This is a genomic window from Methylophilus sp. UBA6697, from assembly GCF_002454655.1.
In the GTDB taxonomy this organism is placed as follows: Bacteria; Pseudomonadota; Gammaproteobacteria; order Burkholderiales; family Methylophilaceae; genus Methylophilus.
Genome location: NZ_DKJH01000049.1, coordinates 1 through 57,671, shown reverse-complemented (window position 1 = coordinate 57,671; position 57,671 = coordinate 1). Strand labels below are relative to the sequence as shown.

General features: G+C 47.2%; 50 protein-coding genes (1 of these 50 running past the window's edge). 8 read left to right on the top strand and 42 right to left on the bottom strand.

The genetic code is table 11. From position 1 onward, the window contains the following. A protein-coding gene (locus B3355_RS13050) for a tetratricopeptide repeat protein (RefSeq protein WP_292784722.1) crosses the window boundary here: on the top strand, nucleotides 1-1,341 show its 3' portion. The gene continues 447 nt to the left of window position 1, outside the view; the window shows 1,341 of its 1,788 coding nt (coding positions 448-1,788); its start codon lies beyond the left edge, outside the window; it ends in the stop codon at nucleotides 1,339-1,341. Here B3355_RS13050 and B3355_RS13045 read toward each other — a convergent pair. Next, a complete protein-coding gene (locus B3355_RS13045; protein ID WP_292784719.1) occupies nucleotides 1,338-2,249 on the bottom strand; it encodes a DMT family transporter in 912 nt (303 codons plus the stop codon). The two genes, B3355_RS13050 and B3355_RS13045, sit on opposite strands and share 4 nt — an antisense overlap. 15 nt (nucleotides 2,250-2,264) lie before the next feature. Here B3355_RS13045 and dapC point away from each other — a divergent pair, with 15 nt between their 5' ends. Beyond that, entirely contained in the window at nucleotides 2,265-3,455 is a 1,191-nt protein-coding gene (dapC, locus tag B3355_RS13040; protein WP_292784716.1) for a succinyldiaminopimelate transaminase, read from the top strand. A 66-nt stretch (nucleotides 3,456-3,521) separates the two neighbouring features. Here the strand turns inward: dapC and B3355_RS13035 are convergent, their stop codons facing one another. From B3355_RS13035 to B3355_RS13005, 7 genes are all read right to left on the bottom strand, one after another. Further along, complete coding sequence (locus B3355_RS13035) at nucleotides 3,522-4,037, bottom strand: PEP-CTERM sorting domain-containing protein (RefSeq protein ID WP_047517956.1); 516 nt, start codon at nucleotides 4,035-4,037, stop codon at nucleotides 3,522-3,524. 38 nt (nucleotides 4,038-4,075) lie between these two features. Further along, the gene (locus B3355_RS13030) at nucleotides 4,076-4,564 is read right to left on the bottom strand and encodes an FxDxF family PEP-CTERM protein (RefSeq protein WP_047517955.1); all 489 of its coding nucleotides are present in this window, start codon (nucleotides 4,562-4,564) and stop codon (nucleotides 4,076-4,078) included. Nucleotides 4,565-4,927: 363 nt separating this feature from the next. Next, on the bottom strand, nucleotides 4,928-6,373 hold the full coding sequence (locus B3355_RS13025) for a phosphomannomutase (protein WP_235273265.1): 1,446 nt from the start codon (nucleotides 6,371-6,373) through the stop codon (nucleotides 4,928-4,930). Further along, nucleotides 6,360-7,772, bottom strand: a complete 1,413-nt coding sequence (locus tag B3355_RS13020; protein ID WP_047517952.1) for a mannose-1-phosphate guanylyltransferase/mannose-6-phosphate isomerase — start codon at nucleotides 7,770-7,772, stop codon at nucleotides 6,360-6,362. The genes B3355_RS13025 and B3355_RS13020 overlap by 14 nt, the downstream gene beginning before the upstream one ends. Before the next feature lie 32 nt (nucleotides 7,773-7,804). Continuing rightward, nucleotides 7,805-8,779 (bottom strand): UDP-glucose 4-epimerase GalE, encoded by a 975-nt coding sequence (gene galE / locus B3355_RS13015; RefSeq protein WP_081979354.1) that lies wholly within the window; start codon nucleotides 8,777-8,779, stop codon nucleotides 7,805-7,807. 18 nt (nucleotides 8,780-8,797) lie between these two features. Further along, nucleotides 8,798-9,964 carry a nucleotide sugar dehydrogenase gene (locus B3355_RS13010; protein WP_047517951.1) on the bottom strand — a complete coding sequence of 389 codons (1,167 nt, stop codon included), beginning with the start codon at nucleotides 9,962-9,964 and terminating at the stop codon, nucleotides 8,798-8,800. A 43-nt stretch (nucleotides 9,965-10,007) separates the two neighbouring features. After that, nucleotides 10,008-10,769, bottom strand: a complete 762-nt coding sequence (locus B3355_RS13005; protein ID WP_047517950.1) for a WecB/TagA/CpsF family glycosyltransferase — start codon at nucleotides 10,767-10,769, stop codon at nucleotides 10,008-10,010. Nucleotides 10,770-11,018: 249 nt separating this feature from the next. Between B3355_RS13005 and B3355_RS13000 the strand changes: the two genes are divergently transcribed. The 3 genes from B3355_RS13000 to B3355_RS12990 are packed head-to-tail and all read left to right on the top strand — an operon-like array spanning nucleotide 11,019 to nucleotide 14,650. Continuing rightward, complete coding sequence (locus tag B3355_RS13000; RefSeq protein ID WP_292784703.1) at nucleotides 11,019-12,686, top strand: FAD-dependent oxidoreductase; 1,668 nt, start codon at nucleotides 11,019-11,021, stop codon at nucleotides 12,684-12,686. 13 nt (nucleotides 12,687-12,699) lie between these two features. Then, complete coding sequence (locus B3355_RS12995; RefSeq protein WP_292784700.1) at nucleotides 12,700-13,671, top strand: NAD-dependent epimerase/dehydratase family protein; 972 nt, start codon at nucleotides 12,700-12,702, stop codon at nucleotides 13,669-13,671. Continuing rightward, entirely contained in the window at nucleotides 13,658-14,650 is a 993-nt protein-coding gene (locus B3355_RS12990) for an acyltransferase family protein (protein ID WP_292784697.1), read from the top strand. Before B3355_RS12995 ends, B3355_RS12990 begins: the two co-directional genes overlap by 14 nt. 394 nt (nucleotides 14,651-15,044) lie before the next feature. Here the strand turns inward: B3355_RS12990 and B3355_RS12985 are convergent, their stop codons facing one another. From B3355_RS12985 to epsL, 17 genes are all read right to left on the bottom strand, one after another. Continuing rightward, on the bottom strand, nucleotides 15,045-16,523 hold the full coding sequence (locus tag B3355_RS12985; RefSeq protein ID WP_235273263.1) for an Atrophin-1 multi-domain protein: 1,479 nt from the start codon (nucleotides 16,521-16,523) through the stop codon (nucleotides 15,045-15,047). 588 nt (nucleotides 16,524-17,111) lie between these two features. Then, complete coding sequence (locus tag B3355_RS12980) at nucleotides 17,112-18,524, bottom strand: hypothetical protein (protein WP_292784694.1); 1,413 nt, start codon at nucleotides 18,522-18,524, stop codon at nucleotides 17,112-17,114. A 270-nt stretch (nucleotides 18,525-18,794) separates the two neighbouring features. Further along, nucleotides 18,795-19,892, bottom strand: coding sequence for an acyltransferase family protein (locus B3355_RS12975; RefSeq protein ID WP_292784691.1), 1,098 nt, complete (start codon nucleotides 19,890-19,892; stop codon nucleotides 18,795-18,797). Between the two features lie 26 nt (nucleotides 19,893-19,918). Next, nucleotides 19,919-21,106: a glycosyltransferase family 2 protein gene (locus B3355_RS12970; protein ID WP_047517938.1), complete on the bottom strand. Its 1,188-nt coding sequence runs from the start codon at nucleotides 21,104-21,106 to the stop codon at nucleotides 19,919-19,921. 23 nt (nucleotides 21,107-21,129) lie between these two features. Then, nucleotides 21,130-22,545 (bottom strand): Atrophin-1 multi-domain protein, encoded by a 1,416-nt coding sequence (locus B3355_RS12965; RefSeq protein WP_292784688.1) that lies wholly within the window; start codon nucleotides 22,543-22,545, stop codon nucleotides 21,130-21,132. A 19-nt stretch (nucleotides 22,546-22,564) separates the two neighbouring features. Continuing rightward, nucleotides 22,565-23,773, bottom strand: a complete 1,209-nt coding sequence (locus B3355_RS12960) for a glycosyltransferase family 4 protein (RefSeq protein ID WP_292784685.1) — start codon at nucleotides 23,771-23,773, stop codon at nucleotides 22,565-22,567. 35 nt (nucleotides 23,774-23,808) lie between these two features. Continuing rightward, nucleotides 23,809-24,951 (bottom strand): Gfo/Idh/MocA family protein, encoded by a 1,143-nt coding sequence (locus tag B3355_RS12955; protein ID WP_292784682.1) that lies wholly within the window; start codon nucleotides 24,949-24,951, stop codon nucleotides 23,809-23,811. A gap of 60 nt (nucleotides 24,952-25,011) precedes the next feature. Next, nucleotides 25,012-26,436: an O-antigen ligase family protein gene (locus B3355_RS12950; protein WP_047517927.1), complete on the bottom strand. Its 1,425-nt coding sequence runs from the start codon at nucleotides 26,434-26,436 to the stop codon at nucleotides 25,012-25,014. An 8-nt stretch (nucleotides 26,437-26,444) separates the two neighbouring features. Next, entirely contained in the window at nucleotides 26,445-27,614 is a 1,170-nt protein-coding gene (locus B3355_RS12945) for a glycosyltransferase family 4 protein (protein WP_292784679.1), read from the bottom strand. Nucleotides 27,615-27,651: 37 nt separating this feature from the next. Then, on the bottom strand, nucleotides 27,652-29,088 hold the full coding sequence (locus tag B3355_RS12940) for a lipopolysaccharide biosynthesis protein (RefSeq protein WP_292784676.1): 1,437 nt from the start codon (nucleotides 29,086-29,088) through the stop codon (nucleotides 27,652-27,654). A 16-nt stretch (nucleotides 29,089-29,104) separates the two neighbouring features. Beyond that, the gene (locus B3355_RS12935; RefSeq protein ID WP_292784673.1) at nucleotides 29,105-29,821 is read right to left on the bottom strand and encodes an exosortase C-terminal domain/associated protein EpsI; all 717 of its coding nucleotides are present in this window, start codon (nucleotides 29,819-29,821) and stop codon (nucleotides 29,105-29,107) included. An 8-nt stretch (nucleotides 29,822-29,829) separates the two neighbouring features. Next, nucleotides 29,830-30,726: an exosortase B gene (gene xrtB / locus B3355_RS12930; RefSeq protein WP_200884057.1), complete on the bottom strand. Its 897-nt coding sequence runs from the start codon at nucleotides 30,724-30,726 to the stop codon at nucleotides 29,830-29,832. Nucleotide 30,727: 1 nt separating this feature from the next. Further along, entirely contained in the window at nucleotides 30,728-31,594 is an 867-nt protein-coding gene (gene epsG, locus B3355_RS12925; RefSeq protein ID WP_292784669.1) for a chain length determinant protein tyrosine kinase EpsG, read from the bottom strand. 51 nt (nucleotides 31,595-31,645) lie between these two features. After that, a complete protein-coding gene (gene epsF / locus B3355_RS12920; RefSeq protein ID WP_047517912.1) occupies nucleotides 31,646-32,995 on the bottom strand; it encodes a chain length determinant protein EpsF in 1,350 nt (449 codons plus the stop codon). A 15-nt stretch (nucleotides 32,996-33,010) separates the two neighbouring features. Further along, on the bottom strand, nucleotides 33,011-34,039 hold the full coding sequence (locus B3355_RS12915) for an SLBB domain-containing protein (protein WP_047517909.1): 1,029 nt from the start codon (nucleotides 34,037-34,039) through the stop codon (nucleotides 33,011-33,013). A gap of 85 nt (nucleotides 34,040-34,124) precedes the next feature. Next, nucleotides 34,125-34,958, bottom strand: coding sequence for an EpsD family peptidyl-prolyl cis-trans isomerase (locus B3355_RS12910; protein WP_292784662.1), 834 nt, complete (start codon nucleotides 34,956-34,958; stop codon nucleotides 34,125-34,127). A gap of 44 nt (nucleotides 34,959-35,002) precedes the next feature. After that, on the bottom strand, nucleotides 35,003-36,127 hold the full coding sequence (gene epsL, locus B3355_RS12905) for an XrtB/PEP-CTERM-associated polysaccharide biosynthesis outer membrane protein EpsL (protein WP_235273253.1): 1,125 nt from the start codon (nucleotides 36,125-36,127) through the stop codon (nucleotides 35,003-35,005). A gap of 425 nt (nucleotides 36,128-36,552) precedes the next feature. Here epsL and B3355_RS12900 point away from each other — a divergent pair, with 425 nt between their 5' ends. Further along, nucleotides 36,553-37,848, top strand: coding sequence for an undecaprenyl-phosphate glucose phosphotransferase (locus tag B3355_RS12900; protein WP_019882402.1), 1,296 nt, complete (start codon nucleotides 36,553-36,555; stop codon nucleotides 37,846-37,848). A gap of 53 nt (nucleotides 37,849-37,901) precedes the next feature. Here B3355_RS12900 and miaA read toward each other — a convergent pair whose 3' ends face one another. The 8 genes from miaA to B3355_RS12860 all read right to left on the bottom strand — a co-directional run bounded on the left by miaA (nucleotide 37,902) and on the right by B3355_RS12860 (nucleotide 45,248). After that, nucleotides 37,902-38,858, bottom strand: a complete 957-nt coding sequence (miaA, locus tag B3355_RS12895; protein WP_292784656.1) for a tRNA (adenosine(37)-N6)-dimethylallyltransferase MiaA — start codon at nucleotides 38,856-38,858, stop codon at nucleotides 37,902-37,904. A 47-nt stretch (nucleotides 38,859-38,905) separates the two neighbouring features. Next, nucleotides 38,906-39,277, bottom strand: a complete 372-nt coding sequence (locus tag B3355_RS12890) for a 4a-hydroxytetrahydrobiopterin dehydratase (RefSeq protein WP_024931204.1) — start codon at nucleotides 39,275-39,277, stop codon at nucleotides 38,906-38,908. A 60-nt stretch (nucleotides 39,278-39,337) separates the two neighbouring features. Then, a complete protein-coding gene (locus tag B3355_RS12885; protein WP_292784654.1) occupies nucleotides 39,338-40,189 on the bottom strand; it encodes a triphosphoribosyl-dephospho-CoA synthase in 852 nt (283 codons plus the stop codon). Continuing rightward, entirely contained in the window at nucleotides 40,186-41,097 is a 912-nt protein-coding gene (locus tag B3355_RS12880; RefSeq protein WP_292784652.1) for an ATP-grasp domain-containing protein, read from the bottom strand. The genes B3355_RS12885 and B3355_RS12880 overlap by 4 nt, the downstream gene beginning before the upstream one ends. 117 nt (nucleotides 41,098-41,214) lie before the next feature. Beyond that, the gene (gene mch / locus B3355_RS12875; RefSeq protein WP_292784649.1) at nucleotides 41,215-42,189 is read right to left on the bottom strand and encodes a methenyltetrahydromethanopterin cyclohydrolase; all 975 of its coding nucleotides are present in this window, start codon (nucleotides 42,187-42,189) and stop codon (nucleotides 41,215-41,217) included. Then, nucleotides 42,155-43,252, bottom strand: a complete 1,098-nt coding sequence (locus B3355_RS12870) for an ATP-grasp domain-containing protein (protein WP_292784646.1) — start codon at nucleotides 43,250-43,252, stop codon at nucleotides 42,155-42,157. The genes mch and B3355_RS12870 overlap by 35 nt, the downstream gene beginning before the upstream one ends. An 8-nt stretch (nucleotides 43,253-43,260) precedes the next feature. Further along, nucleotides 43,261-44,154 carry an NAD(P)-dependent methylenetetrahydromethanopterin dehydrogenase gene (locus B3355_RS12865; protein WP_019882412.1) on the bottom strand — a complete coding sequence of 298 codons (894 nt, stop codon included), beginning with the start codon at nucleotides 44,152-44,154 and terminating at the stop codon, nucleotides 43,261-43,263. A 119-nt stretch (nucleotides 44,155-44,273) separates the two neighbouring features. Beyond that, complete coding sequence (locus tag B3355_RS12860) at nucleotides 44,274-45,248, bottom strand: hypothetical protein (protein ID WP_292784642.1); 975 nt, start codon at nucleotides 45,246-45,248, stop codon at nucleotides 44,274-44,276. A 203-nt stretch (nucleotides 45,249-45,451) separates the two neighbouring features. Here B3355_RS12860 and ppsA point away from each other — a divergent pair, with 203 nt between their 5' ends. Then, on the top strand, nucleotides 45,452-47,824 hold the full coding sequence (ppsA, locus tag B3355_RS12855) for a phosphoenolpyruvate synthase (protein WP_029512372.1): 2,373 nt from the start codon (nucleotides 45,452-45,454) through the stop codon (nucleotides 47,822-47,824). Nucleotides 47,825-47,865: 41 nt separating this feature from the next. Then, a complete protein-coding gene (locus B3355_RS12850; protein WP_019882415.1) occupies nucleotides 47,866-48,669 on the top strand; it encodes a pyruvate, water dikinase regulatory protein in 804 nt (267 codons plus the stop codon). A gap of 59 nt (nucleotides 48,670-48,728) precedes the next feature. Here B3355_RS12850 and B3355_RS12845 read toward each other — a convergent pair whose 3' ends face one another. From B3355_RS12845 to pheA, 9 genes are all read right to left on the bottom strand, one after another. Continuing rightward, a complete protein-coding gene (locus B3355_RS12845) occupies nucleotides 48,729-49,415 on the bottom strand; it encodes a hypothetical protein (protein ID WP_024931197.1) in 687 nt (228 codons plus the stop codon). 132 nt (nucleotides 49,416-49,547) lie between these two features. After that, a complete protein-coding gene (locus B3355_RS12840; protein WP_292784637.1) occupies nucleotides 49,548-50,762 on the bottom strand; it encodes a multidrug effflux MFS transporter in 1,215 nt (404 codons plus the stop codon). A gap of 77 nt (nucleotides 50,763-50,839) precedes the next feature. Beyond that, on the bottom strand, nucleotides 50,840-52,021 hold the full coding sequence (gene pqqE, locus B3355_RS12835) for a pyrroloquinoline quinone biosynthesis protein PqqE (protein ID WP_292784634.1): 1,182 nt from the start codon (nucleotides 52,019-52,021) through the stop codon (nucleotides 50,840-50,842). Between the two features lie 17 nt (nucleotides 52,022-52,038). Then, entirely contained in the window at nucleotides 52,039-52,323 is a 285-nt protein-coding gene (pqqD, locus tag B3355_RS12830; RefSeq protein ID WP_292784631.1) for a pyrroloquinoline quinone biosynthesis peptide chaperone PqqD, read from the bottom strand. A 17-nt stretch (nucleotides 52,324-52,340) separates the two neighbouring features. After that, entirely contained in the window at nucleotides 52,341-53,102 is a 762-nt protein-coding gene (gene pqqC / locus B3355_RS12825; RefSeq protein WP_047517888.1) for a pyrroloquinoline-quinone synthase PqqC, read from the bottom strand. Between the two features lie 9 nt (nucleotides 53,103-53,111). Beyond that, a complete protein-coding gene (gene pqqB, locus B3355_RS12820; protein WP_292784626.1) occupies nucleotides 53,112-54,053 on the bottom strand; it encodes a pyrroloquinoline quinone biosynthesis protein PqqB in 942 nt (313 codons plus the stop codon). Between the two features lie 289 nt (nucleotides 54,054-54,342). Continuing rightward, a complete protein-coding gene (locus B3355_RS12815) occupies nucleotides 54,343-55,425 on the bottom strand; it encodes a 3-deoxy-7-phosphoheptulonate synthase (RefSeq protein WP_292784623.1) in 1,083 nt (360 codons plus the stop codon). Beyond that, nucleotides 55,422-56,522: a histidinol-phosphate transaminase gene (hisC, locus tag B3355_RS12810; RefSeq protein ID WP_292784621.1), complete on the bottom strand. Its 1,101-nt coding sequence runs from the start codon at nucleotides 56,520-56,522 to the stop codon at nucleotides 55,422-55,424. The genes B3355_RS12815 and hisC overlap by 4 nt, the downstream gene beginning before the upstream one ends. Before the next feature lie 8 nt (nucleotides 56,523-56,530). Beyond that, complete coding sequence (gene pheA, locus B3355_RS12805; RefSeq protein WP_019882425.1) at nucleotides 56,531-57,613, bottom strand: prephenate dehydratase; 1,083 nt, start codon at nucleotides 57,611-57,613, stop codon at nucleotides 56,531-56,533. Between the last annotated feature and the right edge of the window lie 58 nt (nucleotides 57,614-57,671).

Below are 57,671 nucleotides of genomic sequence, written 5' to 3'. Positions count from 1 at the left end.
CTTGATCCGCAGCTACTGCATGCCAAAGTACACTGGATTCATCAAAAACAGCATATGGCCGACTGGCAAGGTCTGGATGCCGCCATTGCCGAAGTGCGCGCTGCGTTAGCACAATCCCCACAGGCGCAGATCCCGCCATTTGCATTTTTGGCGATGCCGGGCACCACAGCGGCTGAGCAACTGGCGTGTGCAAGCAACTGGGCACAACTGCATTATGGCCATATCCAGCCCTTAGCCGCCACACAACAGTCTAGCCAGCCAGAAAATCAGCAGCGCATTAAAATTGCCTACCTTTCTTCTGATTTCCGTCGTCACCCCCTGGCGTATTTAGTCACAGACGTGTTTGCGGCGCACGACCACCAGCAATTCGAAGTGTTTTTATATAGCAACAGCAAAGACGATCACTCAAGCGAACGCCTAGCCTTGCTTGCCGCCGCCAATCACTGGATAGACATCACCAGCATGCCTGATGTGGCAGTCGCCGCACATATGCAACGCATGGGGATTGATGTGCTGGTAGATTTAACCGGCTATACGCAAAATAGCCGTAGCGGCATTGCCGCCTACCGCCCTGCCCGCACTCGCATTAACTGGCTGGGTTATCCAGGTAGTATGGGAATGGTCAATGGTCAGCCGCTGTTTGACGCCATGATTGTGGATGGCACATTAAATGACGTGGTTTTGGCCGAACAGCCTGTAGTGTTGCCATGCTACCAGGCAAACAATGCACAACGCCCCATGGCTGAGGCTGACACGCGCAAAGCGCATGGCCTGCCTGAGCAGGGGTTTGTATTTTGTTGCCTGAACCAGAGTTTTAAAATCACGCCTGATGTGTTTGCCAGTTGGATGCGCATTTTGCAGCAAGTGCCAGGCAGCGTATTGTGGTTATTGCAATGTAACCAGTGGGCAACACGGCACCTGCAAGCGCAAGCAAAAGTGGCTGGCATTGCCGCCGATCGATTGATTTTTGCGCCACGCACCAGCATTGCGCAACATATTGCCAGGCAACAGCATGCCGATCTGATGCTGGATACGGCACCCTATAACGCGCACACCACCGCCAGTGATGCTTTATGGCAAGGGATTCCCCTGCTCACGGTGGCTGGTGATACCTTCCCGGCACGGGTCAGTGCCAGTTTACTCAAGCATATCGGGCTGAATGAATGCATCTGCGCCGATTGGACGGCGCTTGAACAGCGCGCTATCACTTTAGCGCATGATGCAAGCGCACTGGCATTGCTCAAGTCCAAAGTGAAAAGCCAGGCCGGTGTGCTGTTTGAGCCGCACACATTCTGCCTGCAATTGGAGCAGGCTTATCGGCAATTGCTGTCTCGTGCTTAGTCAGACTCGCCAACGCTGACTGACAAGATGCCTGCGGCAATAATGCAACAGCCGCCTATCATTTCCATCACAGACATGGTTTCCTGCGCCAGAAAATAAGCGGCAATCGCGGCCACAATCAATTCGGACATAAACAACACTGACGCCTGGATAGCGGGTATTTTGGTCACGCCATATTGCACCAGCAAAGTCGCTGAAACCAGCAATAAGGCAATCACCAAGAAAGTGATGGTCACATAGGAGGTGAAGGTTGATGCCGTGATAAACGCCATGCCAGCGATGCCGGATTGCCAAAGTAATACCGCGAATGACAAGCCAAAGACACCCAGCCATACCAGCATGCCTTTGGCGGCAATCGTCAAATGCGTAGAAAAGCGGGTCATGACATTGGTTAAAGAAAAGCCTATACCGGCAGAGAGCGCCAGCCAGTCCGAGGTGGATTGCGGCCATGGCCACATCCATTCACCATTGGTCAGCATTAACACTGCGCCTAATAACGATAATGAAATGGCCAGTAGTTGCGGTTTATGCCAGGGCTCATGCAGCCAGACTCTCGCCAGCAATAAGGTCCATAGCGGCGACAGGTAGAACAGCAGCATCACTCGCATGACTTCACCATCAATAATCGCCAATACATAGGCCAGGTTGGTCCAGCCCGCGATCAGGCTCAGCCAATAGGCCGAGGCCGGGACTTGCAGTATGCAGTTGAATCGCCGCCAAAACAGCATGCCACCTATCAGCAACGCCAGGCTATAACTCAATAAACTGGATTGCACGCCAGACAAGCCGATATCGTTGAGCAAGCGGTAGGGATACCAGATAACGCCCCAGCATAATGCACCATAGATCAATGCCGCTGAGGCCGTATATTTTTGCCCGGAAGCTTTTTGTTTATGTGGCAGGCTCACTTATAATACACACCTATGAATCCAAATTTAAACCTACTTCAGCCCTATCCGTTTCAACGCTTGCGCGATCTGTTTCAAGGCCTGGCGCCTAACCCGGCGTTTAGTCCTGTAAACCTGTCGATCGGTGAGCCTAAACACGCCACGCCGAGTATCATTAGTGACGCACTCGCCAGCAACCTGGGAGGATTGGCCAGCTATCCTACCACAATCGGTGTACCGGCCTTGCGAGAAGCGATTAATCAGTGGCTGCAACGTCGCTACAACATTCCCGCCCTCAATGTCGATAAAGCGATTTTGCCGGTGAATGGCAGCCGCGAGGCCTTGTTTGCCTTTGCGCAGGCGGTCATTGATACCAGCGTTGCACAACAGCCAGTAGTTATTTCACCCAACCCGTTTTACCAGATTTATGAAGGTGCGGCCTTTTTAGCAGGTGCGCAGCCCTACTTTATCAACACCACGCCAGACAATGACTTTGTCATGGACCTGACACAAGTACCGGTCGATATCCTCAAGCGTACCCAATTGGTGTTTGTATGTAGCCCAGGTAACCCATCCGGTAAGGTCATGGATATTCAGGCCTGGAAAACCCTGTTTGAGCTGTCCGACCAATACGGTTTTGTGATTGCGTCAGATGAGTGTTATTCAGAGATCTATTTTGATGAGAATAATCCACCGGTTGGCGCATTGCAGGCAGCACATCAGCTAGGTCGCGACTTTAGCCGTGTCGTCATGTTCAGCTCACTCTCCAAACGCTCGAATGTGCCTGGCATGCGTTCTGGCTTTGTCGCAGGCGATGCAGATATTGTTGAGAAATTTGCCTTGTATCGTACCTACCACGGCTGCGCCATGAGCCCGGCAGTGCAAGCTGCCAGTGTAGTGGCCTGGAATGACGAAGCACATGTGATCCATAACCGTGCGTTATACAGCGAGAAGTTCAGTGCAGTGACACCACTGCTGCAACAAGTCTGGCCACACACGCAGTTGCCAGATGCGGCATTTTATTTATGGATTAATACACAAAAAGATGACACCGTTGTTGCCAGGCAGTTGTATCAGGAGTTGAATATTACGGTGTTGCCAGGCTCTTTTCTGGCGCGTGAAGCGCATGGCCTAAACCCCGGCAAAGGCTTTATTCGTATGGCGCTGGTGGCGTCGACTGAAGAAACGATTGCCGCCGCCCAAAGAATAAAGGACTACCTCAAGTAATAAACATGTATTAAAACAAAAAAGCCGGTTGCAAATGCAAACCGGCTTTTTTATGGCAAGCAAAAATTAAGCAAATTTTCTGCGAGCAATCAAACCAATGATACCCAAACCAACCAGCATCAGTGCATTAGACTCTGGTTCTGGCACTGGCACTGTTTCGTGTGCAGTGAAAGTGAGCTTATTTGCCAAGGTGACATTCAATGCACCTGGATTAAACTTGAATACATAATCATTACCAGCGGCAATATCGATAAACGTAAACGTTGTTGTCGCACCGAAGGTTAACAGTGGAATATTGTAGGATGTGATTAAAGTATTTGAAGAGTTATACAGGCTGAAAGTAGAGCCAACACCAATACCCAGCAACGCTTTAAAGTCTACAGTGACCGTAGAGTCTGAGCTCAAGTCAAAGCTGTATAGGTCTGGCAACCAAAAAGCACCAACCTGTAACAAAGACTGATCAACCACTGGACCATCATTCAGGTTACCCAGATCAGTCACGTTTGTGGTCGCAAACGCCTGATGTGAAAAACTGATGGCAGAGATTAATGCCATAGATCCCAACACATTAGATACTTTCATACCTACTCCTCAATTAAAAAAACAAGAAAACTTTATAATTAGGCAGAATGTGATTTACGCAAAGAGACCAGACCCATCATGGTCAGGCCAACCAGCATCAACAAGCCCAGATCTGGTTCAGGTACTGGAGTGGTCACATTAAAGCTTAAAAAATATTGTCCGCCGCTAAAACCATCAGCCGTGCCTGAGACACGTAATTGGTAAGCGCCAGGCGTCAGGATCGATGGCGTTGTTAACAAGTTGTTGTCAACATCGTACAGGCCATAAGTAAAAGTGCTATCCACGATATTGTAGGCAGCGTCAGGCATTTCAGTAATAAAGTAAGAAAGTGAGGCTGGTACTTGAAGGTCAAGATCAAACACATCATTAAATGTGAAGCCGCCAATCACACCTGCATCGCGGTTAACAACACCTAGCAGATCTGTGGTGCCATAACTCAAAGTCACATTGGTCGCTTGCGCATAGCCAGTGAAGGCAATCATTGCCGCGGTGACAATTGATAATTTTTTCAGCCAATGCATGAACATGGTATTTCTCCTCAGTACAGTTAATTATTAGCCATCTTATTATTTAATTCGGCTATTTTATATAGCCCATATTGGCCAATTACTTCATTTTTATTTATTTGTTGTTTATCTTTAAAGCAAAAAACAGACCAGCGCAAGTGAGATCGTTTAACAGGCTGATTTTATTAGTATTTTTACGCTTGTAACAATAAACCAACTAGGATGGATGCATGAATTGCACCACTTTTCAGAACGAAATGTTTGTAATGCACCATTTCAATGCATCTATTTTACTCGCGTCTTGGGGAAAGTAGCAAAGCAATTTGTCAGAAATATGACAATCGTGTCGATATTTCTGACCTTGGAAGCGGCTGATGGCCGATTTTATAACTGGCTAAGCTGTTTAAGGACGGTGTTTACCAATGCGTGCGAAGTGGGCGCAGCATCGGTTTCGACATAACACCTGAGCTCCGGCGCGTTACCTGAGGGGCGTAAATGAATAATGTTGCCGGATTGGCACATCACTCTCAGGCCATCTGTTGTATCAACACTAGAAGCAGCCTCATCCAGATGCAGGGCCTTTAGCATTTTATCTACTGCACCAGACCAGTTTTCAAGCAATGCCTTACTTTTTTCGGTGGCAAAATTTTGCAGGCGATCACTGGCCGTATAGCGTTGCGGTAATGCGGCCACCAAAGCGGAGAGTGGCTCATTTTGCCGTTTTGCTTGTGCCAGTAAGCACACCACAGGCAATACCGCATCACGGGTTGCTAGTGGTGCTAATGTTGGATAGGCGGGAACGGTTGTTCCCAATAAAAAACCGCCGTTGGCCTCAAAGCCGGCCACGCTGCTGGCGCCATTTTTTTGCAATGTTTCCATCCCGGCGATCACATAAGGCGAACCAATACGCGTGCGTGTAACTTGCTGAAATGCACCACTGGCCTCAATGGCGGTATTGCAACTGACAGGAACAGCCAAATGCGTGATATTGAGTGCTTTGGCCGTCAGTAGCCCAACGATATCGCCGCGCAACCACTGTCCTTGTTCATCACTCATCAACGGCCGGTCACCATCGCCATCGGTTGAAATAATCGCGTCTACGGTATATTCCCTGGCCCAGTCCAATCCCTTTTGCATATCTTCGACAGAAACTGCCTCGGTATCAATGGGGACAAAGGTATCCGAGCGCGCCAGGCAAATGACTTCTGCGCCTAACTCGCGCAGCAATTGCGGCACCAAGTCGCGGCCAACGCTTGAGTGTTGGTACACTGCCAGCTTTTGGCCAGCTAAGGCGCCCTCACCCAGCAAATCTTTATAGCGTTGGAGATAGGCATTTTTGGCCGTCGAGTTTTCTGCAGCTAATGCAGATGACGTTCCAGTAAAAGGCTGCAACTCGGATGCCAGCATCGCGCTTTCATCGGCTTTGCTGATTTCACCGTCTGGACGATAGAACTTGAGGCCATTACGGTCGAAAGGAATATGACTGCCTGTGACCATGATGCCAGGTATATGTTGCGTTTGTGCAAACAAGGCTAGCGCCGGTGTGGGGATCGCCCCACAAAAAATAACCTCCAGGCCTAGCTGTTCAAGCATGCAGGCACAAGCGGCTGCAATCTGCGGGCTGCTAGGGCGCAGGTCAATGGCAATGGCCACTTGTTTAAAGGCAAAGGTCTGCCTGACTGTCTGGATAAAGGCTTGTGTATAAGCCGCGCATACTTCGTCTGTCATGGCGCTCACGAGTCCACGGGCGCCACTGGTGCCAAAAGCCACACCACTTTGCTGCATCACTGCTTGCAAAACATTGCTACCTGACATATTAGTTGCGGCCATACGTATCTTCGTAACGCACAATATCATCCTCGCCCAGATAACTGCCGGATTGCACTTCAATCAAATGCAAAGGCAATTTACCTGGATTTTCCAGGCGATGCGTTGATCCAATCGGGATATACGTAGACTCGTTTTCGGTAAACAACTTGGTTTGACCATCGACGGTAATCATCGCCGAGCCACTCACCACCACCCAATGTTCGGCGCGGTGATGATGCATTTGCAGCGACAGTTTTTCGCCAGGTTTGACCATAATGCGCTTCACCTGGAAGCGCTCGCCAACGTCAATGCCCTCATACCAGCCCCATGGGCGATAAACACGTGGATGTACTTGGTGCTCGGTACGGCCACTGGCTTTGAGGTGGTCGACAATGTTTTTGACATCCTGTGCACAGTCTCGATGCGCTACCAGCACCGCATCGCCGGTTTCTACAATGAGCAAATCCTCTACGCCGACTGCGGCGACAAATCTATGCTCGGCACGTATCAATGTATTTTTGACATTCTTAAGAAAGACATCGCCACGGGCGGCATTGCCTACTTCGTCATTCGGCAGAACGTCTTTTAGCGCGGTCCAGGAGCCGACATCATTCCAGCCCATGCTGGCAGGCACCACTGCTGCTAGTTTGGTTTTTTCCATCACCGCATAGTCAATTGAGTCTGAGGGTGATTCAGCAAATGAGGCTTCGTGCAGGCGCACAAAATCCAGGTCTTTGTAGCTCTGCTCAACGGCTTTGGTCACCGCATTCAACATTGCCGGCGCATATTGCTGTAACTCACCCAGGAAAACTGCAGGTTTAAACAAAAACATACCGCTATTCCAGTTAAAGCTACCGGCATCCAGATATTGCTGCGCTGTTGCCGCATCTGGCTTTTCAACAAATCGGGCCACTTCATAGCAATCATCAGCAGTATTTAATGCATTGCCAGACTGAATGTAGCCATAGCCTGTTTCAGGGTGTGTGGGCGCAATGCCAAAAGTCACCAGCTTGCCCTGCTCTGCTGCGACGCTGGCTCGGCGTACTGCGGCTTCAAAAGCGGCGACATCGGTGATGACATGGTCTGCAGGCAGCACCAGCATCAAGACATTTTTTTCTTTTAACAATAAACTGGCGGCAGCGATGGCTGGCGCCGTATTTCGTGCAATCGGTTCCAGCACAATCGCTTCTGGCGTTAAGCCTACCTGACGCAATTGTTCCGCCACCAGAAAGCGATGATCATTACCGCAAACGACAATGGGTGATTCAATCTCGGCCCAGCTGGATAAACGTAACAATGTTTCTTGCAGCATGGTGTTTTCACTGACCAATGGCAATAACTGCTTAGGCAACACTGCGCGCGATAATGGCCACAATCGCGTACCAGAACCACCAGAAAGAATCACTGGAACAATTTTCATCTTTATCAACCTTATACCTAATTTTGAATGCGTTAATTTAACTGCTTGAGTTCCCACTGCCATGCATGTGAGACGATGGTGTCCAGCGCAGTATAGGTCGGTTGCCACGCCAATATGCTTCTGGCACGCTTGGCATCAGCCACCAGTCTGGCCGGATCCCCTTCACGTCTTGGGCCGTTAATCACTGTGACCTGTTTGCCTGATACCTTTTGTACGGCGTCAATCACTTCCTGTACTGAAAATCCTGAGCCATTCCCCAGGTTGAAGCGATCACTGCTGCCGTCTTTATTTAAGTATTCCAATGCGGCCAAGTGGGCAGCGCATAAATCCACAATATGGATATAGTCGCGAATGCAGGTACCATCGGGGGTGTCGTAATCACGGCCAAATACCTGGATATTGTCGCGTCGACCAGAGGCTGCCTGCAGAATTAAAGGGATCAAGTGGGTTTCCGGATCATGACGCTCCCCCAATTGCCCCTCAGGGTCGGCCCCGGCCGCATTAAAGTAACGCAAACAGACCGAGCGCAGATCAAATGCTTTGTCATAGTCGGCCAGCACTTGTTCTATCATCCACTTTGACCGCCCATAAGGATTCAATGGGCGATTAGGATGCGCTTCATCAATAGGCACGTAGTCTGGCTCGCCAAATACTGCTGCGGTCGATGAGAAAATGAATTTCTTCACTTCAAATTGCAACATGGCATCTAGCAGGTTCAGCGTATTGGTCACATTGTTGCGGTAGTAGATGTCTGGCTTGCGCACAGACTCACCCACCTGGATATAAGAGGCAAAATGCATGACCGCCTCTGGCTGATGCTGCTTAAATACTTGGGCCAGGCATGCTGGGTCTGCCAAATCACCTTCAACAAAGGTGCCACCTAGCACTGCATCGCGGTGACCACTGGACAAATTATCCAGTGTGATCACCTCGTGGCCGGCGCCCAGCAACATTTTGACCATATGTGAGCCAATATAACCTGCCCCACCTACTACTAACACTCGCATAGCGTATTCCAGAAATGATTAATCACTGCCAAACAAGTCGCGGGTATACACTTTGTCTACCACATCAGCCAACTCTTGGGCTTGCCTGTTGGCAATAATAACATCCGATATTTGTTTGAACTGGTTGAGGTCTTTAATCACTTTAGAGTGAAAGAACTCGCTTTCTTCCAGCACGGGCTCATATACGACCACCTCGATACCCTTACCTTTGATCCGCTTCATAATCCCCTGGATCGAAGAGGCCCTGAAGTTATCTGAACCAGCTTTCATGATCAAACGGTAAATCCCCACTACTTTGGGTTTCTTCTTGATAATGCTATCGGCGACGAAATCTTTACGCGTGGTATTCGCATCCACAATAGCGTTAATCAGGTTTTGTGGCACTTGTGAGTAGTTCGCCAGCAACTGCTTGGTATCTTTAGGCAAGCAGTAGCCACCATAGCCAAAGGATGGGTTGTTGTAGTGATTACCAATGCGTGGATCCATACACACACCTTCAATAATCTGGCGGGTATTCAGGCCATGCGTCTCGGCGTAGGTATCCAGCTCGTTAAAGTAAGCCACGCGCATGGCAAGAAAGGTATTGGCAAACAGCTTGATGGCTTCAGCCTCAGAGCTGTTGGTCAGCAAAATGGCCGCATCCGGTTTCAGGCAGTTGTCTTTGAGCAGGTTGGCAAATTTTTGTGCGCGCTCGGAAACTTCGCCCACCACAATGCGTGAGGGATACAGGTTATCGTAAAGGGCTTTACCTTCACGCAAAAATTCCGGTGAGAAAATCAGGTTATTACAATTGAGCTCGGCGCGAATTTTTTCTGTATAGCCAACAGGAATCGTCGATTTGATTACCATCACTGCATCAGGGTTGATGGCCATCACATCTTTAATCACCGCCTCAACAGATTTTGTATTGAAGTAATTAGTTTCAGCATCGTAATCCGTCGGCGTGGCGATGACCACAAACTCGGCATTGTTATAGGCTTCGTTTTTATCGGTGGTCGCTTTAAAATTCAATAATTTATTAGCTAAGAAATCTTCAATTTCACGGTCAACAATCGGTGATTTTTTTTGATTCAGCAGTGCCACTTTTTCCGGCACGATATCCAGTGCAACCACCTCATTTTTTTGAGCCAATAATACGGCCAATGACAATCCTACATAACCAGTACCAGCAATTGCAATCTTCACAGCGGCTCCTTCATTTCTAAACTAAATCTTTGCGCGACAACAATTATTTTTTCAACCACTCACGTATAAACAGCTTGGGGAAAATAATGGCATCGACTAAATATCTTTTTACCAGGCGCTTGGGCTCAGAGCACATTCTATGTAGCCACTCCAGGCCAAATTTGCGCATCCACATCGGGGCTCTGGGTTTGTTGCCGGCCAGAAAGTCAATGGTAGCACCGACACATAGCGCCACTTTGACAGGCAGCTTATGTGCATATTTATCAACCCATATCTCTTGCTTGGGCGCGCCCAAACCGATGACCAGCAAATCTGCTTTGGCATCCGCCACAGATTGGCAAATGCGATCACAGTACGCGCTGTCTTTTTCAAAACCAAAATCAGGGCTCAGGATGCCGACCACTTCGACCACTGGCCATTGTGACTTGATATTGGCTGCAGCAATCTCACCTACTCCAGGCATGGCACCCAGCAGGTATATTTTCAGCGGCAGATTTTTTTGCTGAAACCGCTCAAAAATATTCGGCACCAGGTCACTGCCAGGGACTGTTTCAGGCAATGGTTTACCCAGAATTTTTGAAGCCAGTACGACCGGCTTACCGTCTGCCACCACCATGGCGGCATGGTCATAAGCTTGTTTAAAAGCGGGATTTTTTTCAAGTTGTACAACGTGGTCAACGTTCGGGGTGACCACATATTTACAGTCATTGCCACCAAATTGCAGCCACTCCTGTAACACATCAATTGCGCCATTCATTGAGAACTTGTGAATGGTGATTCCAAACATTTCTATGGTATTTGACATAAACAGCCTGAGACCCAACAAGGTTAATTATGTTTGTGAACAATTACGTAGGTTTACGTAAAAAATTATGATTATTTTTTCAGTCGTACGTGAATAAAAAAAGAACCTGTGTGATATGGTATAACCCATCAGGATTATGCGATATAAGACGTTTAACCTATTCCGGAAGCAACACCACTGCTTACACCTCATCTACAGCTTCAATAATAACGCTTATTTGTGAATTTTTTTAAGTGATTTAACAAAAATATGATTNNCCTGTCCTCCGGCTCAACAATTGAAGCAGATGTCTGTATCGTCGGTGCCGGTGCTGCGGGCGTATCACTGGCGCTGTCACTGTCTGGCCGAGGATTGAAAATATTATTGTTAGAGTCCGGGTTTGAGTTTGCGGACGATAAAACCCAGCATTTATATGCCGGTGAGGTGGCAGATGAAAAGCTGCATAGCCCACCAGACAAATACCGCCAGCGCCGATTTGGCGGATCAACCACCATCTGGGGTGGCCGTTGCATGCCCTTCGACCCGATTGACTTTGAGCCGCGTGATTATGTACCGCAGAGTGGCTGGCCAATCAGCTACCAGGACCTAGTCCCATATTATCAACAAGCCAATAAGCTGCTTGAAGCCGGGGTGTACGAATATGATGCAGACAAGGTCTTTGATACTGAGCAGCAAGCAGCGATTAAAGGCTTTAAAAGTGACATCCTCAAAACCAACAATTTAGAGCGATTTTCATGTCCGACCAATGTCGGCGATCGTTATAAACAACGATTAGTGCTGGCAGCAGATGTTGAGGTGTTGCTGGGCGCCAATTGCACCGGTATTCGACTCAATCCAACCGGCGCTCACGTGAATCAGTTGGACATCGCGAGTCTCGAAGGCGTAAAGGCCTCTATTGTCGCCAAAAAAGTCGTTCTGGCCACCGGCGGGATTGAAACAACCAGGCTGCTGCTGGCCTCTAATGATGTCTGCCCCAACGGGATTGGTAACGAGCATGATTTAGTCGGGCGCTATTATCAGTGTCATATTGCTGGCAACCTGGGTAAATTGACCGTGTTGGGCGCAACTAGCAATGCACGCCATGGCTATGAGGTATCCCCTGAGGGTATTTACTGCCGCCGCCGTTTTGCGCTGACCGCTGAGACACAGAAGAAAATTCGTGCTGGTAACATGGTGGCAAGGCTGCACTTCCCAAAAATCGTTGACCCCTCACATAAAGTCGGTGTGCTGTCTGGCTTATTCCTGGCTAAAAACTTCATCAGCTATGAGTATGGAAAACGCCTGAAAGATGGTCAATCCAGCCTCGGCATATATTTAAAGCATTTCGCCAATATCATTCTTGATCCTATTGATACAATTAAGTTTTTGCATCATTGGATTACCAAGAGAACCTTGGCAAAACGCAAATTCCCGTCTGTCATTTTAAGCAACAAAAGCAACCAGTTCACCTTTGAAATCCATAGCGAACAATACCCGAACCCTGATAGTCGAATCACGTTAATAGATGACACTGACACACTAGGCATGCGCAAGGTCAAGGTCGATTGGCGATACTTGCCAGAAGACATTGAGTCAGTACGGCGTTCACTCAAGCTGTTTGTACAAGAGATTAATCAAAGTGGCCTTGCAACTTTTGAATTTAATGACGATCAACTCGAAGAAGACCTCACCAGGTTTGGTGCCTATGGTGGACACCATATAGGTACCACCAGAATGGGCACGACCCCAGAAAACTCTGTTGTGGATGCCAATGGCAAACTCCACAATGTTGATAACTTATATATATCCAGCGCATCTGTCTTTCCAACCAGCAGTCAGGCCAACCCTACCCTGACCATTGTCGCCATGAGCTTGCGCCTGGCAGACCATATTACAGACACTTTACACGCTGGAAAATCATCGCATTCAATCATCTAGTTAGGAAGCACGCATGAAAGTCTTAATCCTTGGCGCTACCGGGCACGTGGGCAGTCGCCTGCACGCGCACTTGCAGAATTCAAACATTTCATCGATTGCCGCCTCCAGAGGCAGAATGCGCAGCAATATTGCCAATCATGTCATTGTCGACAGCATGAATCTGGCAGACCTGACCAAACAATTGCACAATGTGGACGCTGTGGTGAATTGCGTTGCAGGCAGTAAAGACTCGATTGGCGCGGGGGCACACATTCTCGCGCAAGCCGCCTTGGCAGCAGACAAACCGACGATTGTGCATTTAAGCACCATGTCAGTGTATGGTGCCAGTGAAGGTGTGATTACAGAAACATCTCCTTTTGACCCAGATTACAACTGGTATGCCGCTGCCAAATGCGAGGCTGAAAGCCACATGCAAGCCTATGCGCAGGCGGGTGGCAAAGTCGTTGTTTTTCGCCCGGGCTGCATCCATGGTCCAGGCAGTGTGCAATGGGTAGAGCGTATTGCCAACCTGCTTAAAACCTATCGCCTAGGCGATTTGGGCAGTGCGGGTGATGGCTGGAGTAATCTGGTGCATGTCGATGATGTCGTCAAAGCCATTCATTTCGGACTCGAGATGCCATTAGCAGCAGGGGAAATTCAGCACTTCAATCTGGCTGCGCCAGACAGTCCAAGATGGAACCAATATTTTATTGACCTGGCACAGGCAATTGATGCAACGCCGGTCAAGCGCATCCACCCGCTACAACTCAAGTTGGACTCAAAAGCATTCAGTCCCGCGGTCAAAATCTCTCAAAAACTGCTCGCTAAAGCGAAACAAGGTCATCTGGCCAACCAGCTACCAGAGCCACTCCCCCCCTCTTTAGTTCGGCTGTTCAAGCAACATATTTTTCTGGATGCACAAAAAATCTCTGCCAACCTTTCATTCATGACTTATGAGCAAAGTTTTTTAAGTTCTGTTGAATGGTTGAAAAATGAGCAACGTTAATCACCTGACACGCTACGCCTACCTCGATGGCTGGCGGGGTCTCTCAATCCTGGCGGTGCTTATCGGCCACTTTCTTAACATCCACGGCTTCAATGCTGGCAGGTTTGGTGTGGAGATGTTTTTTGTATTAAGCGGGCGGCTGATGGCTGAGATTTTATTTATAAAACATACGCCCTTGCCCAGTTTTTTTAAAAGACGAATCTCACGCGTATGGCCAGCACTGTTTATATTCATTATTGCCATGTGGGTCATCTTTGGCCGAACAGAAACCGATTTGCATGTCGGTTACCAAAGTGTATTGGCGACACTGACATTCACCTATAACTACTACAGCATATATGTCAGCCATACGCCGGTACTGGATCATATCTGGTCACTGTGTATTGAAGAGCACACTTATATATTGCTGGCATTGATTGCCTTTTTATCGAGGAAATATCAATTCGATCCAACGAAACCGCTCATTGCACTTTGTCTGATTTTTCTGGCGAATGGCGCCTTGCTCACTTTTGGCCAGCACCTGGATTATTACAATGTCTATTGGCGATCAGATACAAGGAGTGCTTCGATTTTAATTGGTGTGATCAGCTTTCTGCTTTTTAACCAGTCAGACAAAAAGGTGCATCCGCTCACCTCTATCGCACTGCTTGCGCTGGCAATCGCATTCAACCTTAATCCTATTCCGGATCCGATCAAATATAGTCTGGGAACTATTTGTGTCGCTATCGCCATTTGCACGATCAAAGAATTACCAGACTATTTGATGAAATTTTTATGCCATCCATTGTTAACTAGAATTGGACTGATCTCATTCTCGCTCTACTTATGGCAACAACCCTGTTACAAAATGATTCATCAAGGACACCCTAGAGTCTTCCTGTTAGCTGCAGCCTTCATCATTGCCGCTTTTAGCTATCATTTTATAGAAGTGCCTGTCAGAAAGTTCTTAAATGAGTTGGGGACTAAAAGTAAAGCTTAAGTGATTGCCTTGTTACCTACTCAATACGCACCAGAGAGCCCGATACGGTAGAGGGCTCCCCACCCCGCTAATTACGATGGTGGTCGTATCGTAGTTATCAAATGACCAGGTAAAAGTGACACTCTGCCCGTCAACCAGCGCCTTTGAATCATATCGGTGTGACCCTCAGAATCCGTTGCAGGCATCATATTCGTTGGCCAATGGGGAGTAGTCCGTTCTAAAACCATCTTCTCAGCATCCCGATCATGAATCCCAGCATATCCTGGGCCGACCTTGATAGTTAATGATTTTGAAGAGTCACACCCGGCGGTTATGCTCTGGCAACGCAATTGAAGAGCATATAACCACCGACGCGTAGAGTAAAATAATTAGGTATTTCTATACGAAGTTTGAACTACTTAACGCGCAATAATGTGCCACTTACGCTAGAGCTGGGACCAATGCCGCTGGTCGCATACAAGCTGAAGTAAAGCTCGCCAGCAGGCCACACAAAAGACGCAGATTGTCCATTGGCTAGATCGTAAGTATCAACCCTGGTTTTCCATTGTTGATCGTACATAATCAGTCTCAATTGACCGCCACCCGTTGTAATCGCGGTGAGTTTAAATTTCTCACCAGCGATAGGCTTGGCCCATGAAATTTGACTGATAGAACGACCGGATGGATTGGACTGCGAGATACGCGATGTTGTCGGACCAAAAACGACAGCCTGCTTCCAGGTGTTAAATTTTCCAACTAAGGGGTCAGCTTTATCCCATACGGTTCCACGCTTGACGCCCCAAGGTCCACGCATGGATAAGATATTCAAATTCTTTTCTGGAATAAACGCCCTGCCTGAGGCATCAATCCAAGACTTGACTGAAGTCACCATACGCAAAGACTGGCGAATTAAGTGTAATTCATTAGCGGCTTTTAAGTTATAGCCATTTTTATGCAAGTTGAGCCCAGAACCCGTTTCTGCATAGATCACAAAAGGGGTCCCATAGTTACCATCAACGACATAGGCACCATACACCCTCAATGTATTCGCAATCTTGATTAACTCTGGCGTTTTTAGTTGAGAGACATTAAAACTCGGCGGCAGCATAACTAATGCGCCTTCTGGAATTTTGCCGGTATTGGTTGCGCTGTAGTGATCAGCCGACGTGGCTGGGTAAACATAGCCAGGCGCAGCGCCGGTTGTATCCAGTGACATCGCTAACGCGTGTGGGTAAATTGGGTCACTGCTGGTGTATTCATGTTTGCGGATAATCCCAGCACAAGCACCAATCCCAACGGCTCTTGCCCCATGATAATAATGCGACGGGTCGCCCCAACCAGAACCATTGATCGGAGACCAGGCATACAAATTAGCTGTCCATACGCCATTGATGTTTTTTAGTCTCCAAAATGAATGGATTATCCCGGTTGAAACATCATAAATATCGGCATGACCGTCGCCTCCGGCTGCTGGTACTAAGTCAGCAGGCCAATGAGAGATCTCCACCTGAGGCAGAGAGGTTTCTGCATCCGCGTCATACACACCCTTTGACCCGGGGATAGGTTTTACAACCATGGGACCGCTTGAATCATCGGCAAAAAAACAGCCGGAAGAGTATATACCAGAGTCAATTAAGGGGTTGAATTTGGCAAGAGGTATCACAAAATCTGAAAAACTTGGCGAGATTGGTCGACTATTCCAAAACGAATTCGTCGCAAAAGGCTTTGTGTAGTATTGCCCCATGCGCACTTGATCGCTAGCAGTATCTGTACGTATTTGAGCGCTCGGAACATTAGGGTCTATAGCACTGACAGCATTGATGGCAGTAAATAGCAGTAATGAGGCTAGGCAAGTCTGGGTAATAAAAGGCACTTGTGTGAATGCTTTCATCATTTACTCCTAAAGGGTAAGGTTATGATTTAAATGATCAGCAAGTTGCATGAATCAAACTCGTTGCTTTGCCTAAGTTAGATCAGAATACCAGTCAATCAGGGCCATAAAACCTGTCAGAACTTGTCACAACATTCACGCAATGTTTTTTGCAAAGTGACCAAGTTGGGAAGTTTGATGAACACCATGGTTTAAATTGCTTGATAATCTTGCTTTAATATCAATCAGCAAGATTGCTAAGCAAAAAATATACCATTCAAAAGTGAAGGAGCCCGCGGTGGCGGGGGATGAACAGGTTGAGATGAGGTTTAAGGCAAACGCCGAATAACAGCTAATTGAGTCTGGCTATTCAATCGCTGATGAGATTTTTATGCCATCCATTGTTAACCAGAATCGGGCTAATTTCATTTTCGCTCTAACTATGGCAACAACCCTGTTACAAGATGATCCATCAAGGGCTCCCTAGAGTCTTCCTGGTAGCCGCTGCCTTCATCATTGCCGCTTTTAGCTATCATTTTATAGAAGTGCCTGTCAGAAAGTTCTTAAATGAGTTGGGGACTAAAAGTAAAGCTTAAGTGATTGCCTTGTTACCTACTCAATACGCACCAGAGAGCCTGATACGGTAGAGGGCTCTCCCACTCCGCTAATGGCTATGGCTGTCGTATCGTAGTTGTCCAAAGGCCAGGTGAAAGTGACACTCTGACCGTCAATCAGCGCCGTTGAGTCATAACTAATATAGTCATTTTTTTCCGGATCACGAATCACAAACCTGAGTTTTCCACCGCCAGTGGTAGCTGCAGTCAGTTGATATTTATAACCTTTCTTGGGTTTAGCCCAGGAGACATGTGTCACTGAACGACCAGAGGGGTTGGATTGGGTAATCTCTTCATCAGTTGTATCAAAGACAACGGCTTGTTGCATGGAGTCAAATTTACCAAGCTGGCCGCAGTTGTTGCTGCAAACATCGCTATCTGCCTGGTAGTTATAGCCTCTCGCCCAAGGGCCTCTAAACGAAAGTACATTCAGGTTCTGATTGGCTTGAAAGCTGTTGCCATTACCATCTACCCACCCTTGTACTGAAGTCACCATACGCAACGCTTTCTGAATCAAGGTCAGCTCATACCAACCACTGCCTGTTACGCGAGTCGCAGCGCCGATCTCTGAATAAACAACATATGGTGTACCGTAGTTTCGATCAATGACATACGCACCGTACGTTTTCAGCGTATTCGCTATTTTCTTGACTAAGGGGGTTTGAATCTTGGAAACATCAAAACTTGAAGGCAGCATCAATAAGGCTCCTTCTGGAATTTGTCCGGTATAGTTAGAGACATTGACATCTGTAGAAGTCGCTGGAAATACGTATGATGTTGATAATGCATTATCGGTCAACGAAACCGCTAATGCATGCCTGAACATAGTATCTCCGTCATCGACTTCATGAATCCTGATCATGCCAGCACAAGCTGCTACGCCTGTTGCGCGGCCTCCTTGGTAATAATGTGCCGGGTCACCCCAACCCGTGCCATTTAATGGCGACCATGCATAAAGTAGCGAAGTCCACTCACCATTAACATTTTTCAATTTATAAAAAGAATGAATCACTTTATTTGGCACGTCCAGAATGTCTGCGTGACCATCTGCACCTGTTGCAGGCATTACATTTGCAGGCCAATGTGGAATGGTGAGCTCTGAAACAAGCTTTTCCGCATCCCGGTCGTGAATTCCACCATAGCCTGGACCCACCTTAATTGTCATGGCTGCGTCAGTGGCATCGGCATAAAAGCATGAAGCAGAAAAAGCTGGAGTATTTGCTGTTGGATTGTATAGAGAGTCAGGAATGATGTAGTTTGAGAATGTGGGTGACACCGGAACACTATTCCACAATGAATCTGCGGTGAAAGGTTGCAGATAACTCTCAAACTCTGCAGCCAAAGCGTTGATGCTTGAGAACGCTAAACTGATGGCAAATGCATTTTTATATACATGGTTTAATTTCAACATTCCGGCCCCCTTGCCAATAATTAATTAATATTAATACAATTTACATCAATACTTAAAAACAATGCAAGACATAAATAAACTAAAGTTAACACTTTAAGGCGGGAAAAAGTGGAAAAGCCGGAAAAAGATTACATTTTTGAATAACTAGTTATTAATGGTTAATGGTTAATGGTTAATGGTNNAATGGTTAATGGTTAATGGTGTTGGGCGTGGAAAAACTCGAGAAAAGAGTATTTCCACTTGAAATGGCAGGCTAAAAGCGACGAAATTTTAGTTTTTGATATTTAAAAAACGACGTGATTTTTCACGGAATGGCTTTTCAATGTACGAGTACATGAGTTGTGCCAGCGTGAAGCAAATCATAAGGTAAATGATGCTAAGCAGTATGGATTGCCCAGTAGTGAATTGCGGGGTAGAAATGCCGCGTATAACGACTTCAGGGTGATGAAAAGCAACGCGAATGACTTGGTTGTAGAACCACAACACTGCGCCATGAGACATATAGAGCGAATAGGAAACAGTACCCAGCCAGATGAGCCAGGTCTTTGAAAGATAACGCTTAAATATATTGTCTGGCGTTAGTAAAATTCCTGCAATTAATAAAGCGCTGGCTGGGTAAATAATAAGACCGTACCCATAGAACCCACTCGCTAATATAGTGACGCTCAATATTAGGACGATAGATAGCGGTATGGTAAATACAGGCAGTAAAGCGCCATCTGCGTGGCCATGCTTCAGTATGAAATATGCCACTGTGCAGCCGGTGAAAAAACCGGCCAAACAACGTAACATAAAGTTGTAGTGTTCCGGCTGATACAAGAAAAGAGCAGAAATACAAATTAAACTAATCAGAGGAAAAACAAAGGTTTTTATTTTATTCAGATATAGCGTAATGACCGCAAAAATCAGGTAGGTATAAAACTCAGCACTAATCGACCAGGCGGGGCTATTAAACGTCATCGCCGTTTCGTTGGGCCAGAAGGCTTTGACTAAAAAGAACTCTCGCAAAAATGCATAAAAATTGNNGGCAATACCAAATTTAGTTTGCAATACGTATTTCAGGGTCTCAATCATTAGATAGATAACCAGCATCAATAAATGCACGGGATATAAGCGCCCGAATCTCAAAAACTGAAATCTGGCGACATCGCTCCAGCTTTTCAGCTTGTTCTGGTAAGCCGTGAAAATAACGAAGCCGGAGAGTACGAAGAACAGATCTACCATAAAACCGGCACCATGAATGATGGGCAAGTGGTGAATAAATGGATTCCAATTGGGAAGGTGGTATAAAACCACCAGCAGAGCGGCGATTCCGCGCACACTCTCCAACTCTTCAACTTTAAACTTCCTAGCTTGCGATGAGGCCATACTAATATTCTTTTTCTCTAATTATTTTAGTCTTTTCTGGATTTGACCCACTCGACCTGACGGTTTTTGAAGAAGTTCAGATACAGCTTGATTTTACTGAGTGCATAGACGGGCGCATATGCGAACAGGGACATTAAAGGCAAAATATTTCTACCATGCTTGAACCAGGCAATTAAAACAAAGCCTGTGAATAGTACAAACACCCCTACTCCCAATGACCATGGTTGCGCATCACCAGTCATAAACCATGCGACGGCAGAAACCAAGGCAAATAATGCGGAGAGCAAAAAGAGTAATGCCAATGGTGGAACGATCAAATCCAGCGCCATAGCAATGATTGAGAAGTTGAAAGACCTGATACCTTTAAGCAGGAGTGGCACGCCCTCTTTGACAATCATGCTGATATGACCATGCTCCCAGCGCTTTCTTTGGGATTCAGTGCCTGCATCATGTTCAGGGAACAAGCTAGTGACATAGGCTTCAGGGCAAAAGCCAGGCGCCCGATAGGCGATGGTTAAATCGATGCCCAGCTTCATATCCTCAACGATACTGCCATGCACCAGGTTAGCATTCTCAATTTGCTGCCACGGAAATGCCATGCCGGATCCCATCAGCTGCATGGGTAAGCCCAGGCGATGAAAGCCCAGTGGCCTGGTCCAGCTTTTCACGACATAGGCAAATTCGGCAATTTTGGACTTGATATCGCCACCAGGCTTGGACTGAATCAAATAAAGTGCCTGAATGGCACTTTGTCTGGAAGTTACCGCATTTGCCAGCGCGTCTATCGTCCCGGTATCAATCTGACAGTCTGCATCAAATACCATCACCATTTCTGGTGGAGATTGTTTCAGGAACTGCAGACCGAAATCGAGTGCATAACCCTTACCTCTTTTTTCCTGATCGAATCGCTCAATGGCCTCTACCCCGGCTTTTCTTGCAACTTCAGCAGTGTTATCAGTGCAGTTATCAGCCACAACCACAATCCTTGTGTTGGCAGTTGCCTGTTGTTTAATTGATTGCAAGGTATGCTCGATACCTGCCGACTCATTATGTGCCGGGATCAGGATCGCAATTCGTTCCTGGCTTGGGGCTATTGAAGTTTTACGGTACCCGGGGATGATGGCAACGAGGATTTGAAAGGAAAAGGTTAAAACCGGAATCGCCAATAGCAATAATACAAAGTAAAAGAGTGCGATGCATGCATCATAAATCATAGCGAAATCCTATTAAATCTAAATTATTTATCTGTCGCTCGCAGCAATATACCGCGCGCTGATGAAGTATCACCAACCCCACTCGTCACGACAACGATAGGGTAAAAGTTATCGACAGGCCAATCAAACGTAACCGTCTCGTTATTTTGAAGATCCTGACTATCATAAGCCTGTTTTTTAGTGTCCTTATCAATCAGTTTGAAGCGCAATTTTGCCCCCCCACTGGTCACGGCCTTTAAGGTATAACGCTGTCCCTTTTGCGGTTTAGCCCAATCAACGGCTGGCATCGTGCGATCTGAATAATTGGTCTGTATCACTGGCGAGTCCGTATTCTGGAATACAACAGCTTGCTGGGTTGGGACAAACTTAGCCAATGGCTTTCCATTTGACGGCACCCATGGCCCTCTCATTGAGAGCAGGTTCAGGTTTTTGTTCGGCGTAAATGTTTGCCCATTGCCATCGATCCAGCTACTGGCGCTTTTCACCATGCGTAGGCCCTCTCTGATGACATGTAACTCCTGACCGGCCTTATTATCCCAGCCATTTTTATGAATTCTCAATCCAGAACCGATTTCAACATATACCAAAAATGGGGTACCGTAATTCATATCCACTACATAGGCACCATAAACCTTCAAGGTATTTGCTACCTTTCTCAACTCGGCATTAGTGATGGTGGATGTATCGAAATCTGGTGGCAACATCATTAATGCGCCTTCAGGGACTTTCCCGGTATTTCTTTTCGCACCTGCATCTGCAATTGTCGCTGGAAACATATAGGCGGGTGAAGGTGACAATGCGTTGTTAGTCAGTGAAATAGCTAAAGCATGATGGTACATATCATTACCATCGTTTAATTCATGCTTGCGGATAATCCCGGCGCAGGATGGAACACCAGATGCCCTCGACCCTTGATGGTAATGCGCTGGGTCTCCCCACCCCGTTCCATTTAACGGCATCCAGCCAATATGTGTCGTACGCCAAACATCATCCACTTTTTTCAATTGCCAAAATGAATAGATAATCCCTGTGGTCGTATCAAAAATATCGGCATGACCATCCCCGCCTTCTGCCGGCACTAAATTCGCTGGCCAATGCGGAATGGTGATTTCTTCACTGGTGCTTTCTGCATCGGCATCGTAAATGCCCTTTTTGCCGACGGGCGGCTTGACCTGCATAGGCGCATCTTTGGCTGTGGCCAAAAAGCAATGCGTGGAGTACTTACCTTCTTGCATGGCTGGAAAGTAGCTGGATGTCGGAATCACAAAGTCATCAAAGACGGGGTTTACCGGCTTACTATTCCAAAGTGATTGCGCTGAAAATGGAACCTCAAACGACTCAAATTTACTTACACTCTGTGCCTGTACTATTGCGGAGCCCAAAATAAAGCACACGCATGATAAACGTATCAATGTTGAGCTAATGATGGTAGGTTTCATTGGGCACTCCGTCTAGCAACTATTCAATAAAATGTGCAGCCAACTTGTCTATTTCATGCTGTAAATTAAAGTGCTTTACAACATGAGCATAGGCGGTTGATTTTACCTTGCTACGTAATTCGTGGCTTTCCAAATACATTGAAATGGCAGCTTCAAGGCCATCAACATCTGCAGGTGGAACCACGATACCACTGACGCCATGTTCAATCAGTTCTGTAACCCCGCCGACATTGGTTCCTATCACTGGAACCCCTGTCGCCATAGCTTCCATAAAGGAAACCGGTACGCCTTCAGCAAAGCTCGGCAGAATGAAAATATCACTATCACTGAGTGTTTGCTTGACGGTTTCCTGACTTGCAAATCCGGCAAAAATGACCTTTTCACTTAATCCATTTTCTTTTGTAAGCATTTCCAGGTTATGGCGCTCAGGGCCGTCTCCCAGAAAAGTCATCTTGAAGTCGAATCCTTTTGCATGTAGCGCTGAAAGGCTCTTCAATAAAATCTGCACGCCTTTTTCAGAGGACAAACGTCCAACATAAATCATCTTGGCTGGTGTATCAGTTAATTCTCTCGCGGGCGTAGGGTCATAATTGAATAAATTAAAGTCGATACCACAATGCACGATCTTTAACTTATGCCAATCTTCAGCATTTGAAAACAACATCAACTGGCTTTTGCAGTAGTGGCTAATACATGCGATAAATTTTGCGTATTTAAGTTTTAAGTCAAGTGCCCAGACCATTGGTTCAAAAAAGATGTGGGGGCCATGAATGGTAATGCTGTAATCTACGCCTGCCAGCAGGCTGGCAAGCATGGTAATGGTGCCGCTACTATCCCCGAAGTGATTGTGTACATGGTCAATCGATTGTGACTTGAGCAACTCAGCAAGAATGAGTGCTTCCTGAAAGTAAAAAAGTTGATAAATAAACCCTTTTACTCCCGGCCTGGCAGACTTTAAAGCAATCCTGAATGTGCGAAAAAACAGTTTGGGATTTTGCACGACTGATTTAATGTTCAAGCACAGTAATTTCAGCGGATTAAATGGCAATAAATAGGTAGTCGTTTCAAATATCTGCTTGATTTCATCGCTGACCAAATGTGCTGCCTGTGGGCGATTGACTGCAATGGTTACGACTTCATGGCCCCGTTGCCTTAAGCCACTGACTTCACGCTGAATAAACGTGTCAGTAGCTCTGGGATAGATACTAGTAAAGTAAGCGATACGCATAAAGTCTTTCGAGGGTGTATTGCGGGTGAAACTACTTATTTAAGAGCGCCTGCCCATGGCATGGGTAACAGTTCTGGACATTCCGTTTTCATGATCTGTACACCAGTGTTATCCATGGCATTTTGAATGGCCAAGGTCACTTCATTTAAATGTAATGAAAAATCAGCAGTGCTTCTTGAGCTGCGCCCATCCTTAATGGATTGCAGAATTTCATATGGGCCAAGTGCAAAGTTCATCGCGGTGGCACCTTTTCTTGGTGCCATCGGGTGTGTGGGGCCTTTTAGTTTCACTTTTTTGGCAAAAGGACTATTGACCAGGCGGCGTCTTAACACAAAGCGTTTTCTGACTTTAACTGTTGCTGCGTTATTCCAGGACTCATTTACCTCGATGACCCCATCGTCGCCAATAATGCGCAAGCCATGATTGTGCGGCGCAACAATACCACAGGTGATTCTGGCCACAATGCCTGATTTGAAAAACAGGGTCGCCGTTGAATAGTCCGGCGCAGTTTTACTTACACCTGGGATTTTGTTTTTGATGAGTTCCGCAGAAGCTGCAACGACCTTTTCAACGCTGCCAAACATCATCATCAGCCATGACAAATAATACCCGGCATGCTCTAAAGTACAGCCAACTTTAAATTCATCCTCATATGGCCATGGCGCGCCTGACTCACTCATCCATTTTTGATATGGGGCTTGTGTGACATAGTCGTCGTCCAGTTCGGCATACACCAATAATGGCTGACCGATCATCTGATTGCGTAACGCTAACCATATCGTCTGTGCAACTTCACTGAGATAGCTACACGGTGCAGAAGACAATATCAAATTCTTTTCTTTGGCTAGCGCATGTAATTCAAAAGCATGATCCATTCTGATACTTAATGGTTTTTCACTATACACATGCAAACCAGCCTCAAGGCATGCCTTACTCACCTCGTAATGTGCATGCGGGTTTGTGAGATTAAGTACTAAGGAGGGTTTTTCAGCAGATTCTTGACCTAATACTTCAGCTAATGAGCTTGCTGGTGTGACTTGCCAATAGTCGCAAAAAACCTTTAAACGTTCAGGATTGATATCATATGCCTTTAAGACCTTAATATCGCTGAATGTTTGCAGTGAGCGCATATAAAAGTCGGCGACATAACCAGTGCCTATAATTGAAACAGTGTACATAAAAAGCTCTTTAATAAACTAAATTAGATATCGTCAGCAACCAGGCCGATACATAGAGAACTATGCGATTGGTTTTAGCGTAGTGGTTTGCGCTGGCGTAGAATTCGACAAAGATACTTTACTGATTGAAATACCGATCAGAAACCACATGTACCACTCGACAATCAGATAGTCCAGCAAGTTATCCATAAATGACTGCAGTAGAATTTGAGTGAAAACAGCCGTCACTGTAAAAATTAATAACTTATCTCGGTTATATATCTTAAACAGCATCCGATAGAAGTTCGTGAATAATGCCAGCAGAATGAATAACCCCACTATCCCAAGTTCAAAGAACGTCTGAACGTAAATATTGTGGGCATTAATATCAAAGTCTTGTGTTTGGAATGCGTTGGCCATCGCAAATTTTTGAGAGAATTGCTGAAAGCTGGAAACACCGTATCCGAAAATGTAATGGCTATTATTCATCCAGGCGATACTATCGCCCCAGATTTTCACCCGCCAGGCAAAAGAGTTTAATCTTTCATAGCCTGTCGACCCGAAGTCATTACCTGTCGTCAAGTCAGCAATCCTGTCTTGCACCTCAGGAATGAGAAGCGCAAAAAACGGTGCAGCCACCACAACCACCAGGAATTTGCGCTCTTGTAGCAATGCATACATCAGGAAAAACAAGTAGGTTACGCCCCAGGCAGACCTTGTTTTTGTCATGAGCAGCATACCAATTAAAATCAGTATATAGATGGGCAACAGCCTTTTAACACTTGAGGAAATGCTAATGGTTTTAGCTTTGAATAAGTAAAAGCAGACTGAAATAATGAGAACTAAATAAGTCGAAAATGGATTGGCATGCGGGAAGGTGCCTTGTAGTCGCAAACCTTCATAGCGATAAAGCTTCAAGCCACCAGTACCAAGTGCAATGGAGTATATGCAGTAAAGCATCGGAATCAGTGATGATAAGGCTATCGCTTTAATCCACTTGTCAAAGTCTTCTGGCTTTTTGACCACATGCAAACCTAGTGCAAACATTGATGCATAGGAAACATAGATTAAGAACACTTTTAAGCTGGGAACAAATGAAGGCGCGTAAAAAGTGGATACGAATGCCAAAACCAAGAAAAATAACCAAGACTTTTTAAGGCTATTCAGATCAACATTTAATTTGACTGGCTTCTCAAATAAAGTCAGCAATGCGATCAAAATTACTAATGCATTTAAAACGGCGCCTAAGCCAAAACTTCCTAATTTAATTGCGTTGAATGCCGAGTCTAACGACGCCCGGGTCACAATGACTAATAAGAAAAAAGCATAGCGGTCGAAGAAAAACAACAGGCCAATCACAAGTACAACTGGCGGTGCTAATAAAAACACATAATTCGTGTTGATTAACTGCACAAAGGTTAGCGAAGCCAAGCCAAAAAATAGGCTGGCAAAAATAGCCAAAAAGACCAGCAGTGCTTTTGGTTTATTTACGGTTAATTTAGCCACTTTTTTGCCTATTGTTGATGGTCACTGAGTTGACGATACAAATGAATATAGCTCTTGGCTATATTAGAAATTGAAAACTTATCACTTAGCGTTTTTACTGCGGCTTGGATATCCGCTTGTTTAGCCGTCTGTATCAAGTTGAGTGTCTGCTGCGCAAACTCTGCTGGATTGTGCGAATAGTTAATAGTACCAATCCTGTGATCTGTGATGATATCTTCAGTCACACCCTGAATATTCATGGCAGCAGTTGGCAAGCCACAAGCCATTGCCTCAATCATGACTGTACCGAAACCTTCTTGTCTTGAGCAGAATAGAAAATAATCGGCCGCCTTTGTAAATTCATGCACATTGTATTGCCTACCAACAAAATGAATGTTTTTTAACTGCTGCTTAGCAATAAATGCCGACAAGCTCACATAATAGCTATTAGACTCCACATTGTCTGGTCCAACTATGACAAGCGTTGCTTCTGGCATGCTTTTTTGAATGTCAGCAAAGGCCTGCAATAGCAAATCATATCCTTTGCGATGTTCAACTTTACCAACGGAGAGAAAAACTGGAGCTGTCGCTGGAATGGTTAACTTTTCACGTAGGCTTTTCTTCAATTCAGGATCAGGAATAAAGAAGTTTTCTTCGTCAAAACCATTAAAGATTTTTTTGACTACCTGATCATCAAAGCCAGCTTGGTAAGACCGTTGCTGAAGCTCTTCTGAAATTGCAATCATGTGATTTGCTGATCTTAACCCCCACATGAAAAACGGCGACAGTAACTTCCGGCTTTTAAACGCCATGGGATCATCAACACCAACCAGTGTTAGTTTGAGAATGACTTTTTTCCCCATCAACCTGATAATCGGGAACGTCAATAATTCCAATCCACGGATAGCATGAAAGTGGACGATTTTGAGGTCAGGTCTAAATAATAAGAACTTGATAAGCTTAATCGAGAAAATCAGCTCACGGATTTTCGAATGTAAATTTTCAGAATAGGTTTTTAAACGAGTCACGACTACGCCATCGTACTGGTCATTATATATCGTCGGTTTCGTTGCATTGTCAGATAAAAACTCAACCTGGCAGCCCTGTTTTATTAACTCTTTAGCCAGCCTCAAAGATTGCACGGAGGCACCGCCAAATGTTGGAGGGAAGAACATTGAAACCATCAAAATTTTATTCATGAAACCTAATATCTTTCGGTAGTCAATATAGATGCACTCAAGCCGTTTTGTTTTTAAATATTTTCGACAGGTAACTGTTAAAGGTTTCCCTCAGGAACAGGTAATATGCTGCGAAGTAAATAGTGATACCCAAGCTTGTCAACACCACTAACGCAGCCACATTGTTCCACCACATGCCAAGTGAATGCCAATAAATCGCTCTTAGGACCACAGACATGATGACGGCAATGGCTAGAGGACGAATACAGGCATCAAGCATCTGTATCGCACTACAGTTAACCAAGCTACCAGCAATTCTCAAGGAAATGAGCCCGGAAATAACACTTGCATAAAAATACCATTCCGCGACACCACTGACGCCGTGTTGTGCGCCTAGCCAAAATGCAAGCAGATGCAAGACAGCATTAAACAAAGATACCCACATGAGTAGTTTTGTTTTGCCTTGCGCCATAAATACGGTTCCCGTTGTGCTGGAGATTGATTGCATAAAGCCTACGGGCGTTAACCATGCCAGAACACTTGAAACTTGCAGCCATTGCTGCCCAAACGCAACCTCAACGAACACTTCCCTGACGGAAAATATGCCTGCCATTAAAGGTGCGGTCAGAAAAGCAATAAAGCCCAATGTTTGCAAATATAATTTCCCCATTTCATCGGGGGCATTCTGCTGACGGCTCATCACTGGGAATAAAGCCCTGGAAGCGGCCCAGGTGATATTCTGCACAGGCAATAGCATCACTCTATAGGCCATTGAATATACCCCTAGAGAAACTGCGCCTAGCAATCGACCAACAACCATGCTGTCGGCGTTTCTAAAAAAATAGGTAATGACCTGAAATGCTGTCATGTGCCCTGTAAACGGCAGAATCGCTTTCAACTCGCCGATTGTTGGTTTGCCTTTTGGGCGCCAGTCTGAAGTGATCCAGATAAGTATGGAGGACAATAACGCCATTAATATGGCTTGTAACACCAGGCTGTAAACTCCTGCACCATTCAGCGCAGCAATAACGGCGACTACCATGGCAATTATCGATGAAGTGAGTTCGATAAAAGCCAGCTTCTTGAATTTAGACTCACGCTCCAGTAGTGCTTGATGCGATATTGATGAACTTGATATCGGAAATACAATTGCAAGCATCAGTAAGATATTAATGAGCTCACTATGTTTAAAGTAGCCCGCAATTAATGGCGAGCAAGCCATAATGATGATCGCAATCAACACACCAACCAATATATTGAACCAAAAAACAGTATTGATAGTGTTGTGTGCCAGGCCTTCTTTTTGAATAATGGCAGCCGATGTTCCTTGATCGCGAAGCAATAATGCAAAATTAGTCACGACCGTTGCCATGGCCATTAAGCCATAATCACTTGGCGGCAGTATCCGTGCAAGGACAAAAATGTTTGCTAGCTGTGAGACTATTCTTGCTGTTTGTGAAACAGCAACCCATTTGACGTTTGAAGCCGCAGACATGCAATCACAATTCTAATTAGTTTGGTAGGAGTAAGCCTGGCGACTGTTCTTCAACTACACTGGAAAATTCCCCAAGGAATTTCTCATGTAATTCATAAGCCTCTTTCGTTTTGGAGTCATCTGCTAACACTGATGAAACGCGAACCAGAATGCCATCATCAAGGCGTCTCTTGAACAAGCCATCAGCAATGATTTTTAAACGCATTTGCAGCCCAGAGGTCATAGTGCGGTCACCGACACGAATCCAGTAACTGACTGCCTCAAAATGGTTTTGACCATAGTATAGCTGGCGCTTACCAATCACCGGAGCCGTTGTCTTGATCTGATCAAAAGAGACAATGTCTGTTTTCTGCATTTGATAGCCTTGTGCCGGATAACAGATGTCAGGTTGGTGTATTTTCACATCCTGGCGTTGCTCTTTGGCGTAGGCCAAGGCAACCATCACCTGATTGCCATCCTTGTCAGCATAAGTGCGCATCAGGGTGTCATCATATAGCTGATTAATCAGGCTTTTTTCATCACTGACAACACTTACTTGAGGGGTTGACTGTTGAACCTCGACCCAGCCATTGATCACTCTGGGAATATTTTTCTCAAAGTTACTCTCACTTTTTGCATAGTGTTCATGCGGCTTGAGGAAGCTTGCTACGCCGAGGAACACGATGCTGACCAGTAATAGTTGCAACCCTGTGGCAAGTTTCACGTCCGGTAGTTTGAGGTATAAATCTTTCATCGTAGGCACTAATCTTGGCTCAGCAAGCTATTAAGTTTGAATTTTTCGGCAACTTTTTGAATGAGTGAGTCAATCACAATAATCAAAATCAATGCAGTCAGGAAAAGTACCATGCCTGAGAAATTATGTAAGAAGCCCTGCCCTGCTTCGTCACCCATATGAAAAGTGATTAAAGCGAGCGTGCAAACGCGCAATACGTTTGAGATAAAAGAGATTGGGACGATCAATACTGCGAGCAATACATTACGCCAAAAGGCCTGATGGTTGATCACATTGATATACAACAGACCAATGGCTTCCAAGGTAAACAATGAGTTCAGGCCAGCACAGGCATCAGCCACCAACAGCTTATATTGACCAATTTGCAGGATTACCCCTGAGCGCGCAATTGGGTAATCCAGTGCATACAAGAGATGATCTGCAGCAAAAGAGACGGCAATTTTCATTGGTTGAGTCAGTGTATCAATCACTGATGTTGGCCAAGGAATGAGGAATACGAAAAAGAACAAGGCAAACCAGTATTTAATGGCTATTTTAGCCCCGAAAATAATGCACAGCAGGCCGCATAGTATAAATACCAACGACAAGATAGAGATGATATAAACACTCTGTGAGTAGCCTACGATGTATAAGCTGGCACCGAATATAATAAATGGCCAGCCGACAGTGGGTGCAGGCTTGAATGTTTGCGGCTTTTCCAGGATTTGCCTGGTCTTAAAGTAGAAGAACCAGATGCCGATAGCCAATACAATTGGTCCATGCGATTGGGTATCAGTATTCCAGACAGTGACGAACAGGTCATGAAATACTGGTGTAAACAGGATCAAGATCGATAGCAATATAGCAATATAGCCATACATTTTCTGATTTGACCCAGCAGGGCTTGTCACTGGTGCAACTGACATGCTAGCCCGCATTCAAAGCAACTTGAACATCAATGCCTAAGCTGCGACAGGCCTCATATGCTTCTTGAGTATCTTTTAGGGTAGTGATGTTTTGCAGTGTAGAAATCAATACGCCCCCCACTTTTTTGGCGACAATTTGCGCATCTGACGACTGCAATAGTGGCGAGGTATCGATAATGATCACATCGTAGTGTTCAGCAAAGCTGTTTAGTAAATCATCCAGTGCGTCTTTATTGAGAAGCTCCTGTGGATTAGGAGGCGTTGCACCAGCTGTCAAAATGCTTAAATTCAATAAAGAAGGGATTCTGACTACAACATCTGTTGAAGCTCTGCCTACCAGAATATCAGACAAGCCATGATGGTTGTTCAGCTTGAATAACTTATGCTGGGATGGGTCACGCAAGTTGGCATCAATCAACAGTGTACGCTCACCCAGTTGAGAGAATACAACTGCCAGGTTGGACGCCAGTAAACTCGCACCATCTGCTTCTCTGGCTGATGAAACTGCAATCGTTTTAAAGCCGCGTTCAAACCAGCGCAAAATTAATTGCGTGCGTAAAGAGCGCAGGGATTCAACTTGTTTCGAGAACGGATCAAATGCTGCAATTAAACCTGTATTAAATGAAGCTTTATCCGGGGTGATATAAGGATAATCAAACTGATAAGACAATGCCTGATTGATATCTTCTATAGAAACAAAACCCAATGCCAAGGCAGCCTCGCCAAAACGCATTGATTTTTCTTTCTGAAACTTAAGAATACGCTCAGCATCTTTCTCAGTAATTTTCCCCATATCAAGCAACAGGTGCCCGATACTGGAAGAAACTGTTTTCAAAGGCGCTTTGTTCTCTGTTTCAATAATATTCATACGCAATCACTTTTTGCCTGATAAGTTGTTTTCTAAAGGGCCAGCTAAAAACTAGACTGGCTTGATGCTGTATTCAAAAACTGGAATTTCACCCAATGCAAGAATGTCGTCCTTGCTACGAATGCGACGATCCAGCATTTCTGCAAGCAGTGCAAACAGACATCCTAACAAAGCACCGATAATCACGGAAAATGGTGCAATCAGCCATAAGCTTGGATTGCTGGGCTCAATTGGAGGTACAGCTGTTTCAAGTACTGAAATATCGCCTTGGTTAGATTGCCCTTCTAGCGCAGTTTGGCTAAAGCGGTTATTTACAGATTCCAGGGCATTCTGAGCACTTTGTACTTCTCTCTCCAGAATCAGCAAGTCTGATCTAGATCTGTTTAACTCAAGCACTCTCTGCTTTTGCTTTTCCAGTTGCGCCTTAACATCTCCCAAACGTTGAGAGTTGATGTTTGCATTGTTACTCAGACTAACGACTGTGCGATCAATTTCGGTATTCAATTGGCTTCTTAGTTTATTCACTTCAGCTTCCGAGGCAATGTACATCGGGTGGTTCTTGCTGTAGCGTTGCCCCATTTCAGCCAATTTAGACTCAGCAGTAGACAAGTTCATGCGAAGGTTCTGCACAATCGGATTTTGAACCACGTCAGGAGAGTCGCTCATGTTTTTTGTAGCATCATTACGGCGTGAGTTAGCCTCAATAGATTGAGACTGCATCAAACTATATTGTGATGATAAGTCTCTCAATTTTGATGTTTCTACATCATAGGCTTCCTGAATACTGGTCAAGCCATGTTTTTGCTGATATTCAGCCAGCTTGTTTTGTGCTTGTTGCACGTTCTCACGCAAGACCTTGGTTTGCTCAGACAGGTAGTGTGACGCTTTAATGGCTGGATCGATCTTTAACTTCAGGCTCAAATTAATGTAAGACTCAGCGAATGCATTTGCCATGGTTGCTGCAAAAACGGGGTCCACCCCTTTATAGCCGATGCTGATAACACTGCTTTCCTTGGATGGCAAGATGGACAGCTTTTGTTGCAGTAGATCTGCCAGCCATTGATTAATATCAGCCTGTTTGCCCTCAGTTGCTTCGGCAAACTGTTGTTGCAATGATTTAACCTCAGCCAAATGCAATTTTTTGATCACATCCAGAGTCACATTTTTACTTTGGATGATATCGACCTGGGTTGCCATATAACCTGGCATTAATTGCGCAGGCATCGCCATCCCAGTCACAGGGTCTACACCCTTGTAATTGAGAATGACCGTCGTTGCAGCCTTATAGCTTTTAGGAAACAACAGGCTCACCAAGCTAGCGGTCAGCAAAGTGATGATCGCCACCAGTAAAATCATTTTGTAGCGTGCTTTTAAAACCAGCACTAACTGAGATAAGTTCATAGTCAACCTTTAAAATTACAACAGACTTTCTTCAATAAACAATACATCTTCATCTTGCAAAGTCGCGGTAAGATCCGGAGATTGCTTCACAGTAGCGCCTTCAGAATTTTTTCTGTGTAACTTTACTGAACGCTGTGTGCCCCGCACTGTTAAACCACCTGATTTGGCAATAGCCTGCATCACAGTCATGTTTTTATCAATCTTGTACATGCCAGGACGTTGCACTTCACCATACACATACACTTGCGGTGCTTTAGGAACATATACAACGTCACCTGGCAACAACTCTTTATTTAAAGCGTTGGATGGAGACTTAAACAGCTCATCAATATTAATTTCCTGTGTCACTGGTGTACCTGAGCGCACAGAAGTAAAGAACAGTGTTTCACCGGCATTTTCAGTTGCACCGCCTGCCAATGCTACGAAGTCGCTAATTTTACGTGTGCCACCTTGAATACCGTATTTACCAGGGCGCAATACCTGACCAGCGACAGCAACGTCGCGTGTGCTGATATAAATGGTTTCCCCGCCAATTAAGCGTACATCCTGATCGTTTACGTTGCGACGCTCGATCACTTCATTTAAATCGTACTCGCTACGTTTGTCGCCTCGCACTACCGTAATAATCTCAGAGGCATCTGGCACCAATCCACCCGCTTCTGCCAGAATATCTTTCACATCTGTTGGCCTAGTCACTGGGTAACGTCCTGGTTTAGGCACGCCGCCCAGTACAGAAACTGACTTACTCATAAACTCAAGCACCAAGACGGAAACTTGCGGGTTAGCAATATAGCCGCCACGTTTTAATTGCTCGGCAATCCGCTTTTCACTCTCAATGGTCGTTAAACCACCGACTTTGACCTCTCCGATCAGCGGCATGGTCAGTACACCGTCTTCTGAGACTCGAGTTTCCCGCGTCAACTCAGCATCGCCATAGACAACGACTTTGACATAGTCTCCAGCACCTAAGGTATAGTCCGCATGGGCTATTACACTGAATAAGAACAGGAATGTAATAACAAAATAATTTTTTAAATTCATCATAAGTGATAACTCTTTAAGTAGTTAAGTCTATTGTATTACGGTGATCATTCAATAATATTAAATGAGCCTAAAAGTAAACGTTAGTCTAATGATTAACGACTTGCGACTGCTCGTTCAGTTCCGGATCCAACACATCTATCGTTGCCAGGGCCTTTAGTCTTGCAATTTCCTGGGCAACAAACTCCTGCTGCTTCTGTTGATTCAACAACCTGCTAGCGAACAGATGCGCACTTTTTTCTGGCATCGGCTGCTCAACAATATCCTCTATTGATTTTACGATAATGTTGTTATTACTATGTAAAAAAAGTAAGTCGCCTTTTTTCATCGGCTTGATTTTATTCAATACATTGTCTGGCAACCTGTCTGTAAACAGTTGACTGTCTCCAGTTTCAAAGGTGATACCTTTGGTACTTAAAATAGTCTTCAATTCAGTGAGTGTTAATACTTCTTTTTCAATACTAGGCAGATCGAGTAAGGACTGGTCGTTTGCAAAAACAACATCTTGCATCTTAAACACTTTACGGTGCCCGAATTTATCAGGGTGCGACTCAATGTACTGATTGATCTCACTTTCAGAAGCTGACGACAGCTTTGCTATTTTTTTTGAGAGATACGCTTGAGCATAAATCTTTGCTTTAGCTGACTCAATAGCTTGAATTACCTCAGGCGCTCTTTCCAGGTCAAGTTTGAGCGCCTCTTGCACCAGTAACTGTCGATCAACTAATCCGGCAAATACTTTTTTGGCTACTGCTCGGTCATCTGCATTTTGTTGCGAAGCTTTCAATTCATTTTGCAGAGTATAGGCTGAAATCTCATCGCCATTCACTTTAGCCAATACTGGCGAGTTGATGCTTGAGTTCTGCTGCCCGCTGCAGCCAGTAAGTATTAAAAGACAGAAATTTGTAATTATATTTTTCATTCTGAAACGCTTGATTATTAAAAACCTATCGTAAGGCTTGCAGATTAAAGCTTCAGGTCCAGGTTGACACTGGTGAGCGTATCATCAAAGTCAAACTGCGATAAAGTCGAATTACGGTATGATTTGCCTGTGTTTAAAGAAAGGGAAACGTTTTTAATTGGAGACCATTTTAATGAGCCTCCAAATCCTTTTTCTTTGTCAGTACGCCCAATGGTGCCGAATTGACCTCGGCCATCAAAATCACGATCAGATACCCTGGCATTGACACTAGCTTGTATTTTATCTGTGACATTGTAGATGAGCTCACTTTTCAGCGTGTCTGTAGATGAGTATGTACTATTCGCCTGCTCAAAAGGATAAACCGTACGCGAGAGATTAAAGTTTGCCATCATTTTACCCGTGATGAACCAGTCGTAATTGACATAACCAATATACGATTGGTAATCGCGTAGTGTTAAGTGGTCGTATTCACGTTGAATATAGGCCAGCTTTGCAGTCAAGCTGCTTTTACCAGAAGCCTTTAACACAGCATCGATTTCGAATTCGGTCTCGTCATAGCCATTGTCAAAGATAGCACTCACCGGTCTGCCACTATATTCACCTCGGCGGTTATGACCTAAAAACGCAAGACTGGAGCCTGAGGGAAATTTATATTTGGCGCCGTAATCAAACGCAAACGCGCTAAAGTCAGCTTGTGCGTTAAATTGTTGGCTGTTGGTAACATCCGTATAAGTGACACCGCCTATGACCGTCCAAACCTGGTGCGGTGAGTACTCCGCCCGAAACCTTTGTATTTTTGAGGTTCTGATGTTTTGAATAGGATTGGCGAAGTCTCTAAAATCGTTCAAGACCTGAGTTTGCTCTGAAGTGATTTTACCTGTCAGATTCGGAGTCAGTGACCACAACCAAGCTGCATTGTAGTTTTTAGCGTCATAGTCAAGAAAGTCTGTACGGTTATATTTAAAATTTGTGTAAGACGCATCTAAAGTAAACCGTTGCAATGAGTAGGTTTTATCAACCCTAAATCCCAGCGTCGTAATCGTGATGACATCAGAAATGGCATTGCTGCTCTGACGGAAGATGTTGTCATCATATGTCTTATTGAGTGAAGCGTTTAACTGTATCGTATCCAACTCATCAGCTACCACGCAAAAAGGAAATGCACTCAACGTTAGCGCAAGCCAGCACCGAATCGAACGTTTAATCTTTACTTTGGGGGATTGCTTGCAGGATGACATGTATTTTTAAGCAATAGTAAATATGATGTTTGATTTACATTCTAACCTGTAAACATACATTTTTTGCTACCAAAATTTAACTTTTTAGTAGATGCAATGAGAATTGTTAAATCAGCTCAACAGTATACGCAAGCTTTCAAGACGGTTTTATGACATCCAGGCTGCGTTGGCGTTGCCATTCGGCGATTGATGTTAAGCATTAATTTGGTTAAACTCGGACGGTATATAGAAATAAGTAATCTATGAAAAAAACTATCAGACCGCCAATTAGAACAATCTCCGGATTATCTTCGGGGCCCCGAAGCCCCCTTTACTTCATCGAGTCTATTGTAGAGCCCCTCGTATTAGTCTTTTTTATGTGGGGCATTTTTATTTATTTCGAAGACAGAATTCCTATCTCTATCTTCTTCACCTCGATATTGCTGTTTTCGGTGACTTTTCCTAGCGGTGCAAAAATTCGCCTGGGATTTTGGAAAATGGTGCGGGATGTCATTTTTCAATGGCTTTTGCTTGCGGGCATGGTGCTTGTATTTGCTAGGATTACGGGCTACATCACGCTGTATACTCCAGAAATTATATACACCTGGTTAATAGGAACGCCGATCGCCCAGATTCTTGCGTTAACGGCGCTAAAGGAGCTCTCTCCGTTCTTTATCAGCCTGCAGGGCCCTATCAAAAATGCAGTCATTATCGGCCTCAATGAACAAGGCCTGGCCGTAGCAAACAACTTGCTGGCAGATGAGTATAGCCGGGTTTCCGTATTGGGGTTCTTTGAGGATCGTGCCCCGGAGCGTGCGCCGCAAGACCATGGCTTTGAAATTCTGGGCGCCCTGACGGACATTCCTGCCTATTGCAAAAGCAACCAGATTCATACGATCTATATTGCGTTGCCAATGTCTAGTCACCCGCGTATTTTGAAATTGTTGGATGATTTAAAAGACACCACCGCTTCCATCTACTTTGTGCCGGATATTTTCGTCACAGACTTGATTCAAGGCCGTGTGTCTGACGTCAATGGCATTCCGGTAGTGTCGGTATGTGAAACACCTTTTACCGGCGTGGATGGTTTAATTAAACGCACAGCAGATATTTTGTTCTCGCTGTTTGTGTTGATATTGATTTCACCTATCTTGTTAGGGGTCGCCTTAGGGGTGAAACTCACCTCCCCTGGCCCCATTATTTTCAAGCAACGGCGCTATGGTTTGGATGGTGAGGAAATTCTGGTCTATAAGTTCCGTTCAATGACTGTTACGGAAGATGGCGTTACAGTCACTCAGGCAACAAGGAATGACCAGAGAATTACTCCGCTGGGTGCCTTCCTGCGTAAATCATCATTAGATGAGTTGCCGCAGTTTATTAATGTGTTGCAAGGACGCATGAGTGTCGTTGGCCCACGCCCGCATGCCGTGGCGCATAACGAAGAGTACCGCAAGCTGATTAAAGGCTATATGGTGCGTCATAAGGTAAAACCGGGCATTACCGGCTGGGCACAGGTCAATGGCTTCCGTGGCGAAACCGACACGCTGGAAAAGATGGAGCAGCGCGTGCACTATGACCTGGAGTATTTACGCAATTGGAGCCCGCGTCTGGACATGCTGATCGTGGCTAAGACAGCATGGTTAACGATCGTCGGCCAGGATGGTGCTTATTAGTATTTGCCAAGTGGATATGCAATAAAATAAAAACCGGACATTGTCCGGTTTTTTTATGCCTGCGTTTGTTGCTGAATCAGGGTAAGAGCCTCGCCAACCCAATCCGTACGCAAGCAATCCAATACCTGTACATCGTCCATGCCACGTAGCCAGGTGAGTTGGCGTTTGGCGAGCTGGCGAGTGGCGTATACACCATGCTCACCCAAAGTAGCTAAATCGATATCACCATTCAAATATTGCAATGCTTGCCGGTAACCAACGCAGCGCATACTGGGACTATCCACAGTGAGTTGCGGATACTCAAGCAACAACCTTTTTACCTCATCCACAAAGCCATGCTTGAGCATGAGCTGAAAGCGTTCGGCAATGCGCTGATGCAAGACACTACGATCACTCGGCATCAAGGCAAGTTTAAGGATATTGAACGGTAGGGATACTTTTTGCGACTGCGCACGTAAAGCACTCATGGATTTACCGCTGATGCGATAAACCTCTAATGCGCGCTCTATGCGCTGCGAGTCTGTGGTGTGAATCTTGGCGGCAACTGCTGAGTCTATGCTAGCCAATTGCGCATGCATTGCTGGCCAGCCTAAAGCATTCGCCTCCGCTTCAATCTGGGCACGGATGGTTAAATCGGCTTCTGGCAGATCACTCAGGCCATGTTGCAAGGCATTGAAATACAACATAGTGCCACCGACCAGCACGGGGATACGACCATGAGCAGTCGCTGTATGCATCAGTGCCAGGGCGTCTTTGGCAAATTGTGCCGCGGAGTATTGTTCCAGCGGTGAAATAAGGTCGATTAAGTGATGCGGTGCCTGGCGCAAAGTCTCGGCGTCGGGTTTAGCGGTGCCGATATCCATGCCGCGATATACCAGCGCGGAATCGACACTGATAATTTCAACCGGAAAGCGCTGTGCTAAGGCAATGGTCGCCGCGGTTTTACCGCTAGCGGTGGGACCCATTAAAAAGATTGCCGGTGGTAAACCGGCATGATGATTGGTGTTCATGCAGTTGAAACTGGGCTAACGAAAACTATTGACGCAGAATACTGAAACTAATCGTATTTGACGTAGCTGAAGCGCAGGTCACTCTGTGGCGTACCTTCCAGTGCAGAGCCTGCTTGTAACTGCGGCTGCCATTGCACTACTTCTTCAATTTTGCGTGCCAGTTCGATGTCTTTCATCGTAATGCCTTTGGCGCTGTGTGTGCACAGTTTGACGATGACGAAGGCATAGGACACGGTTAAATCCGGATGATGCCAGGCAGCTTCGGCCAGATGACCAACGGTGTTGACCACCATCAGTGTGCCCTTCCAGCTATTGGTTTTATATTTACGGCGGATCCAGCCATCCTCATACACCCAATGCGGTAAAGACTCAGAAAAATGCTGTTGAATTTCTTGCTCGGTGAGTACCTGATCGGTCATAACGCCCTCCTGACTATAGGCTACTAAAGCGTTACAGTATACCTCAGCTCGCCGTCGAGCTTAAGCACGGCTTTCGTCCAGTAATGAAAGCATGGCGGTGATCACCGTCAGGTCGGCACTGGTGCCTGGATTAATCTTTTCCTGCTTGAGAGCCTGATCCCATTTCAGTAAATCAGGCATGTAGTGTTTCGGGTTCCCCAGGGCAACAAAGGCCTGGTAATGCGCACTGGCGGTCTGCTGTACTTCTACCGCTCTGGCCTGGCCATATTTTCTGGCGATATGGCTGTCTGGTACGCTAGCCAGCCAATATAAATAAACGGCCGTTAATGCCCAGGCAGGCCGCTGCCAGCGCTGGTAACAATCAGTGTAAAGCGGTATCGCAGCCGTAAAAATACTGGCATAGCCATCCGCATACTGGCGTGCCACCATGTCATTCGCGCTGGCTAATTGCATGGCTTGCAGCAAGGTGATTTGCGGCGCCTGTGATACATCATGTTCGTCGCGCTGACCCATGCCGGCCGGGCTGACCAGGCGGATGCCCTCATAGACCGAGGCTGCATCGTCCACGGTGGTTTGCTGTAACACTTGTTGCAAACCAGCTGACAGCGATAACTGTGGATATTGCAGGCAAGCTTGCACCACGGGCGCAGCCAGCAAAATAATACCCAAATTGGTATTGCAACCTACTTTGGCGTGGGTCGCCTGCAAAGCGTGCAAGATACGCTGGCCCAGTGTCCGCGTGCCGAATACCTGATCATCACACAATGCTGGCGCAGAGGCTTCGGCGCTATAGATAAAGTCCTGTACCCGCATGCCATGGCCATCGGCAAAAATATGCACATTGCCAGGCTTGAGGGCTTCCAGTTCGGCCAGGCAGGCGTTCAGGTAGGCTTGCTGTACGGCTGCGCTCATGGCTGGCCTTCTGCCACGTTGGCCAATTGCAGCAAATCATTCACCAATACATCGGCAATCTCAAAATGGGTAATACTTTGCAGGCCGCGCCAGGCTGGAATACTGTTGACTTCGATCACCCATAACTTGCCATATTTATCGCGCATCACATCTACGCCAGCATAATCAATGCCGACGGCTTGCGCTGCTTTGACGCCAATGTCAGCCACATCGACCTCATCACATGCGCTGCAGCGTGCACCACGCGCCACATTATGCAACCAGCTATCGCCCTGCCGCTTCATGACCGCAATGGGCTCACCACGTACCACGAATACACGGTAATCATGCTGATAAGGGCCGCAATCAATCTTCTCTTGCAGGTAATAAACACCATCGACAAATTGGTCTTGCGGTAGTGCAAACTGCGCATGCGTTTCGATTAAGCGCACACCCTTGCCTTGTGAACCAAATAGCGGCTTGATCACCAGTGTTTTTCCGGCATCCAGCGCCTGCTGCATAATGCCATGCGCCACGTCACGGTGCTCGCACACCCAGGTATCTGGCGTGGTCACGCCCTGCTCGACCAGCAATTGGCTGGTCAGGCCTTTGTCCACCGTGGTTTCAATGGCACGCGCATGGTTATAAATGGTCATCCCCTGGCGTTGCAAGGTATGCAAAAGGTTCATGCGCGTGATGATTTGCTGCGTAGTACCAGCAGCGACACCACGCACAAATGCCAATGGTGCGGGCTGACTCAAACCGGGAATATGTACAGTGAGCTGCTGTTGAGCAATACTAATATGGCAACTATCGAGTGACACCATATGCGCATGCCAGCCGCGGCGTGCAAATGCCTGTGCCAGACTTTGGCCATGCCAGCCGCCAGCCTGGGCGACTTCGTCAGTGAAAATGGGAATAACTTGCATAAGGCAGTTTCTAAAAAATAACGCGGGCACATTGCATATAATGCATTGTATCCCGCGCTTTTATTACTCGTGTGTGTATTTCTTTAGGGTGTATATTTCTTTAGTAAAACTTTAAATTTAACTACCAAATGATTGATTCAAAAGCTCTTCGTTGAATTTTCCGGCAAAGAATGTTTTGCCGGATTTAAGGTTAGTCACGCTTACTTTGGCTGGCGAGAACAACATAGGGTCAATCTGATAAAAGTCCATATTCACCGCTTTAAACACGTCGGCAAATGGGCGGCCATAATCTTTAGAGGATGAAGAAGGTAATTGTTGTGCCAATTGCTCGGCAGCGGCATCGTCAGTATTAACGAACAACTGCACAAAACCACCAAACAGGATGGCGTCATTGGTACGGCCCATGCCGACAATAAAGTCTGGCGATGGCGCAGGGATAGGTGCAACGCCATAGCCATCGACAATGGCACTCAAGTCAAAATGCAAGGTGTGGCATTTGTGCAATGCAACCTCCAGCACGCGCGCGGTCACTTGCAGTGAACCGGCAACGCTGCGTGTGGGCGTCAGAATAAAAGTCAGCTTGTTGGCAGCTAAACCGGTGTCCCTGGCCACTTTTTCAATTACTTGCACTGGCGGCACTTTATCGGTTTCCAGTACTAATACCGTTTGTTCGCCTTTGTCGCTGTAGTTGATGTCCTTAAACACCTCTTCGCGCTGTGCAATGGCACGGGCAGGGCCACTACCGAGTGAGAAAAACTTTTCGTGTGACAATGCCCAACCGGCATACTGACTGCCTAAACAGGCAATCACCGGCTGTTTGGCAGTCACCACGACACTCAGTGGCCAGTTGGCAAATTGTGGCACATGGCGCAAAGCAACACTGCCCAAACCACCCATGCAAATCTCGGCAATAATACGACCAGCTTCCAGCCCGCCCGGCGCCTGAATACCAGCGTCAACGATGGTCGCGCCGCTTTCATGCGTAGATACCGCACAGCCCAAGGCTGCTGCGTTGGCAATCAGCTCGGCCACCAGCGGTGCACTATATTCTTGTACGCTAATGGATGTTGAATTCGATGTTGTCACAGACATAAGTCCCCCATAATTTTTCTAAACGTGTTTTTTTATCCAGCAAAGTCTGTTGCACTTCGCGGTCTGATTGCCCTTCTGCATAGACACTGCAAATGGGTTGCCCGGCAGTGATATTGCCACCACAAGGCCTGTCTTCCAGCCAGTCTGGAAAGCTTAACTGGCTGACATCTATCGTTTTTCTCGCATACATGATGCAATGACTGGCCGCGTTTGTTTGTTGCGCTAGCGCAGGCACAGCCTCATGCAAGAAACTGGCCATATGCGCTTGTATTAATGGCAGCGCCATATATAAACGCATACTGGCACTCAGCCTTGGATTGACTTCAATGACATGTAGTGTGCCTTCATGCCAAATAGCATCAATACTATTGATGCCAACCAAACCTAATGCTGGCACCAGTGCCTGCAATACATGATTTGCGGCTTCATATAGCAATGTATCCTGCAAGCGTGTAGCGCCAGCATAAGCGTAACTGCCTGCATGTTGCCTGAGTGCATGCACACCTATCAAGGTGACAGACTGCGCATGCGCTAAAAATAAGATACCTATTGCTTGCCCCGGCTGGAATGCTTGCCAGTAGCCACGCTCAACTTCATTTATCTCGGATTGCCAATGTTGTACATGGCGGCCACCACACTGCCCTGCCTGCTTATATAACCACTGCCCTGTTGCTGGTTGAGTGTCAGCAATTGACGGCGACTGCACACTATGTGCATCGCAACATGCCTTTAGCCATTGCGGGGTTTTCACACGACCAACCGTTTCGGGCAGATTAGCAAGTAAAGCGTAACGGGCGGACAACACACCGTAGCTTGCCAGATTGGCTTCCAATCCCGAGCCTATCAAGACTGCATCGGGCCGAAAAGCATCTAATGCTGCAAACAAACCTGCCATTTCATCGCCAGGCTGCTGTTCGCATAGACCTGGCCATTGATATACCGATTGTGCGGCCTGCCGCGTATCCGCATCTGCAAACGCATCGACGGCGAATACGCTAAATCCTTCTTGTTGCGCCATCTGGCTATAGATGCGCGCACTTTGAGACAAGATTGCCAGCCGCAAGAATCACCTTATTCTACGTGCGCACAGGCATATTCATAGGCCTGATGGTAATCAATATGCATCGGGCTTTCGCTTTGCAGCATCTGCTCCAGCAATTTGTTCTGTGTGACATACTTCAGTTGACCAATGGCCAACGCGCCAAACCCTGCTACTTGCGTACCCTCAATCAGGCCGCCATTAGAGAAGGTATCAACTCCCTCAATCCCGGAGGGTGGCACGGCGTTGACATCAGCTACGACTTTCAGGGTTTTGGAATTGGCAAACTGGGCCACTTCCAGCACACGAATGCCTGCTGGTGTGGCGCACAACGCAACGGTTGCTTCATTTAAGACGGCAATTTTGGCGGCTTCAGTGCTGCCATCAACCACTTGTAATGTCACGCCATAGCTGGAGGACAATTTATCCACATAGGCTTGCATGCTCTCTACGCCAGCATGCGCCACCATAAATACCGTTGATCCCTGGCGGGCAGCGATCAATGCGGCGGTGGAGCCAACAGTGCCACTGGCACCAAAAATAGCGATTTTTTCTTTCCCCAGGCCGCTGCCAGATTTTTGCAAATAGAAATCGACCTTGGCCAGCATGGCGGCCGCGGTGGTAAATGCACCAGAAGGATCAGAGAATGTGTGACATTCAAATGGCTTAAACATGGCACTGCGTGCCTGTTTCTGCATTTCGAGGGCGACCTGGATATCGCGGCCACCAAAGAACAGCGCCTGTTGCTTTAAACCACTCGGACTGCGGGAGAAAATCGCATCTTGCGTCAGCGCAACGATTTCATTCAAGGTCACATCGGTGTAAGAAATAATTTTTTCGTAGCCGGCATCAAACGCCATATTCACATCAAATGGGCTGGCATTTTTTGCGGCTGTAAACAAATGCATAATACTGGTTTTTTTCATTATTCCCCCCGGAACCGTTCGTTAATCAAACCTACAGCCAATATACACACTTCCAGCGCAGTTCAAAATAAAGAGTAGACCGTGAAAATCATAACTTTTCAAAATTATCTTAAAAAGTTTTAATTTGCCACATCTTCTATCTTAATACATGCAGGCTGATTCACTGCAGCGCTGACCAGAAAACCCAGTGTGGTCTGCTCTGCATATTCTGTAAGGAGTTGCATTTGCATGGCGACCGCCGCGGCACGCGATGGGAGCAGCACAAAACCGGTCGGCCCCCAGGAAGTTTGCCCGACACCGGCATAGCCCTGCTGCTGCAATGTTTGCAAGATACCGGCAACCGCTTTGCTGGCATAGGCACCGCCTTGTGCAGGCGCAAAGTACTCAGCATTATAGGCTTGCAGTGCACCGATAAACTGGCTGAACCCGGCAAAGTCTTGCTCGATGAGTGCTGGCAGGCCCAGGCTCAATAACTGTTGCTGTATCGCTTGTGTGGCAGCCAATGATTGTGGTGCCAACTGTTTGAATGCGGTTTTCTCGCCTTGTCCATGCAAACCGTCGCGGCTGTTGTCCATAATCAGTAAAAAATGCCAGTCGGAAGGAAACGCATGACGCGCCAGCATAGGTGGCACTATCGTCTGCGCATTGCGGCCACCATCAACCACCAAACCACCATGTTCAAACGTGGCGATGCCGATGCCTGAACGGGCGCCACGCTGGTGAATCGCAGCAATCACGGCGGCTTCTACTGGTCTATCTAATAAACTGTTGGCTGCTGCGCCTAACGCCAGGGCCATTTGTGTGCCTGAGCCCAGGCCGCCATGACGCGGAATCGCCTGTTGAATGGTCACGTTCAGCTCGGCTTGCGTTTCACAGGCAGCTAAATGGCGTTGCAAGATGGCAGAGGCCCATGGATCCAATGCCAGCTGTTGCGGGCCGCCACTGATGCTTAATGAAGTTTGAAAGGCATCAATCGCGACGCCGACGCTGCCAAACTGACGTTGAGTCTCTCGACTCAGGTTGAAAAAACCGAGATGTAGGCGACCATAAGTGGTCACACTGACCCTGCGCTCTGCGGGAATTACTGCATTCATGGCGTTTTATTATATTGATGCTAAAAAAAATGAATTGCCACCCTTACGGCGACGTGACATTAAAACATGATTTTGGCATAATGACCGCTATAAAAGTCATTCTGTAATCAGACGATGTCCGGCAAACAGCCTCTATTTATCGAATTCAATCCGTTGCATTCCGCGATAGATTACCACCAGTTTTAAATAATTAAGGGTTTTATATGGTAAGTCATGTTATTCCATTTGAGAATCTACGAAACACTGATGTGCCGTCCGTAGGGGGCAAAAATGCTTCTTTGGGCGAAATGATTTCTCAACTCACAGCCAAGGGCGTACGCGTACCTACCGGCTTTGCGACCACCGCAGATGCTTATCGTGAGTTTTTGGCGCAAGGTGGATTAAACAACAAGATCAACGACTTGCTTGATAAACTGAATGCAGACGACACCCAGGAATTGGCCCGTGTTGGTTCACAAATTCGCCAGTGGATTATGGAAGCCGAGTTTCCACAAGCGCTGCAAACAGCGATTGCTGAAAACTATGCCAAACTGATTGAAAGATCAGCACAAGGCACTACCTTCGCGGTGCGTTCATCTGCGACGGCAGAAGACTTGCCAGATGCCTCTTTCGCTGGTCAGCAAGAGTCTTTCCTGAATATCCATGGCCTGGAAAACATTAACCACGCCATTAAAGAAGTATTTGCTTCCTTATATAACGACCGTGCGATCTCCTACCGCGTACACAAAGGCTTTGTGCATGCAGATGTGGCTTTGTCCGCAGGCGTGCAACAAATGGTGCGTTCAGACATCGGCTGTGCCGGTGTGATGTTTACCATTGACACTGAATCTGGTCACCGTGATGTGGCCTTCATTACCTCCTCTTACGGCTTAGGTGAAACCGTGGTGCAAGGTGCCGTGAACCCGGATGAGTTCTATGTGCATAAACCATTGCTGGCACAAGGCAAGCCAGCCATCGTCCGCCGCACCATGGGTTCAAAACTGATCAAAATGATCTTTTCTGATGCCACCCAGGCAGGTAAATCCACGCATACCGTTGACGTTGATGCTGCAGAAAGCAACCGTTACTCCCTGACAGACGCGGATATTCTGGAACTGGCTAGCTACGCGATGACGATTGAGCAACACTATGGCTGCCCAATGGATATTGAGTGGGGTAAAAACGGCCTGGATAACAAGCTGTACATCCTGCAAGCACGTCCTGAGACTGTGAAATCGCAAGAAGCAGCTAAAAACGTGACTGAAACCTTCAAACTGCAAAAGCATTCCTCCGTGCCTGTCGTTGCCGGCCGTGCTGTGACGCAGAAAGTAGGCGTGGGCCCGGTACGTATCGTGCTGGATCCGGCCGATATGCATGAAGTTCAACCAGGCGACGTGCTGGTTGCCGACATGACCGACCCTAACTGGGAACCCGTGATGAAGCGTGCCAGCGCACTGGTGACCAACCGTGGCGGCCGTACCTGCCATGCGGCGATTATTGCGCGTGAACTGGGTATCCCGGCGATTGTCGGCTCAGTGAATGCCACAGATTTGCTGCGTGATGGCGAGATGGTGACAGTGTCTTGTGCTGAAGGTGAAACTGGTTTTGTTTACCATGGTGCCCTGGACTTTGAAGTGTCTACGCAATCTAACAGCGCACTGGCAAAACCACCTTGCAAAATCATGATGAACGTCGGTAATCCTGACATGGCATTTACCTTTGCTCAAACACCAAACGACGGTGTAGGCCTGGCACGTTTAGAGTTCGTGATTAACAACATGGTTGGCATTCACCCGAAAGCCATCTTGAATGTTGATGCCATGCCAGCAGCCATCCAGGCAACGATCAAAAACCGTGCACGTGGCTATGCCAGCCCGAAACAGTTTTATATTGATAAAGTGACAGAAGGTGTCGCGACCATTGCGGCCGCTTTCTATCCAAAACCAGTGATTGTACGTACCTCAGACTTCAAGTCTAACGAGTACAAAAAACTGGTTGGCGGTGACATTTATGAGCCGGACGAAGAAAACCCGATGATCGGCTTCCGTGGTGCGGCGCGTTATATGGCAGAAGACTTTAAAGAGTGCTTTGCCATGGAATGCCAGGCCATGAAAAAAGTGCGTGATGAACTGGGCCTGACCAACGTTGAGTTGATGATCCCATTTGTACGCACGTTGGAAGAAGCGCGCGCTGTGACTGAAATCATGGCAGAGAACGGCCTCAAGCGTGGTGAAAACGGCCTGCGCCTGATCATGATGTGTGAAATCCCGGCCAATGCCTTGCTGGCGGAACAGTTCCTGGAATACTTCGATGGTTTCTCCATCGGCTCTAACGACCTGACCCAGCTGACATTAGGCATGGACCGTGATTCCGGCATTTTGGCAGACGGTTTTGACGAGCGTAACGATGCGGTGAAAGTATTGCTGAAAATGGCGATCAACACCTGTAACCGCTTGGGCAAATACGTCGGCATTTGTGGTCAGGGTCCTTCTGACCATGAGGACTTCGCCGAATGGCTGGTGGCTGAGGGCATCCAGTCTGTGTCACTCAACCCTGACACAGTGGTTGCCACTTGGCAGCGTTTGACCAAGAAGTAAACCTAGGTAGTAAACTTTAGCAATCAACTCAAGGCGTTACCATGAATCACCGTTCTGTTTTTATTATTTCTGATGGCACGGGGATTACAGCTGGCGCCTTGAGCAAACTGCTGGAACACTTTCCGAATACCAAGTTCACCACTACTCGCCTGCCCTTCACGGACAATGACGAGAAAGTGCAAGCCGCTTTTGAGCATATCCAGAAAGTGGCTGCCCAAGATGGTATTCGCCCGATTGTGATCATGTCTGTCGGCAATGGCGAACACCGCAATCACCTCAAGCAGGCCAACGCCTACTTTATTGATTTATTCCACCGCTTTATTTACCCGCTAGGCTCGGAGCTTAATCAGGAGCCACTGACGGGTGCCAGCATTGCGTATAGCGCCATGGGCAACAGCTACTCTGAGCGCATGGAAGCCATTAATTTCACGCTCAATCATGATGACGGCATGACCAATACCGGTCTGGATGAAGCTGAAGTGATCCTGATTGGTGTATCCCGCTGCGGTAAAACACCAACCAGCATTTACCTGGCCATGCAGTTTGGCATTAAAGCCGCCAACTACCCATTGATTCCAGAAGACTTTGAACGTGGCGCATTACCTGCCGCCTTGCAAAAAAATATCGACAAGATTTTTGGCCTGACCATCAAGCCTGAGCGTTTGCACTCTGTGCGTAACGAACGCCGCCCTGATAGCTTTTATGCCTCACTGGATAACTGCCGCAAGGAAATTGAAATTGCTGAAGGCATGATGCGCAGTGCAGGCATTCCATGGGCTGACTCGACCAGCCGCTCGATTGAAGAACTGTCTGCGCTGATCCTGCAAAAAATTCGCCAGCGCTAAGGCTGGCGTTTTTTAAACCCTGACGGCGGCTTCTCGCCGCCTGACTTATCATGCAAACATTACGCTGCCATCGCCATTTCACGCATTGGCGTTGCTTGTACTCTTGCAGTTTGTGGTTTCAACATATCCCCACGCCAAAAGTAATAAAACTCACGACAAACACTGAGGAAAGTGTGCTGTGAACCCAGCGCATTAAACAATGGCAGGTTTCTGTCCACCATCTGGCGGTAACTATGGGATTGTTTGTGCGAAATATGGCGTAGCGACAGCAGCAGGCATTTTGCCATGCGCATGCGCTCTTTAAATACCGCGGGCTCAAAACCGCGAACCAGCGTGACTTGTTCAAAAGCATCCATGACTTGTGTTTCGTGGAGAGTCATCGCCGTCTTATCCAAATCATACCAATGCTTGAATAATTCATCCTGCGTGACCATGGCGACAGGCGTGCTGCCATTAAATACTTTGGCCTGGCTCATGGCCGCAATGGCTTTGATATCGCGCACCCAGAATGAGAAGAATTCGCGAATCACCGGCAAGATACTTGGAATTTCGGCAGGATCAATGCTGGCAATAAAACGGTCGACCGCATGTCGATAATGGCTGCCATCACAAGGAATATCTTTCAGGAAAGCACTGACACGAATAATGATGAACTCGCGCTGTACCAGCACACGCTCACTCACACCCTGCCCGGTCAGCAACTTGACGTAAGCTTTTTGAGCTTCTTCTTCTCTGGTCATTTCCATGATTGACTCCCTTGTCGATTCTGAATAATGTCCTGCAAGCTCGCAGGCATTGACAGCTTTATATTAAAACAGGCAGTCCTTGTTCAAACATGTAATGAAATCGGTAAATGCCCCATATTTCAGGGCTTGCGCTTAACTGGCAGTCGCTGCGACAGGTGGCTTGGGTTTGCGTGCCAACAGCAGTAACAGACTGCTAAGCACCGTCATCCCCAGCATGGCGGCCGCCAAGGTGAAGGTCGAGTGCCACACCAAAGGGACAATCAATGCCGAACTCACGGTAGAGCACAGCATTTGCATAAATGCCTGCGCCGAGGCGGCAGTACCGCGCAGGGTCGGATAGCAATCAAGGGCGGCAATTGATAACACAGGCATGGCTGCCGCCATACCCACGTTAAACAAGGCAATCGGTAAAATGGCCAGCCACCAGTCGCTGTGCGTGGTGGTGCTCGCCCACCATTGCACACCCACATTACAACTGGCAATGAATAGCATCCAGGCAAATGCCCAGTACAGAATGCGCGCTGGCGCCACTTTACCCGCTGTATGGCGTGAGATCCATGAGCCCAGCATCATGCCAGTTACCGTAGGAATAAACAGATAGCCGAATTGCTGGCTGTTTAAATGCAAATGCTTGACCAGGAAGACCGGGCTGGCCAGCACATAAATAAAAAATGCAGAGAAGTTCAAGCCCAGGCAAGCGATGAGACCAAGAAACACCTTATGCTTAAGCATCTTGCCATAGGTGGCGATAATCCCTTTGACCGAGAATACGATGCGTTTCTCCGGTGTCATCGTCTCCGGCAGATAGCGCACCGCCATCCATAGCGCAATCGCGGCATAGACGGATAGGAAAATGAAAATCGCTTGCCAGTGTATGCCCAGCAAGACGCCGCCTAAAATGGGGGCCACTGCGGGGGCGATGCCGAATAATAACTGTACAGTTGCCATCACCCGTTGCGCTTGTGCACCAGAAAACAGGTCGCGCACCATGGCGCGTGCCACTGTATTGCCCGCCCCGCCACTCACGCCTTGCAAGGCGCGGAACAGCCACAAGGTCTGCACGTTGGGGGCAAATGCACAGCCCAGGCTCGCCAGCGCGAAAATGGCCAGTCCCCATTTAATAGTGGTGATGCGCCCGATAGCATCTGAAATGGCGCCGTGACACAGCGTCATCACGGCATAGGGTAGCAAATACAAGGTCAGGCTCTGCTGGATCGCTAGCTCATCCGTACCAAATTCAGCAGCCATGACGTGAAACGCAGGCAGATAGGTGTCGATTGCAAATGGCGCTAAGGCAGCCAACCCAGCCAGGACCAGCACCAGGGTAGAAGAACGGGATTTCAACATGAACAACCTTGTAAAAAAGCAAAGGTGCCCTCAGGCACCTTTAAGATTATAAGCCACAATGTCTGCCATGCGCAGCCTTAAGGCAAAGCGTGAAACTGCTCGATTCTTTCCTTGTCACCTTCGACATATTTTTTGGAGTTTTTGTCCGTTCTGAAAATGATCGGCTGCTCACGTACCAACGGATTTTGTGCGTTGATCAACGCTTCATCAATCAAATGGCGATTAGGCGATTTAGTGCATACCGGATCCGCCATTTCAGCATCACCACTTAGCAAGTAGGACTGGCAACGGCAACCGCCCAGATCATTTTCTTTTTCGTCACAACTACGGCAAGGCTCTTTCATCCACTCCATGCCGCGGTATTTGGTAAAGGCAGGTGACTCTTTCCAGGCCCATTCCAGGCCATTTTCGCGCACATTCGGGAACGTCATCCCGGGTAAGACTCGTGCCGAATGGCATGGCAAGACATCGCCATTGGCGGTCACAATCATGAATACTTCGCCCCAGCCATTCATACATTTCTTGGGCCGGTCAGCAAAGTAGTCGGGGACCACAAAGAATACCTTCATTTTATTGCCCACGCGCTCCCTGAACGCATTGGTAGCCGCTTCCGCGCGATCTAGCTGTTCACGGGTAGGCATCAGTTGGTCACGGTTAACCAGGCTCCAGCCGTAATACTGTGTATTGGCCAGCTCGACATAGTCAGCCCCCAAGGCTTCAGCCATTTCCAGGATTTTGCCCACTTGATCAATGTTGTAGCGGTGTATCACTACATTCAACACCATCGGATAACCATGCGATTTAATCATGGCTGCGACCTTTTTCTTCAACTCGAAAGTGCGGGTATTGGTAATAAAGTTGCTGATGTCTTCAGTAACATCGTGCATGGAGAGCTGGATATGGTCCAGGCCGCCTTCTTTAAACGCCTGGATGCGCTTTTCAGTCAGGCCGACACCTGAGGTGATCAAGTTGCTGTAATAGCCTAACTTATGCGCTTCGGCGACAATCTCTTCAATATCATCACGCAACAAAGGTTCGCCACCAGAAATCCCCAACTGGATGGCGCCCATTTTACGCGCATCACGCAAGGCGCTGATCCATTGCTCAGTCGTTAATTCATTTTTGGTGTGCTTGTCATAATCGGTCGGGTTATAACAAAACGCGCAATGTAGCGGACAGCGATAAGTGACCTCAGCCAACAACCATAAAGGCTGCTTCTGTGTGACGCTTGCTGCAACACCATTATTTAACTGTGCCATGATGCCCTCGTTTCGGATTAATTCAGCTTGCGCAACCAGGCTTTACCAACGGCCAGGTCAAACATGCCTAAAATATCATTCTCAATGTCTTCGGCATCGGGAAAGGTCGTTTTCAAATCAATAACAATCTCTCCGACCGTGGTTTTACCATCCACACGCTTCAGTATTTCACCGGCGCCCCCATGCAGTTTCACCATGCCCTCAGGAAACAGGATGACGTAACTTTGCTGCGCCTCTTCCCATTGAAAACGATGGTGTAAGGCAATGGCGTAGATATCTGAATGTTGAATGTTATTTTCCATAGAATTACTTTCGTCGCTTATCTAAACTTGATCACGGGTTGGCGGGTGTAGTCGCGGTCTTCCACCTTGATCTGCGTGCAGGCCAGCATAATGGCATCGGCCACTACCCATAACACATCCAGCTTGAATTGCAGGATATCCAGCGCACGCAGCTGCATATCGCGGCTCACACTGAAGTAATCCAGGGTAATATCCAGGCCTTGCTCTACGTCGCGTCTGGCTTCTGTCAGGCGTTTTTTAAAGTAAATAAAGCCTTCTTCTTTGACCCAGGGATACATGGCTGGCCAGGAACTGATGCGTTGCTGGTGAATGTGCGGTGCAAACAGCTCGGTCAGGCTGGAGCAAACACTTTCCTGCCAGGGGCGTTGACGGGCGAAGTTGACATAGGCATCCACTGCAAAACGCACGCCTGGCGAAACCAGCTCCAGTGAGGTGATCTGCTCGCGCGTTAAGCCCACAGCTTCGCCCAGCTTAACCCAGGCCTCGATGCCGCCTTCGGAACCCTCGTAGCCATCATGGTCAGTAATCCGGTGTATCCAGCCTTTACGCACCTCTTTGTCCGGGCAGTTAGACATGACTGCCGCATCTTTTTGCGGGATCATAATCTGGTAGTAATAGCGATTCGCCACCCAGCACTGCAACTGCTCTTTGCTTAGCTTGCCTTCATACATCAGCACATGAATCGGGTGGTAGATATGGTAACCCTTCCCTTTTTCGCGGAGCTTGGCTTCAAACTCTTCACGGGACCATGGCAAGTTGTCGTTGCTGACTGCGTTCATATTGCTCTCCTATAGAATGATGTCCATGCCGTCATACGCTACCTCAATCTTGTGTTGATCAAGTGTCGCACGTTCGGCGGAATCTTCCCTTAAAATCGGGTTGGTATTGTTGATATGAATCAGCACTTTGCGTACCGGTTTATCTGTACCAAACTTGTCCAGCTCTTCTATCATGCCGCCCGGCCCGGATTGCGGATTATGGCCAATACTGCGTGCCGTTTTGGTCATCAGGCCCATGTCCAGCATCTCAGTGTTGGTCCAGAACGTGCCATCGACCATAATGCAATCGGCCTGGTTCATCAAAGGCGGTAAATGTGGCTCAATCTCAGCCAGGCCAGGTGAGTACCAGCATTTTTTGCCAGTAGAAATTTCTTCAATCAACACGCCGATGGTGTCGCCAGGATGTGGGTCGTTACGGTGTGGTGAATATGGCGGTGCCGCACTCTTCAAGGCCACTGCAGTAAAGCGCAAGTTAGGCACGCCAGGGATTTCAAAACTGTGCGCGTTACTGACATCATTGGCATCAATGGCAATTTCATGATGGTTAACGCCGCAGTAATGGCCAAGGATATTCAAAATCTGGTTACCGGTGGTCAGGTCTTCATAGACCATTTTAGTGCAATAAATCTCACGTTTGACCTGACCTTCACGTAGCATGAACAGTCCGGTGGTATGGTCGATTTGCGCATCAATCAACACAATGCCCTGAATGCCGGAATCACGGATGCCACGGCCAGGTTGCAACGGGGCAAATTCCTGGATTTGTTGCAATACATCAGGCGAAGCATTAAACAACACCCAGTCCACGCCATTGCTGGAGACACAAATCGATGATTGGGTGCGGCGTTTAGCCTTAATCGTGCCTTTGCGTAAACCATCACAGTTTTGACAGTTACAGTTCCACTGCGGAAAGCCACCGCCAGCACCAGCCCCTAATACGTGTATATGCATAATCGCTCGTTATTCAATTCTATTCATTCATGAAAGTTGCAAGACAGTTTCAAACTTCATCATACAACAATTGTTTGTGACTACTATGGGTTCATTGCAAGTCCTGTACAAGCTGCGTTTGCAATGTCTGTTAAGTAAGACTGGCATCATACGCATGCGTTGCATGAACAGCCTGCAACAGACAATGATTCCCTGCTCATGATTTTCATGAGCAGGCGTCAAATGGGATCATAACAGGCATAAAAAAGCCGCGCTCACTGGCGCGGCCGGTGTTTTGCCTGCTGATCGCTTACTCTTCAGCGGCCCGTTTTTCGCGACGTGCTTTGACAGATGCTGCCAGGGTTTCCAATACAGTCACCGAGTCATCCCAGCCCAGGCAGGCGTCTGTAATCGATTGCCCATAATTCAGGCTGCAACCTGGCGAATGATCCTGACGCCCTTCGTTCAAATGTGATTCCAGCATCACGCCAATAATGCGCGCATCACCCGCAGAAACTTGGCTGGCAACATCATCTACCACCGCGATCTGGTTTTTATATTGTTTTTGGCTGTTGCCATGACTGCAATCTACCATCAGTACAGGCGCCAAGCCAGCGTCCGCTAACTGGTCACACACCGCCGCCACACTTTGCGCATCATAATTAGGCGCTTTACCGCCACGCAAAATCACATGGCAGTCTTCGTTACCTCTGGTGGCAAAAATGGCGGATTCGCCTTCTTTGGTCATCGACAAAAAATGATGCGGACTCGCAGCAGTTTTAATTGCATCAATGGCGACTTTGGCGCCACCATCCGTCCCATTTTTAAAGCCCACCGGGCAGGATAAGCCAGAAGCCAGTTCACGGTGGATTTGCGATTCTGTGGTGCGTGCACCAATCGCGCCCCAGCTCACCAGGTCGGCCGTGTATTGTGGCGACACCACATCCAGGAACTCAGTTGCCGCCGGCATGCCAATCTCGTTCACATCCAGCAAGAAGCGACGTGCCTTTTCCAGGCCCAAATTAATATCGTAAGTGCCATCCAGGTGTGGATCGTTGATCAGGCCTTTCCAGCCCACGGTGGTGCGCGGCTTCTCGAAATAAACGCGCATGACGATCAACAACTCACCTGCCAGGCGTGTACGCACCTCCAGCAGACGCTTGGCGTATTCCATACCGGCTTCGGTATCATGGATCGAGCATGGGCCAACAATCACCAGCAGGCGGTCATCACCCTGATGCAAGATGTGATGAATCGCAGTGCGTGTCTTCAGGATATTTTGCGTGCTGACCGTACTTTCCTGCAGGCGTGACAACAATTCCGCCGGTTTCACCAACGGCTTGATTTCCAGCACCCTTACATCATCGGTGGCTAATTTTTCGTATACAGTCATGACTTTAAAATCTTTTCCAGCACGTCTAAAAAGCGGGCATTTTCGCTGAACAAACCGATGCTGACGCGTAAATAATCCGGCATTTCATAATTGGCCACCGGGCGTACAATCACACCCTGTTTGAGCAAAGCCTGGTTAACCGCATTGGCATTGGTCACTTTAAAGCTGACAAAGTTGCCGTAGGATGGGATATAGCTCAAGCCCAGTTGCTCCAGCCCTTGTGTGATCTGTGTCATGCCCGCCTGATTGGCAGCATAACTGCGTGCCACAAAGTCTTCATCCTGCAAGGAGACGGTGGCAGCCACCTGCGCCAGGCTATTGACGTTAAATGGCTGGCGCACGCGGTTCATTAAGTCAGCCAAGGTGGCATGCATCAGGCCAAAACCCACGCGCAAGCCAGCCAGGCCATAGGCCTTGGAAAAGGTACGTGAAATAATCAGGTTTTCAAATTCTGCCAACCAGCCAATCGCCTCAGACTTATCGACAGAAGACAAGTACTCGTCGTAGGCTTCATCCAGCACTACCAGGATGTGCTTGGGCACTTGCTGTAAAAAGGCTTTTAAATCTGCTTTGCTGATTAGTGTGCCTGTTGGGTTGTTTGGGTTAGCCACAAAAATCAGCTTGGTTTTAGGCGTGATCGCCTTTAAAAAACCTTGCAGGTCATGGCCAAACTCAACCGCAGGCACCACCACGCCAGTGGCGCCAACGGCTTGCGTCACCAACGGATACACCGCAAAAGCATGCTGGGAATAAATCGTTTCATCGCCTGCGCTCAGAAAAGCACGTGCTGTCAGCTCCAGAATATCGTTTGAGCCGTTACCGAATACAATCTGTGCCGGTTGTACGCCGTATTTATGGCTCACGGCATCGCGCAAGGCAAAGCTGTTGCCATCCGGATAACGGGCAATCTCATAAATGGCTTCTTCTAATGCCATTTGTGCCTTTGGGCTCATGCCCAAGGGATTCTCATTAGAGGCTAACTTAACGATATCGGCTTCATTGAGCCCCATTTCGCGGGCTAATTCACTGATAGGTTTGCCACCCTGATATGGCGCAATGGCACGAATATTGGCAGGCGCTAATTCTGATAAAGACATAGATTGAATTAAATAATAGCGGTTGGGTAAGAGCCCAACACTTTGAGTAATGTGGCGCGTTCAGCCAGATCTTTGAGCGCTGCCTGTACGGATGGTTGCTGCTGGTGCCCTTCAATATCGACGAAAAACACGTAATTCCATAGATTTTGACGAGACGGACGGGACTCCAGCTTGGTCATGCTCACGCCATGACGTGAAAATGGTTCCAGTAACTGTAATACCGCGCCAGGTTTGTTTTGTGCACTCATTACCAGCGAGGTTTTGTCCTGGCCGGAAGGTGCCACGGCATGATTACCCACCACCAGGAAGCGCGTGGTATTTTTCGGGTCATCTTCGATATTTTCGGCCAGGATATGCAAATCGAATAAATCGGCCGCACGTTTACTGGCAATCGCCGCCGCAAACGTGCCTTCACTCGCCACCAGCTCGTGGATCATTTGCGCCGCACGTGCATTACTGGTCACCGCTTCACGCGCAGCATTTGGCAGGTGTTTATTTAGCCACTCATGGCATTGCGACAATGATTGTGCGTGAGAGAATACATGACTGATCTGGCGGATATCCTGCTGTGCGGACAACAGGCAGTGATGCACAGGCAAGGTGATCTCGCCAATGACCTGTAACGGACTGGACAACAATAAATCCAGTGTAATGCCAACGGCGCCCTCCGTAGAGTTTTCTACCGGCACCACGCCGTAATCGGCCTGCCCCGCTTCTACGGTACGAAACACTTCATCAATGCTCGCGCATACCACGGCCTGGCGGCCTTCACCAAACTGCTTAAGTGCCGCCTCTTCGCTGTAAGTGCCCAAGGGGCCCAGGAAAGCAATCGACAGCTCTTTTTCCAGTGCGCGACAATTGGACATCACGGCACGGAAAATATGACTCACCGCCTCAGGCGCCAATGGCCCCTGATTCTCGGATTGCAGGCGGCGAATCACTTGTGCTTCACGCTCGGGGCGATAAATCACCCCGTCATCTTTCAAGTGCCCGATTTCGCGTGCAAGTGCTGCGCGCTCATTGACAAGCGCCAGCATCTGCGTATCAATCGCATCAATTTTGTCTCTAAATTGTTTTAATAAATCAGACATTTGAAATTGGTATTTAATGTAATTTATGAATGACTTTTTTCGAATTCTTGCATGAATT

Excerpts from the sequence above, each read along its gene's own strand:
- galE (WP_081979354.1), bottom strand. The coding sequence starts at position 8,779 with ATGCGAGTGTTAGTAGTAGGTGGGGCAGGTTATATTGGCTCACATATG.
- B3355_RS13020 (WP_047517952.1), bottom strand. The coding sequence starts at position 7,772 with ATGAAAATTGTTCCAGTGATTCTTTCTGGTGGTTCTGGTACGCGATTG.
- miaA (WP_292784656.1), bottom strand. The coding sequence starts at position 38,858 with ATGAACACCAATCATCATGCCGGTTTACCACCGGCAATCTTTTTAATG.
- B3355_RS12915 (WP_047517909.1), bottom strand. The coding sequence starts at position 34,039 with ATGATGAATTTAAAAAATTATTTTGTTATTACATTCCTGTTCTTATTC.
- pqqB (WP_292784626.1), bottom strand. The coding sequence starts at position 54,053 with ATGCATATACACGTATTAGGGGCTGGTGCTGGCGGTGGCTTTCCGCAG.
- B3355_RS12965 (WP_292784688.1), bottom strand. The coding sequence starts at position 22,545 with ATGAAACCTACCATCATTAGCTCAACATTGATACGTTTATCATGCGTG.
- epsG (WP_292784669.1), bottom strand. The coding sequence starts at position 31,594 with ATGAATATTATTGAAACAGAGAACAAAGCGCCTTTGAAAACAGTTTCT.
- mch (WP_292784649.1), bottom strand. The coding sequence starts at position 42,189 with ATGTCTGTGACAACATCGAATTCAACATCCATTAGCGTACAAGAATAT.
- B3355_RS13030 (WP_047517955.1), bottom strand. The coding sequence starts at position 4,564 with ATGTTCATGCATTGGCTGAAAAAATTATCAATTGTCACCGCGGCAATG.
- B3355_RS12850 (WP_019882415.1), top strand. The coding sequence starts at position 47,866 with ATGAATCACCGTTCTGTTTTTATTATTTCTGATGGCACGGGGATTACA.
- xrtB (WP_200884057.1), bottom strand. The coding sequence starts at position 30,726 with ATGTCAGTTGCACCAGTGACAAGCCCTGCTGGGTCAAATCAGAAAATG.
- pheA (WP_019882425.1), bottom strand. The coding sequence starts at position 57,613 with ATGTCTGATTTATTAAAACAATTTAGAGACAAAATTGATGCGATTGAT.
- B3355_RS12890 (WP_024931204.1), bottom strand. The coding sequence starts at position 39,277 with ATGACCGATCAGGTACTCACCGAGCAAGAAATTCAACAGCATTTTTCT.
- pqqE (WP_292784634.1), bottom strand. The coding sequence starts at position 52,021 with ATGGCACAGTTAAATAATGGTGTTGCAGCAAGCGTCACACAGAAGCAG.
- B3355_RS12860 (WP_292784642.1), bottom strand. The coding sequence starts at position 45,248 with ATGAATGCAGTAATTCCCGCAGAGCGCAGGGTCAGTGTGACCACTTAT.
- B3355_RS12985 (WP_235273263.1), bottom strand. The coding sequence starts at position 16,523 with ATGATGAAAGCATTCACACAAGTGCCTTTTATTACCCAGACTTGCCTA.
- B3355_RS12815 (WP_292784623.1), bottom strand. The coding sequence starts at position 55,425 with ATGACTGTATACGAAAAATTAGCCACCGATGATGTAAGGGTGCTGGAA.
- ppsA (WP_029512372.1), top strand. The coding sequence starts at position 45,452 with ATGGTAAGTCATGTTATTCCATTTGAGAATCTACGAAACACTGATGTG.
- B3355_RS12980 (WP_292784694.1), bottom strand. The coding sequence starts at position 18,524 with ATGTTGAAATTAAACCATGTATATAAAAATGCATTTGCCATCAGTTTA.
- B3355_RS12945 (WP_292784679.1), bottom strand. The coding sequence starts at position 27,614 with ATGAATAAAATTTTGATGGTTTCAATGTTCTTCCCTCCAACATTTGGC.
- B3355_RS12995 (WP_292784700.1), top strand. The coding sequence starts at position 12,700 with ATGAAAGTCTTAATCCTTGGCGCTACCGGGCACGTGGGCAGTCGCCTG.
- B3355_RS12955 (WP_292784682.1), bottom strand. The coding sequence starts at position 24,951 with ATGTACACTGTTTCAATTATAGGCACTGGTTATGTCGCCGACTTTTAT.
- hisC (WP_292784621.1), bottom strand. The coding sequence starts at position 56,522 with ATGTCTTTATCAGAATTAGCGCCTGCCAATATTCGTGCCATTGCGCCA.
- B3355_RS12845 (WP_024931197.1), bottom strand. The coding sequence starts at position 49,415 with ATGGAAATGACCAGAGAAGAAGAAGCTCAAAAAGCTTACGTCAAGTTG.
- B3355_RS12970 (WP_047517938.1), bottom strand. The coding sequence starts at position 21,106 with ATGATTTATGATGCATGCATCGCACTCTTTTACTTTGTATTATTGCTA.
- B3355_RS12840 (WP_292784637.1), bottom strand. The coding sequence starts at position 50,762 with ATGTTGAAATCCCGTTCTTCTACCCTGGTGCTGGTCCTGGCTGGGTTG.
- dapC (WP_292784716.1), top strand. The coding sequence starts at position 2,265 with ATGAATCCAAATTTAAACCTACTTCAGCCCTATCCGTTTCAACGCTTG.
- B3355_RS12960 (WP_292784685.1), bottom strand. The coding sequence starts at position 23,773 with ATGCGTATCGCTTACTTTACTAGTATCTATCCCAGAGCTACTGACACG.
- B3355_RS12880 (WP_292784652.1), bottom strand. The coding sequence starts at position 41,097 with ATGCAAGTTATTCCCATTTTCACTGACGAAGTCGCCCAGGCTGGCGGC.
- B3355_RS12990 (WP_292784697.1), top strand. The coding sequence starts at position 13,658 with ATGAGCAACGTTAATCACCTGACACGCTACGCCTACCTCGATGGCTGG.
- B3355_RS12910 (WP_292784662.1), bottom strand. The coding sequence starts at position 34,958 with ATGAAAAATATAATTACAAATTTCTGTCTTTTAATACTTACTGGCTGC.
- B3355_RS12940 (WP_292784676.1), bottom strand. The coding sequence starts at position 29,088 with ATGTCTGCGGCTTCAAACGTCAAATGGGTTGCTGTTTCACAAACAGCA.
- epsF (WP_047517912.1), bottom strand. The coding sequence starts at position 32,995 with ATGAACTTATCTCAGTTAGTGCTGGTTTTAAAAGCACGCTACAAAATG.
- B3355_RS13005 (WP_047517950.1), bottom strand. The coding sequence starts at position 10,769 with ATGTCAAATACCATAGAAATGTTTGGAATCACCATTCACAAGTTCTCA.
- B3355_RS12935 (WP_292784673.1), bottom strand. The coding sequence starts at position 29,821 with ATGAAAGATTTATACCTCAAACTACCGGACGTGAAACTTGCCACAGGG.
- B3355_RS12900 (WP_019882402.1), top strand. The coding sequence starts at position 36,553 with ATGTGGGGCATTTTTATTTATTTCGAAGACAGAATTCCTATCTCTATC.
- B3355_RS12865 (WP_019882412.1), bottom strand. The coding sequence starts at position 44,154 with ATGAAAAAAACCAGTATTATGCATTTGTTTACAGCCGCAAAAAATGCC.
- B3355_RS13025 (WP_235273265.1), bottom strand. The coding sequence starts at position 6,373 with ATGGCCGCAACTAATATGTCAGGTAGCAATGTTTTGCAAGCAGTGATG.
- pqqD (WP_292784631.1), bottom strand. The coding sequence starts at position 52,323 with ATGGAAAATAACATTCAACATTCAGATATCTACGCCATTGCCTTACAC.
- pqqC (WP_047517888.1), bottom strand. The coding sequence starts at position 53,102 with ATGAACGCAGTCAGCAACGACAACTTGCCATGGTCCCGTGAAGAGTTT.
- B3355_RS13035 (WP_047517956.1), bottom strand. The coding sequence starts at position 4,037 with ATGAAAGTATCTAATGTGTTGGGATCTATGGCATTAATCTCTGCCATC.
- B3355_RS12885 (WP_292784654.1), bottom strand. The coding sequence starts at position 40,189 with ATGAGCGCAGCCGTACAGCAAGCCTACCTGAACGCCTGCCTGGCCGAA.